Consider the following 57,671-nt stretch of genomic DNA (forward strand, 5'->3'; position numbering starts at 1 on the left):
TGAGCTAGGTAACATGTACGGACAATTGACTACTCAATTTGGTCGTTACATTGGTCACGTAAGTAAAAATATTGGAGGTATCTACGAGAATCCTAAAACGGTAGATCAAGAAGGTTTAGTTTACGAACGTACTCCTGCAGCAACGCAAAAAGAAGCGATGGAGTTTTTGAACAGACAGGTATTTACAACGCCAAAATGGTTGCTAGACCAATCTATTTTAGATAACATCAACGAAAGTCCACTAGTAGTGGTTTCTAGATTGCAAAATACAGCCTTATCTCGTCTTGTTTCTACCAGAGTTTTGGGTAATTTAATTGCTGCCGAAGCTACTGATGGAGCAAATGCTTATAAAATTTCTGACTTGTTCAAAGATTTGAACGCTTCCATCTTTACAGAACTGAAGGGCGGCGCAGCTATTGATGTTTATCGTAGAAACTTACAAAAAGCCTATGTTGATAGGTTAATCGCTATTGTAAATCCTCCTGCAGCTCCGGCTGGAGTAGCCGCTGCTTTTGGTAGAGGTGCTGGTGCGCCGACCGGATTATCCGCAAGCCAAACTGACGCAATTTCAGTAGTTAAAGGCCAATTGCGTGAGCTTGATAAAGCAATCAAAGCGAGCTCGCAATCAGATACTTTAAGCAAATACCACTTAGAGGATTTATCTGACCGTATTGAGCAAGCATTAGATAAGAAAAAATAATCTTTTGATTTGTTTGAATCCTGAAATCCCCTTGGAATTATTTCAAGGGGATTTTTTTATTGTTGTTGTCATTCTATTGCTTGTCATTCCGACGATGGGAGGAATCTCTAGGATTTTATTGGGACACTAAATGAGATTCTTCGCTACGCTCTGAATGACAGGATGGGAAGGCTAGTGTTAAAAATGAAATAATTACCTTGGCAATACTTTTTCAAAGGCTTTTCTGGCCGCACCTCTAAAATACACCTCGCCGCAATAAGTATAATCTAGTTTTTCTAGTATTCGAAGCATTGCCATATTATCAAAATTAGTATCCACTTTGATACTGTATACCTTTTTTTTGATGCATAGATTTTCAACCAGTTGGAAAAACTTTGTGGCAATGGATTTTCCCTTGGCTAATGGCGCTGCCGCTACGCGATGAAGCACCACGTAATCTTCATTGCTGCTTAACCATTTCCCTTCTATGTCCTCGTAAGCGGGCTCTATACCGAATATTACTGCGGCGTATAACAGGATAGTGCCTTCTTCTTCAATTACATAACCATAGCCCTGGTTGATGTCGGTTTGTATGGTATTTTCATTAGGGTAGCCATCTTGCCATTGTGTACTGCCATCAGCTTTCCTTTGCGCAATGGCATATTGTATAATTTCCCAAATTTGGTCTATTTCGCTAATTTTTGCTGCTCTTAAAATCATGTTGATCAGGTAATTAATGGACGTAGCTTTTTGTTGATGGCTAAGAGTCTGATGAGTAAATAAGAAATAATATATGTAATTATGGAAATGCCTATGATATAGATGAGAAGCCACAAAGGCGAATTTCTATCAAAAGTGAAATGAATTGTGAAAGGATAAACATAATGCAATACTAATACATGGGCTAAATAAATGCCGTAGCTATGTCTATCTAGGTTAATAGAAAGTTCGCTTGAACCCTCCAGCAAGCTTTTGCCCAAAAGAAAGATGCCAATGGAGAGTAAACAAACGTTTGGCGATAGGTAGTTATAGTAGGTAATGTTGAGTTGATTTTGTTTTACGGAAAGATAGCTGGTAGACAGTAAGGTTAAAGCAGTGCCCAATACAAAAAAGATAAGATACAAAGTGTTTTTAGGACGATTGACCGTAACATATTTATCCAGATAATAGCCTAATACCAAATAACCTAAGTATTTGCTGAAATACAAGACTTCAATACTTGGGATATATTTGGCCATATCGGTATTGATAAATAGCGTAAGTACCCATAGCAATAAAAAATAATGGATTTCCTGTTTAGTACTATTTTGCACCCATTTTCTGATGATAGGAATAAAAAGATAGACGCCTAAAATCATGTATACATACCACAAATGGTAATAGGTGCCTTTAAGTAGTTTATTAATTAAGATTTGGAATAGCTCCAGCAAAGAAAATTTTTGAAAGCTGTCCGCATATACAAAAATGAAATAAATGATGCTCCAAAATAGGAAAGGCAGTACTACCCGCTTTAAGCGTTTGGACAGGAAGGTATTTAATGGTTCGTAACGGTCGAGCAAGACGGCACCAGAAATCATGACAAATACAGGAACACCAAAACGGAGCATTGAATCCAACAAATTGGCCAATTGCCATGAAGCAAAGCTGATTTTATTGAACTGCAGTACAAAGGGGGCGGTTACATGTAGCAGTACCACTGCGAAGGTGGCAATGTTCCTTAAGTTACTAATGTAATTTTTCAAGCTGCTGTTTTTGCGTCAAAAGTAGGAATAATTTATGGAGTAAAGCTTTGGGTGTAAATCTAAAGATAGTTGTTGACGAGAAAATATAACTACATAGATGCATAGATGATCATTTTGAGATTATAGCGGATAATTTTTAAAGAACAAATAGGCTCGAATATAGGGCAGTCGATTTTAGTCCAATTGGATTTACTATGTGCCTATGTGGTTCATTTAAGGTTTTAAATCCATAAAAGTAAATACAACCACATAGGCACATAGAGATGATATAGTATTTGAAATTTACGTTGATTTTTGGAGTACAGGCTTTTGTATATTAAACCTGATTGAACGGATTAGCCCGTATGCCAATGCAATTGGGAGAGGACTAAAAGTGAAAGCAGGACTAACATGGTGAAATGTACTAGCCCTGCTTTTCTAAATATGCTTAGATCGTATCGTTACAATCTTAAATCTAAAATTGTAAATCTACTCTCGTCAATATTAATGGCTTGGTGCAGCTGCATCAACACGTTTAATTTGTGCACCTAATGCACGTAAACGGGTGTCGATGTCTTGATAGCCACGCTCAATTTGCTCGATGTTAAAGATGGTTGACTTGCCTTCAGCAGATAGCGCTGCGATTAATAGAGAAACACCGGCTCTAATATCTGGCGAGGTCATGCTAATACCACGTAATTTGTATTTTTTGTCGATACCGTTCACGGTAGCGCGGTGCGGATCACAAAGGATAATTTGGGCACCCATGTCAATCAGCTTATCTACAAAGAACAAGCGGCTTTCGAACATTTTTTGGTGAATCAATACATTTCCTTTAGCTTGTGTAGCTACCACTAAAACAATGCTCAGTAAATCTGGTGTAAAGCCAGGCCAAGGTGCATCGGCAATGGTTAGGATAGAGCCATCAATAAAAGTATCTAGTTCATAGTGTTTTTGCGAAGGAACGTAAATATCGTCGCCTCTGCGCTCCAGTTTAATTCCAAGTTTTTTAAATACTTCTGGAATAATACCTAGTTCGTCGTACTGTACGTTTTTGATGGTAATTTCCGATTCGGTCATGGCCGCTAAGCCAATGAAAGAACCAATTTCAATCATATCGGGCAACATACGGTGTTCAGTTCCACCTAGTTTCTTAACTCCTTCAATGGTTAATAGGTTAGAGCCTATGCCGCTAATTTTAGCACCCATACGGTTCAGCATTTTGCAAAGTTGCTGCAAGTAAGGTTCGCAGGCCGCGTTGTAAATGGTAGTAGTGCCTTTAGCCAAAACTGCTGCCATTACAATGTTGGCGGTTCCCGTTACCGATGCCTCGTCTAACAAAATGTAAGTTCCTTTTAGATTGGTCGCGTCTACATTAAAGAAAGATTTTTTGCTGTCGTAAACAAATTTGGCGCCTAGTTTTTCGAAGCCCAAAAAGTGGGTGTCCAAACGGCGGCGACCAATTTTATCACCTCCTGGTTTAGGAATAGCGGCTTTGCCGAAACGAGCCAATAATGGGCCCACGATCATGATAGAACCACGTAGACTACCACCTTTAGATTTAAAAGCTTCAGATTGGAAAAAATCCAAATTGATGTTTTTGGCCTCAAAAGTGTAGGTATCTTTGCTTAAACGCTCAACTTTTACACCTAAATCAGCTAAAAGATCAATCAGTTTATTTACGTCTTTAATATCTGGGATATTGCTTATGGTAACCTTTTCTTCGGTTAACAATACGGCCGATACAATTTGTAGGGCTTCATTTTTAGCTCCTTGAGGAGTAATTTCGCCCTTTAGTTTTTTGCCACCAATAATTTCAAATGCGTTCATTGCAATAATTTTTCTGGTTAATGTCTTTGTTTATTATTGTTGTTATTGTTGTTACGCTGACGGTTGTTCTTTTTATTGTTCTGACGGCCGCGATTATTATTGTTCTGTCTATTATTTTGAGACTTGAATTCCACTTTTTGAAGGTTCACGTTCTCTTCTAAGGTTAAGGCCCCACCAGAAAGTTCCCTTAGGTTCTTAATGATTACCTCATCGGCAACATTGTCTTTGTTCCACTGCACATAGGCCATTTTCATGAAATTGGCAATGCCTTGTACCATGGCCGCTTTACGCTCCGGGTTTTGCTCTTCCATGGCGTTGGCAATTAGTTTTTCAACCGTTTTGCCATAATGTTTGTATTTAATGCGTTGATGTGGATATCCAATGTGGTCTGGTTTAAACTCTTTGGTTTCTGGCGTAGGTTTAGGGTATGGGCTGTCTACATCAATCTGATAGTTGGAAATGATGTGCAAGTGATCCCAAAGTTTGTGCTTAAAATCGGCAACGTCACGTAAGTGCGGGTTTAAAAAGCCCATTAAATCAATAACGGCCTGTGCATATTTGTTACGTTCTTCTTTGGTGGGCAAGGTAATAATGTATTTTACCATGTTTTGTACGTTACGTCCGTACTCGGCCAAAATCAGTTCGCTTCTGGTGGTATTATAATCAAAATTCATTTTAAAAAAATTAACGGTTATAGGTTATTTCAATATCGATTTTATAACAATTTGAAAAACAGCGTTAGGTATTTCATGGCGGCTATAGTCCTGCTGTGCGTTGCAATCTTTTTGTTGGTGTCGTTGCTAAAAACCTCGCAGGTTTGTGGTACGCAGGTGTAACAAAAAGTATTTTCACTACCATCAGGTTTATTAAGCAAGGCCTGTCCAAAACAGCCACAACTTATTTCTTTTATTGTTGCGAAAACCGAAATAACTCAATGATCTTCCTTACCATTATGAAATAACTGAAACAGAAGTTATAGACTAAGGGAAAACCCTCAACTTCCAAAGATGTTTTCAGTTATGAAATTCACCGGAATGGTTTGTTACCAGCAAAGATAGGGAAAAGTTGGTAAAGAGTAGAAAGTTGAAAGTGAAAAGTTGGTAGAAGTACTCGCACTTGCTATTTCTCCCTTTGCAAGGAAATTAAGAGGAAGGTTTATTGTTGGTAAATAAGGGCAATCGTCGTTATTGTTATTCCGACGATAGAGTCTGTCTCGATACATTAAATAAGATTCTTCGCTGTTCTAAATGACAAAAAAGCATCGCTAGCGCTTGAAACCAATACCAAACAACCAACCATCCAAAAAACTAACCAGCTAAAAAGCTACTTCACAATTCTCAGTTTCGCGAATTTTAATAACAATTGCTTATTGCCCAAGCCTTGGAAAAACACCGTTGCTTTTACATCAGGAAGTCTTCCTTCCAACTGTACAATTTTACCGAAACCGAATTTTTCATGTTCTACATCCATACCATTTTGAAACTCATGTGCCGCACTTGGTGTAAAGCCAGCCGTAGGCACGTGCGCCTTAGGTAAAATAGAGGTAGTTGGTTTGGGTTTAAAAGCCGTTTGCTGCGAAGCAGGTTTTTGTTGTAGCTCCCTTTGTTGGCTCCAGGTTTTGCGTTCGGTATCAAAGCCACCACTGCTAAAGCTAGGTTTGGCCTGTTTAATGGCATCTAACTCTAGGTATTTAGGGCTGATCTCATTGATGAAACGACTAGGTTCGCAAGAAGTTAACTGCCCCCAACGATAACGTGAGGTAGCATAAGTTAAGGTCAGTTTTTTCTCTGCCCTGGTAATGGCAACATAGAATAAACGGCGCTCTTCCTCCAAATCACTTCTCGAAGTAAGGGACATTTGCGATGGGAAAAGATTTTCTTCCAAACCTACCACATACACATTTTTAAACTCTAATCCTTTTGCCGAGTGGATGGTCATTAACGAAACAGTATCCTTGTCTTTATCTTTATCATTATCGTCGTTGGTTAACAGGGCAACATCCTGCATAAAAATGGCTAAGCTGCGGTCTTCAATATCTTCACGCTCAGCAAATTCCTTAATACCGTTCAATAGCTCCTGAATGTTCTCATATCGTGCTCTACCTTCAACACTATCATCGCTATGCAGTTCCTTTAATATTCCCGAATGTTGGGCAATGTAAAGTGCAGATTCGTAAGCGTCCAACTTTTTAGATTCTGCCGCAAATGCTTTGATCATCATGGCAAAATCATTCAGTTGGTTCGGTACACGTCCGCCTAAATACTGATGTGGGGTACAGATCACTTCCCACATGGTAATGCCATGTTCATTTGCTGCTACAGAAACTTTTTCTAAGGTTGTATCGCCTAAACCACGACGGGGGTAGTTGATTACACGCTTTAGTGCTTCCTCATCTGCTGGATTAAAGGTTAAACGGAAGTAAGCAATTAAATCTTTGATTTCCTTACGTTGGTAAAATGAAAGCCCCCCGTAAATTTTGTATGGAACATTAATCTTACGCAAGGCCTCCTCCATGGCCCTACTTTGGGCGTTGGTACGGTATAAAATAGCAAAATCGTTGTAGGCTAGCCCTTTTGAAGAACGTTCCTGCATAATAGATTCGGCTACCAGCTTACCTTCTTCATTGTCGGTAAAAGCTCTTGATATTTTAATTTTATCGCCTTTTTCATTGTCAGAGAATACGTTTTTCTCTAACTGGTTTTTGTTGTTGGCAATAATGCTATTGGCTACTTCTACAATGTTTTGTGTTGAACGGTAGTTTTGTTCCAATTTGTAAACTTTCAAGTCTGGGTAATCGCGTTCTACATTTAAGATATTCTGGATATTAGCTCCACGGAAAGCATAAATACTTTGCGCATCATCACCCACTACACATAAGTTTTCATGTGCTGCAGCAAGTTTTTTTACAATAGTATACTGCGAATGGTTGGTATCCTGATACTCATCCACCATGATGTATTTAAACTTGTGTTGGTATTTGTTCAGTACTTCAGGATGCTTTCTGAGCAGTACGTTGGTTTTGAACAACAGATCATCAAAATCCATGGCCCCAGCTTTATAACAACGTTTGGCATACGTTTCGTAAATAAGTCCCATTAGTGGACGCTTGTTGCCAGCATCTTCTGCTTGTAGATGAGCGTTGCTTTGATATTCTGATACGGAGATTAAATTATTTTTCGCGGAGGAAATGCGACCATAAATAATGTTTGGCGCATATAATTTATCGTCCAACTGCATTTCTTTCAAAATGGTGCGGATTAAGCTTTTGCAGTCATCGGTATCGTAAATGGTGAAATTGCTTGGATAACCGATTTTTTCAGCCTCTACACGTAAAATTTTAGCAAATACCGAGTGAAACGTTCCCATCCAAATGCTCTTAGCTTCAGCGCCAACTACTTTTTCAATACGTTCACGCATTTCCTTACTAGCTTTGTTGGTAAAGGTCAACACTAGAATATTGAACGGATCAACGCCTTTTTGTATCAAGTGTGCCACACGATAGGTAATTACCCTCGTTTTTCCTGAACCTGCGCCAGCTACAATCATCACTGGTCCTTCGGTATTCTCTACTGCTGCTCTTTGTTGTGGGTTTAATCCTGCTAAATAATCCAAAATCTTATATCCTTTTTAAAGTCCAAAAATAGCAAAAACGACGCGCTTATTAAAGTTAAAAGTAGTGTGTTGAAAGTTTAAAGCATCTATAGGTAGTTATACTTGCCACTTTATGCTTTGAACATTTAACTTTATGACAAAATAGCATAGTTGTACTTAGGAATGGAATTTGATAGGTAATGTTTATGGATAATAACAATTTAAATAAAAACATAGATTTTAACGATATCCCAGAAGGGAACAATGCCGACGTTTATGCAAACTTTAAGGAGAAGCTAGAAAGCGTGCAAACTTTTCCAGGTGTTTATACCTTTAAGTTCATCATTACCGGCGACCATACCAAAATTGAAGAACTAAGAGTGATATTACCTAATGATGAGTTTGTTGAAAAACCTTCTAAAACGGGTAAATATTTGGCTATTACCGTAAACAAGCAAGTGCAAAATGCTGATGAGGTAGTGGATATTTATAAAAAAGTGGGAGAAATTAAAGGTGTAATGATGCTTTGATATAAAGCGTCATTGCAAAAAGTAATAACGTTATTCGCCAAGTAATTTTAAGATTTCGGCATTAGAAACATTGTAGTCTGTTAAATGATTTTTATAAACATTGTTATACCAGTTTTCGTAGGGTGAATTTCCACTATAGCTTATCGCCGGACGTTTAAAACTAATGTAATCGATAGCTAAGCGCATATTCAATGGGCCTTCATTTGGATGTAGTGTTTTGTTGAAGCTTATCTCATCCTTATCGTTTGCAGGTACATTTGGGGAACTGGTGTAGCAATTAAAACCTATCTGAAGTTGGTTTGGCCATTGTTGTAGATAAAATCTTTCGTGAACTGTCCATGCTTTATCTGTATCATATTTGTAAAGCATGATAAACGCATGTCCAACTCTCACAATTCTTAAGGTAATCCACTCGGCACGGGCATCACGAAGTTTTAAATTAGAACGGCTATTTATCGTATACTTTGTTTCAATAACCTGTTTGTTTTCTGTGGCAGCAACTCCTGTGGTTATAAAAATCCAGTTTTCTCTGCCAGGAGACCAATTTTCTGCAGTTTCTTTTCTTGGAATTCTTACCATTAAGCCTCCCAACGACCAAAGGCTTGTCGCAATGTCAGACGATATTCCGCTAGATTTAACCCTTGCTTTTACGTCAAAATCTCCATTGACGGTTTTATAAACGAAAGGGGCATTTCCATCTTGAAACCATCCAGAGGTACGAGGTTCAAGAATAAGTTTGCCATCTTCTATTTTCAGGGTGTTTAGTTTATTAGGCCATTTCTCTACTTGGTGTAATATCGACCATTTTTTTAGTGAAGAAGTGTCTGAAAAGTCATCATTTAAAGCAGAAATATCTTGTGCGGAAATGTGAAAAGAAATCAGGCAGAGAAACCCTAAAAAAAATGAAACTTTCATTCTGTATTAAATTAAAACCGAATAGTATATGATATTTTCAATGATACAGAAAGGTCTTGTTTGTAGGTTTTAATTTCGATGAACTGCAATAGTTGCCGGTAAACAGCGGTTGGGCTCCGTCAATTCATACTTATTTAGATAATCTGATGCAAAACTTCACTAACCTGTTTTGCTTTATCTAATACCATTAAATGACCACCATCTTTAATTGGGATTACTTTGCCAGATTTACGAATTGGGAGAAGTTTGTCGTTCGTCCCGTGAATATGAAATAAGTTGTGGTGCAATTGTGTATTGTTCCATTTTACAATACAATTGATTGCCCATTTTAAGAAATCAATATCTGTATCTGCTAAAACTCTCTTGAATAAATCTTTGTCATTTTTACGGATTACACCAAACAACCATCTGTTTAAGGAATGGTCTTTTTTCAAGAATGAATAGGGGATAAGTCGATGTAAGCGCAGCCAACCTGCTAATCGATAAACGACTGGTATTTCTGCCCTTGTTTTTAAAGAAGAGATTAAGATAAGCTGTTCAACACGGATTATTTTAGCAAGTTCGGTAGCCATAATGCCACCAAAGGATAGGCCTATAAGTATTGGGTTTTTATGTTTGATCTGCTCGTTAATTCTTTGAGCATAATGGTTGATGCTTTCATTGGGTAGGGGGTTTATCCACTGCACAAACGTAACGTCTAAATCTTTAAAATCTAAATATCGGAATACCCTTTCATCTGCTCCTAATCCGCTTAGTATATAAACTTTCTTCATTTAATTATGTGGGGAGTATAAATTATTTACCACCTTAGACATCTAAGTTCATTTTAGATTTTTGTAGTTTTAATCTTTGCTCCTTGCTCTTTATTCCTTACTCTTTTCCCTCTTCTACATCCACTCTTGGTCGCTACTTTCTACCTGATAAAGCCAATAGTTAACCAATGTCTTTATTTCCGTAAAATTGCCGTACGTAAACGAGATACTACCGGCTGCGGTATGCAAGCTTACATGGCCAATATCCAACTTTTTATGCCAAGGATATTGTGAGGTGCTGATGGATTGTATTTTATGTGGCTCTATAATTTCTTGCGAAATGTCCCAAATACCGCTTTGCTTAATGATATAAGCCTCTGACACAGTAATACGATGTTTGGTATAGCTGATATAAATCATGGCCAACGTAATCACAAAATAAGCTATAGCCAGCGGATAATAGGCTCTTACTTCCGAAATAAAATAGTAAAAGATGCCATAGGTCAACACAGGCAAAAGCCCTTGAAATAAAATAGGGAGGTTAAGAAAGCGCCAATTTGGTTTAAACGTGCCGCCGCCTTCGGGAAGCTTTTCGAAAATCATGCTTAAAAGCTCGTCTTTTTCTGTAGCGCTACAACCTGGAATTTCCGTGTTATTGTTCTTCATTTCCTTTTCCGATTGTTCGCGGCCTGCATGGGCCTGTTTTAACAACATTTTGAACAAACCAATTTTCTTTTGTAGATAGTTTTGGCTGTACTCGGTAATCTGTACCTTATTGGGATGAAGTAGTGTGTTTTTCTTGGTTAACAACCCTGCCGAAATTAATAACGACTGATGGTGCTTGCTTAACTGAAAATCAAAGTATTTCACGAAAGTCCTGATGACATTGGTGGCCAATAGTAATATTGCAATAGCAACCAAGAAAATACCAATAGAAAATAGGCTAAAGCCACTTTTTACAAATTGTTCTACCTGCCCGTAGTCGTTGTCGAAAGCTTTGAGCACTTCTTTAATGTTATGGAAAACGGCGTAGCCAAAACCAATCAGCAGGGCAAGGCTTTGACCATAATTACTGGTAAGACCAATTTTCAGTAAGGTAGCGGGCCTAATCTTGATTAAAGAGATATTTTCATCGATTACTGCTGGCATTTCCAGTTCACTTTCTTCTGCTGCTGTGCGCTGTCCATGCAATAAATGCTGTCGCAAAGCCTGTGCAATGTCACCATTAATGGCCTTAATGTCTACCTCCTTGCTATCTGAGCCTGCGGTATCAATTTGTAAGCTATAAACACCAATTATTTTTTGCAAAAAGCCTTGATTAATGTTTACCTGTTGTACCTTTTCTATAGGGATAGTTAAATGTTTACGACCAAAAACACCCTTGTCAATTACAAATTCTTGTTTGAGGGGATTAAGGTAAAAGGTAAATCTGAGGTAATAAAAATAGCCATACAGTAGCGCAATAGCCAATATGGCAAGTAACCCAAATGTCGTATAAGTAAGCATTACCTTATTTGATTTGATGATCAAGTAAGCCAAAGGGATAAACAAAGCTCTGATAAGCTGCTGTATTACATAAGCGCCATTAATGATGATGCCTGCAGCAGACTGTCGTTGAGGTTGGCTAAAATCTATAGACATTATTCGTTTTCAGCTTTAGTGTTAACAACTAAACGTTGTACCAATGCCTCTTTAATGGCTCTGGCCTGTTCTATTTCAATCCCTGCGATGTGTATATCGCCGTTGGAGCCACTGGCGGTATAAATTTGTAGCGTACCCAAGTCAAACATTCTTGAAAATATCCCTTCATTTAGGGTTACGTGTTGTATTCTATTTAAAGGAATAATGGTCGTTTTTTCGGCAATGATGCCGCTTTTGTATAGTACATCCTTTTCTCTTAACGCAAAACCTCTTCTTTTAAAGCTGACAAGGGAAATTAAATATAGCAAGACAGCAAAAGCAATGAAGATTGACAACCATAGAAACCAATAATTACGTACGCTTCCGTTAACTAAAATAAGCAGGCCAAGACCAATGGCTGTAAATGCTAAGAAAATAGACAAATTAATGATGATTATTTTCCAATATTTTCGGTCGGGTTTGGTCAATAGCGTTTCTTCGTATTTAGGAAGTGTGTTTAAATCTATCGTTTCGTTAGTGAAATGTTGCATTCGGTAAATTTTGTGAAATCTAAAGATAGTTGATTCAATAAAAATTTTCGGAGTATAGTGAAAATCTGTGTTAATGTTTTCTATATTAGGATGTTGGTTTTCGCTAAATAGATAACACACTTATCACAAGAAGAAATTTAGCCGAAAATTTTGAAAACTACGCCAATGAAATCTTCAATTAAATTTGCGCTTAACCTGCTATTTTTTTTAATAGTAATGTGTTCTTTTAGCTTGTTTGCTCAGGAGCTAGCAGATGTAGAACAATTAAAAAAGGAACTTTCAATAGCAAAAACATCAGCGATTAAATTAGATATCCTAAATAAAATAGCAGCAGCGTATGCTAAAACAGATACCACAAATACTTCTTTTTATGTAAACCAAGCAATTTTATTGGCAGATAAAGTTGGCGATGTTTCGGCAAAGGCTAATGCCTATTACACACAAGCCCAATCTTATTATTTCAAATCAAAAGGCGATAGAGCCTTTCCATTGTATTTAAAGGCTTCGCAACTTCAAAAACAGCTAAATAAAAAAGAAGAATACGCAAGTGCATTAACTGGAATTGGCAAGAGCTATATTTTAATGACCAAATATGAACAAGGCATTCCTTATGTGGAGAAGGCGATAGCAGTTTATAAAGAGTTAAATCATACCGGTGGATTAATATCAAATTATAACCAATTGGGCATTATGTACAATGCAATGGGAAAGAAAGATATCGCCATTGAACATTTTATTTCTTCCTTAAAAATTGTAACCGATTTAAAAGACCAACCGGGTTTTGTTTCTCTTCAAATAAATATAGGAAGGCTGTATTGGGAAATTGGGCAATTTGAACAGGCAAAGAAATTTTTTCTAAATGCTATTCAAAAAGCAAATGAAAAAAAAGATTTCCTCAATAGTGGTAAAGCGAACCTAAACTTGGCCAATATATATATTGAACAGAAAAACTATAACGAAGCAATAAAATTGATTAATGATGCTACGGTAGTTTTTGAAAAGGTAGACTTTAAGTTGGGGCTGGTTTCGTGCTATAATAATTTGGGCGCTTTAAAAATACGACAAGAAAAATTCAAAGAATCTATTCCATACTTAAAAAAGGCACTCGAATATATTGACCAAAAGAATGATAAATCTGGAGCTGTTTTAACCCAGCAAAATATAGCATATGCTTATACGATGTTGCAAGATTATGAAGAAGCTACAAAATGGTTTGCTTTAAGTGAAACAGAAGTTTCAAAAGGAGGAGTAACACCTTATGTGATGGGAGAGCTGTATAAACATGTGGCTATTTTAGATTCTTTAAAAGGGGATTATCAAAAAGCATTAGATCATAAAACTAAGTTCTACGCGATATCAAATAGTCAGTTAAATGAGAAAATCAGTAAGCAAATCAACGAACTGCAAACCAAGTACGAAACCTCTAAAAAAGAAGCACAGATTTTTCTGCTAAGCAAAGAAAATGATATTAAAGCTCTGCAGTTAAATAATAATGCCTTGGAAATTTCAAAAAATAAATCTCTGCTTACCGCGCAACAGCAGCAAATTACCATTAATGGCTTAGAGCTTTCTAACAAAAACCAAGCACTTGCCAATCAAAAACTAGATGCGCAAAAGAAGGCACAGAATATTAAAGCTTTGCAAAAGCAATCTCGTATACAAAATCTGGAGTTGCAAAATAAAAAGTTGGAATTGGAGCAGCGGAATTTAGCTATGGGTTCAATCCTTGTTGTATTTCTTGCCTTAGGTGGTATTTCTTTCTCGTTTTATAAACGTAATCAACTCAAACAGCAAAACCTTTTACAAACAGAAATTTACAGACAACAGGAAATTGCTACTAAATCTGTTTTTGAAGGCGAGCAAAATGAGCGCATCCGTATAGCCCGAGATCTGCATGATGGAATAGGGCAAATGCTTTCTGTAGTGAAAATGAATGTTTCTACTTTAAGCCCGTCAGATAAAACAGTTGAGGGAACGCTTAACCTGGTAGATAAAACCATCACCGAATTAAGGGCCATTTCGCATAATCTTATTCCAGAAGCCTTAAATTTTGGATTGTTTGCTGCCTTGGAAGATATCTGTAAGAAGATTAACGAAGCGGGAAACACGAAGGTAGATTTAAATGTAGCGCAAGAAGTAGATGAGGTGCCATTAGGCCAACAGAATAAACTTTCTATTTATCGCATTGTGCAAGAAGTGCTTAACAACATGATCAAACATGCCAATGCGTCCCATATTTCCATCGACATTAAGAGAGTAAATGAAAATATGCTCATTGCCATTAAAGATGATGGAGATGGATTTGATACTTCGAAAATAGACGATTCGAAGGGAATGGGTTGGAAGAATATATCTGCACGAGTACATCTAATGGATGGGGATATGAATATCAAGTCGGAAAAATTAATTGGTACACAAATAGAAATTAGCATTCCCGCTTAATATGGGCACAGAAAATATCAATATACTTATTGCAGACGATCATCAAATGGTGATTGATGGTTTGAAAATGATGTTGGAAAATCAAAACTATCATGTGGTTTCAGAAGCTAATAATGGGCAGGAAGCTATTGATTTAATCAATGTTAGCCCGTACAAATACGATTTAGTACTTACGGATATCAGCATGCCTTTGTTGTCGGGTACTGAGTTGTGTAAGATGGTTAAAGCACAGTTTCCGCATATTCAAGTGCTTATCTTATCAATGTACAATAATGCCCAAGCAGTAAAGGAAGCGGTATTGGCTGAAGCTGATGGTTATATCCTGAAAAACTCTGGCCGCAGTGAATTACTTCAGGCACTTCATCGCATTACAAATGGCGGAACATACTTTTCGCAAGATATTGTCCCCATTATTTACGGACAGTACCAAAAGCAGAAAGTACAAGATGAAAAATTGAATGTGCTTTCTCCGCGGGAAAAAGAAATATTATCACTCATTGTAAAGGAATTGACCAGCGAAGAAATTGCGGAGAAGTTATTTATCAGTAAGAAAACCGTCGACAATCACCGCCAACATCTATTTGTAAAATGCAATTGTAAAAGTACTGTCGGTTTGGTAAAGTATGCTATTGCCAATGGTTTAGAGTAAGCTATAGGTATTTGTACCTATTAAAATGAGTTTTTGTCTCTATTGTATGCCGAAGGGCTGATTTTCAATTTTGTAATGATCATTTAAACCAGGTCATTATATAGATATGAAAACCAAACTTACTCACTTATCATTCATCCTATTTACAGCGATTGCCACACTTAGTGCTTGCAAAAAAGATAAAGAGGCCGAAGCCACCGTGGCTTTGGCTGGAAATTGGAAAATTAGCAAGTATGATGGTCAGGCATTGCAATCGCCAGCTTATGGTACTTTTTCTGCAACTGCTACCTCTTCCACAGGTGGTACTTCTAATTTTGTAGTTTCTTTTAATGGTACTACGACTAGCAAGGAAAGCAATACTTTCATCGTTTCTGATAACAATACAAAAGTCACCTTTACCAAAACAGATGGTAATTATACTGTGCTGAGTGGTGGCGGTACTTGGACTATCAATACAATTAACAGTAGCAGTTTAAAAATGACCAGCCAATATGGTTTAGTACTGGAAATGAACAAATAAATCTCCTATTGCTTTATTCTAATCGTTTTCAACATGAAAAAACTGTTACTTTCTATTTTAATTATGGGTGTTCACCTGGTTTCTTCTGCGCAATCTGGCGCTGGTTGGGATTGGGTGTCAACCTCTGGGGTATCTTTCGCACCTGCTAGCGAACCGACAGATTTGGCGGTAGATGCTAATGGCAATACTTATGCCGTAGGACAATATAGCACAGCAATTACCCTTGGCACTTTTAGCTTGCCAGCGCCCACAGGCAGAGATATTTTTATCGTTAAATACAATGCCGCAGGAACGGTTCTGTGGTTAAAGAGACATACACCGCCTACGGGTTATAACGAGCTAAGTAAGATCATTACAGTAGATGCAAATGGCGATTTCTATATCGGTGGTACAGATGATACACCTACTTTATCTGGACGGTCTTTTTTTGCAAAGTACGATGCTAATGGCAACATGCTCTGGAATAAATTCTTGACTTTATATGAAATCTGCGGTATTAACCTTAGTGCAGATGGAAACTTGATCCTAATGGAAAATGGGCAAGGGGCAACCAATATCTTAAAAGTGAACAAAACCGATGGTTCGGTGATTTGGAAAGTAGAAAGCATCAACGCAGGCTCTAATGGAGGTGCACGGTTTAAAGACTTGATGGATGCTGCAGGAAATATCTATTTTACCTGTTTTACGGCCAGTGCGGCAACGGTAAAAATAGCCGGTGAAGATATCGTGACTACAGGATTATCAAGTTTTATTGTATCGCTAGATAACAATGGACAAAAAAGATGGATACAAACCATTCCAAACATACAGGTACAATTAGGCTATACTGTTGATGAGCAGGGGAAAAGCTACATTGTTTTTGGCGGCGGGGGCGGTGGAACTTTTCAAGGGATACCCACTGTAACCGGCACTAATAAGTATTTTGAATTAGATCATAATGGGGCAGTAGTAAAATATAGCAACCTCTCCCCTTATTTGGCATCAGAATCTATGTTTAGAGTGAAAAATGGATTTGTGTATAGTGTCCTCACTCATCAAGCGGGTTATGCAGCAGCCAGGGCAATAGGGGATTATATTTTTAATATACCCGCCACTAGCACCTTCGCATTGGGCTTCGTAATGAAATACAATGCCAGTAACGGACAAAATGTATGGGTAAATTCTTTTGAGATAAATGGTTCAGCTTGGAACTCGGGCGCATTAAATATCTTAGAAATTGGACAAAATAATAAAATAGCCATAGGCGGGCGTTATGGAAGCTCCGTAAAATTTGCGAATAACACTTATACGGCTACAGCAAACGGAACTTATCCTGGAGATTTATTTGTAGCACAATTTGATGAAATGCTAACACCAGTTCCGCAAATTACCAAATGGACTGGTATCGCTGCCAATGGCTTATGGAGTGATGCTGCCAACTGGGATAATGGTGTTCCTGATGGCGCTAAAAAGACCGTTATTACTGGTGGGTTATCTAGCTATCCAACCACTATCCCTAGTGGTGCAACACCTGCAAAAATAGAAATTTCCAGCGGGGCTAAAATCCAGCTGCCAGTCAATTTTTCGGCACCATTAGGCATTATCAATAATGGAACTATTGAAATAAACGATGCAGGAAGTTTTACGGGCACCTTTGGAACTGCTGCCATTGCACCAACTGGTACAGGTAAAATAGTGATTAAAAATCCAGGATTAGCATTCTACTTTCCTACACCCATCAATCAATCTATTGAGCTTGATTTTAATGGTACAGCTTCAAGTTATGGAGGTACAATTAATGGAGATTTAATCCTTACCAAAGGAATCATGAATATTTCATTTGAAGTTTATCCCTTATTGGTCAATAATAATATTATTGGTGGCTCAGCAAGTAGTTATGTGGCAGGTAAGCTCACAAGAAAGGTGAGTGCTAACGGAATGTACAATTTTCCAATAGGCACTACGGATCGGTACGCACCAACAAATCTTCAACTGAATAATATTTCTGGACCTCAAACTATTGCCGCCAGTTTTAGTAAAACCATTAATGGAGCCTTACCTAATACTACCGCTGGTGGTAAAACAGTAACTGCTTTATTAAATGCGGGGATATGGACAGTGACTCCAAATGTAGCCTTAGCTACTGGAAATTATGGAATTACACTTGGTGGTACAGGATATAACAATGGCGTGGCAAATGCCAGCAATTATGTAGTGCTGAAACGTAATAATTCCTCTTCGGCATGGGGCTTTTACGGGGACAATGGTATCTCAACGGCCATTGCAGGAGTAGTAACAGCTACGGCCGGAAATATTACAGGTTTCTCTGATTTCGCTATTGGTATCGCCAGTGGAGATGTACCTGTTACGCTGCCTGTTAAGCTAATTGATTTTACCGCTAAAGCTTCGGCGAGGGATGTGGTATTAAGCTGGAAAACAGCTAGCGAATTGAACAGCGAAAAGTTTTTAATAGAAAGAAGTACCGACGGGAGGTTATTTGAAAATATTGGCGTGGTAGCTAGTAAAGGTACCACCAATACATTGTCTGATTATAGTTATAAAGACGAGCAGCCAACCAAAGGATACAATTACTACCGCTTGAAGCAGCTAGATTTTAATGGAGATTTTGAATATAGCGAAATCAGAACAGTGAAATTCGATTTAACACTAGCCGCCGAAAAACTGATGATTTATCCTAATCCGGTGGCTAAATTTTTCCGAATTGCCAATGATACCATAAAATTTGCTGAATTATATGACTCTTCAGGCAAACAATTGGCGAAAATAAATAGCCAAGAAAATGAGTTTTCTTTACCTACATCATTGAATAATGGCTGGTATGTAGTTAAAATGGTGCACCAAGATGGCAGCGTTAGCCAACATAAAATTATGGTAAAAAGATAATGATGAGATACTTATTGTTCATGTCGCTATTGTTTTTCAATTTGATGACCAAGGCCCAAACTGCTGAAGAATTTTACAAAGTAGGCACCGCTTTTTATGAGCAGAAAAATTACGAGGAGGCAGTGAAAAATTATCGTAAAGCTGCCGATATGAACCACGCCTCTGCTCAATATGATTTGGCTATGTGTTATTTGGATGGTAACGGCGTAGAGAATTCGGAAGTAGAAGCTGCCAAATATTTTTTAAAAGCAGCTCAGTTAGGGCATGCACAAGCACAAAATAACATTGCTAGTTTCTATATCGCAGGCACAGGTGTAAAGCAATCTGATGAAGAAGCATTTAAATGGTATCAGAAATCTGCGGCACAAGGTTTTGCAATGGCGCAAAATAGCTTAGGCTTAATGTACGATGAGGGGCGGGCTGTTCAGCAATCTGTGGACGAAGCGGTAAAATGGTATAGAAAGGCTGCAGAACAAGGCTTCGCTAAAGCAGAGAATAATTTGGCCATTATGTACTTTAATGGTACTGGGGTAGAAAAATCTGCACAAGAGGGGATAAAATGGTTTGAGGCTGCTGCAAATCATAAATATACGCCAGCGATGACAGCGCTGGGAACCTATTATCTCAAATTGGGAGACGATAAAAAGAATCAACAGCTTGCTTTCGATTGGTATTTGAAAGCCGCCGAACGTGCCGACTGGCATGCCACCTATGTGCTTGCCTACTTTTATGAAATGGGTATTGGCACAAAGCAGAGCGATCAAATAGCTCGTAAAATCTATTTGCTAGCGGCTGATAAAGGACATATAGAAGCCAAAATAGCCGCCCAAAGATTAACTGATAAATTGCGCAATCAAGAAATGAAGGTGAAAAGTGAAGCCCCTAAACGCCAAAAACAAAATGTGAGTGTAATGTGTGGTAGCTGTTTTGGGTCTGGAAAAACACATACTACCGTTTATGGTGGCTATAAAACAAAAGGCTCTAGCTCAGTCTCTTTTGGTAGTTACAGCAGTTGCTCCTCTTGTGGCGGTACAGGTAAAACGTCTATTGGAATTTAATTTAAACCATAAAATTTAATCAAATGAAGAAGTATATTTTAAGCTTATTTATCATTATTGCAGCCATTCAAACTACAGTTGCCTTACAAGAAAATCCAGCGTTGTTCGTCATGGATTTATTGAAGTCAAGAACAAGAATGAAGATGGAAAATGGAGAATATGGAGAATGGCGAAAGTGGGAGAAGCTGGATAATACCATGGGGATTTATCAAGCACTTAACGGCGATGGAAAAGATGTGATCAAGTTCGTAAATATGAAGAAGAAGCTATTGTTTAAAACCTATAAATACTCAAATGTTGATAGTGAGACTAAAGATGAAATTCAATCTATGATTTTTGAAGGTACGGATAATTATAACGAGCCAGTCAAAGTGGTAGTTTCCTATTATCCATCTAGTGCATCTTTGCGCACGGCAAAATGGTTGAAAGTAACGGAAATTTCTAAGAATTACGAACGAGAATACGAAGCGAAGTATTTGTAAGGCTTTATTTTTAAACCTCGTAGGTTGATAAAACCTATGAGGTTTTTGGATGGTATAGTAGGCTTACGAAGTTTTTAAAACTTCGTAAGTGTTGTTAGATTTCTATTCTTTCGTTTTGAAATTGATTAAATAAGCTTTCAAAGGAATGCCGGCTTCGTTTCTAAATCTTTCTGTTACTACACTTTGATAGTGTCTGTTGGGTTCAAGCTTTACTTCATAGCTGAAAGACTTTTTATCTGCCGAAAAGCCAAGTACCTTTTGTACCATCAACACATTTCTTTCGCCCGTTGGCCCGTAATCGAATCCCCTAAAGTTAACATTCATGGGCTGCGAGAAATAAAGGGTTACCGTTTTGGTATTCACGCTTACATTTTGGCTATTATTTTCAAATTCTTTAATTCCAATTACCTCTGGTCTTGATTTTTCGAATGCCTCTTTGTAAACAGCCAAAGGTTTTTCGAAATACTTCGACTTTTCTACAAAAGCAACCAAGTCTTCCTCTTTATTGTAATCCAGTTCGATCATTTCCTTAACAGCGGCTTTTTTATTCTTCGAAAGATTATAGAATTTCTCGCAAATAGCATAACCTACATAATAACCTAGATCACGCATTTTAAATTGGTTGTCGGGGCTGTTATATAACCAGTTGGCAAGCGAGCTCGAAAACATTTCCTTTTCAAATGCTGCCTTTATTTGGGCATCGTTGGTCTTGCCAAAGGCTATTTGAGGATTGGGAGAAGCCACTTTTAAAGATTTTTCGGCCAATAGTTCTGCCACACCTTCTATCACTACCTGAGCTAAAAGTGTATTTCCAATGGTGCTTTTTTGCTGGGTGTGCACATATTCATGTGTATTGGTAAAAACCAACCCATCAATAGGTCTGGTTTTAAAATAGCTAGGTAAGTGGGGAAAGTTTTTTTGAAGTTCTTGAGTGTTTGTTTTTTCGTCCGTCATCGAAATTTCGGCACCAATCAGCACCTTATCTTCAAGTGTAGTACCTCCAGTGCGCAAAGCGCCAATGCTAAAGTAAATGGTCGCTGGTTTTAGTTCTGGATAAAGTTTTCGAAGCAATATAATGGCCTTCTCAATTTCTTTGGCGTAATTATCAGCTTTTAAAGTGTTACTTCTAACTGATGCCCAAAACTGGGGGTAATTTTTGATGGCATTAACAAAGCCCTGTGCCTGATAGTTTCTTACCTGCATGAGCGCTTTTAAACCAGGGGTTCCCTTTTGGATATAGAGTTGGTTGATTAGATCAACATGCTTGGTACTATCGGCGGTCAGTTTAATTTGGTCATAGGCTTGCCAAAAGTTTTTAATGTCGGTAGTAACGATGCGTTGCTGTGCAAAAGTAGTACTGAAATAAGCAAATAAACAGGCAACGAGTATAATCTTTTTCATCGAAATAATGGTAAATAATATGGGGATGGGTTTATGTTACTAAACTACTAATTTTTACTTCTCGTAAGAATTATATCCCTATATTCGACCAATTTTTTTAAACCAATTTATGAAGAGATTTTTTATTGCAGCCCTGATTGCGTTACCTAGTTTTGCCTTTTCGCAAACCGCACAACATTTAAAGGCCAGCGAACAATTTGTAGAGGCTTCTGGTATTAAAGCCAGTTTTGATGGTGTGGTAGATGCAATGTTAAGTACCCAAATAGGTAGTGTCCCAGAGCAGTATCGCGAGAAGTTTAAGCAGGTAATGAAAACGTTTATGGGTAAATATTTTACTTATGAAGTGCTAAAGCCCCGTATTTTAAAAATGTACACTGATGAGTTTACAGAAGCTGAATTAATTGAGCTTACTAAATTTTATTCTTCACCAACAGGAAAGAAATATGCCAGCAAAATTACCGGATTAACGGAAAAAGGAATGAATATGGGACGCCAGGTAGTAGAAGAGCATAAGCCAGAGCTTCAAAGCATGATGCAAGAAGCCTTTAAACAATAACAGATAGCATAAAAAAAGCCATTATCACTAATGGCTTTTTTATTTTTACTCGTCTATTTTTTTGCCTTTCATGGCCTGTCCAATGGCGGTATCCATTACCCTTTCCGCAAATGGGCGGGTAAATTCGTTCAGCTCATCTGTTTTCTTAAGAATTAAATCTTTCTCACCACTATTTAGGGCATCCTTTACCTGTTGTATATAGGTTTGGGTATCTACAATTTCGGTTTCCGTAAGCAATCCTTTATTTTTTTCGATAAAACGCTCGGCAGTATAAACCAGTTGCTCGCCCTCACTGCGTGCCTCGATCAACATACGTTGAGCCACATCGCTTTGCGCATTGGTAATACTGTCGATCAACATTTTTTCTACGGTCTCGTCGCTAAGGCCATAGCTAGGTTTCACCTCAATTTCCTGTTTCACGCCAGAGCGTAGTTCAATGGCCTGTACGGTTAAAATTCCATCGGCATTGAGCAGGAAGTTAATATCTACTTTGGGTAATCCGGCCGGCATGGCAGGAATACCTTTCAAATCAAATTCGGCCAGTTTACGGTTTTCTTTTACCAAATCACGCTCACCTTGGTAAACAGAAATTTTCATGTTTACCTGTCCATCTATCGAAGTAGTGTATTGGCGGCCAGCTTTGGTAGGTACCTTGCTATTTCTGGCAATGATCACATCCATTAAACCGCCCATGGTTTCAATACCAAGCGACAGGGGCGTAACATCTAGCAATAAAATATCAGAACGGTTTCCCGCTAAAATATCGGCTTGTACGGCAGCGCCCAAGGCTACTACTTCATCAGGGTTAATATTGTCGTGGGCTGTTTTACCGAAGAACTCACTTACCGCTTTTTTCACATAAGGCGTACGTGTAGAACCTCCAACCAAAACTACTTCGTCTATATCGGAAATGCTCAATGCAGCATCATTCAAGGCAAGTTGGCAAGCTTCAATGGTTTCTTGTACTTTGGTTGCAATTAGGCTTTCAAAGGTTTGTTTGTCGAGCGTGCACCAAATCTCGCCCAACTTTTCGTTGTAAAGATTTTGGGTCGTCAATGCTTTTTTGGCTGCTTCTGCCTGCAAACGTAAACTTTGGGTGAATACGTTATCTTTTGCAACTGCCGCCGCATCAAGTTGGTTTTTCTCGATCCAATAATTAAAGATGGCACGGTCAAAGTCATCGCCGCCCAAAAAGGTATTACCATTGGTACTTAACACTTCGAAAATGCCGTTTTGGATTTGAAGGATAGAAACGTCAAAAGTACCTCCGCCCAGATCATACACGGCAATGGTTTTTTGTTGAGAGGGATCTAAACCCAAGCCATAAGCTAAACTGGCGGCTGTAGGCTCATTTACAATACGCAACACATCAAGTCCAGCTAGCTTTCCGGCATCGCGGGTGGCTTGTCGCTGGCTATCGTTAAAATAGGCAGGAACGGTAATTACCGCACGGTTTACTGGTGTTTTTAAGGCATGCTCTGCACGGGCTTTCAATTCCTTTAAAATTTCTGCCGACAGCTCAATAGGAGTATAGAATTTATCGCCCGCTTTAATTTTCACTAAAGCATCGGTATCGTCATCAATTACTTTGTAGCTAAAAATATCGCTGTGTTCAGCAACATCCTTGTAAGAACGGCCTAATAATCGTTTTACAGAAAAAATAGTGTTGGTTGGATCGGTTGTTAAATAAGCTTTGGCTTCATTCCCAACTTCGGCATCGCCTTGTTCGTTAAAGTGGATCACCGAAGGCACTAGTACGCCTTTGCCCGCATCGTTAATTACTTGTGGATTTTTTTCTGGGTTGATAAATGCGACCAGACTGTTGGTGGTGCCTAAATCAATACCTACAATAATTTCTTCTTGTTGTAATGAACCTGTTGCCAGGTTGATGGATATTTTTGCCATGCGGCAAATTTACGATAATGTTGTAAGCTTTGGGGACTGGAATGTTTGAATGTTGTAAAAAGGTTGGAGACGGAACTTTTAAAACGATGATTTGCTACTAATTTATTTCGCTCTCCACAATTTGATACTCCCCAAAGGCACCGTCCCAGTTTTCTTTATAAGTAGAAAATTCGATATGCTCAACCATTCCCGCAGTTACATCAATCACATAGCTTAAGCCATCTTTGAGTGTAGGTATCATGATTTTTTCGCCATTGCTAAATAGGCTATTGATCATTTCTGGTTCTTCGTTAAAATCAACATAAGAAAAATACACATATAAGCTAAAGCCAGAAATTTGTCGTTTGGATACCTTTAAGTGAGGGAGGTGAGATTTTAACGACGGATATTTTTCCGTTAAACCGTTTAGTAAGGTGGTTTCTAATTCATTGATGTCTTCCATATTTTGATAATATACTTGTTTACTTATTCTTTTCCTCAATCCACAACGACATATACTTCGTACTTTGTAGGGTGTGATGTTTCAATACTTCCCCTAAGAAGTTCTGTTTTCGATGTTCAGTTAAGTTTTTTTCTAAATGGGCGATTTGTTGCAGAAAAGGAGTTTCAAACTTGCTTTTGGCATATAGCTGGTTAATAATTTGAACGCCGTTCTGTTGTGCTTGCTCCCAACTAATCTGGTCATGGTAAAGCTTAGCTGTTTCATCAGCTAATTGCTCAGGGTTGTCATTGATGATGCCCGCCCAATCTAAACCGTTAGCCATTCCCTCTGCGCCAACACTGGTACTGGCAATGGGAGTTCCCGTTTGCATGGCGTCCACAAATTTACCTTTGGCTCCTGCTCCAAAAAGTAGGGGAGCTAGCAATATGCGATACTGGGCAATAGTTTCCCTTGCGTTTTCAGCCCTGCCATGTACCAGGAATTTCTCCCTAGTGTTGTGCAATTGTATCACCTTTTCCGAAGCATAGGCCCCATAAATATGTAAGGAAGCTTCCGGTAGCTTTTTTCTCAATAATGGCCAAACCGCTGTCTTTAAATATTGTAGAGTTTGCCAATTGGGCTCATGTAGATAATTCCCTATGAAAACCAAATCTTTTCGTCCCTCAAAAGTATTCCAGTTTTTGGTTGAAGTAATTTCTTCCTCCAAAAATGGAAGGTAGTAAAGAATGTGTGGACTGATGTTGAACGTTTGCAAAAGCTCCATCTCCACTTGAGAAATGATTAGCGATAAATCACAACGTAAAATAGCCGCCAGTTCTCGCTTGGTTACGTCGTTGTATAAATCGCTTTGTGTAAGGTTCTTTTTTTGTTTAACGGCTGTTTGTCGGGCTTGTCGTAAAAAATGTAGGTCTTCTGTATCTAAGATCTTCAACGCATTTGGACAAGCTTCCTGTACTCGCCAGCCGTATTGTTCTTCAATCATGAACCTGTCGAAAACCACCAAGTCAGGATTTAATGCGCTTAGCCATTGATCAAAAGAGCTGTCGTTAAGTTTAATGTCGTGATTGGTAACGCCTAAACTTTCCAGGTCAAAGCTGAACTCGCTTTTGGATGCTGCAGAGGCAAAATGTACTTCATCGCCATTGGCCAAAAACAATTGTGCCAACTGAACTATTCTAGTGCCAGCTGCAGAAGATGTGGGCTCTGGCCAAACCAAGCCAATGAACAAAACTTTTCTAGTTGCCATGTTTTACAAAAGTGCATTAAAAAGTACAATTTTGGATTTACGAATTACGATTGAGCTGGAAGATTTCTTTTAATCACCATTAGCTAACCCTACAACATTTGAACTTTACAAGGTTTCAACCATATAAATTTTTAATTTTGCAGCCATGTTAGGACTTAAACTACTTACCGATCCGCGTTGGGCCAATATTGCCGAATCTAACTTAGAAGAAATTTTGACCGACCACGCTTGGTGCGAGCAAAAAGCTGCCAGTAATGCCATTACGCTCATTACGCAAAACTCGGAACATCAGGATCTGGTAGATGAGCTAACAGCAATTGCATTAGAAGAGCTGGAGCACTTTCAGATGGTGATCAACATCATTAAAGAACGTGGTTATACTTTGGGCCGCGAGCGTAAGGATGATTACGTAGGGCAGTTGGTAAAGTTCAGCAAAAAAGACGGCAGCAGAAATCAGGCTTTTATCGATAGATTATTGTTCGCTGCCATGATCGAAGCCCGCAGTTGTGAACGTTTCAGAGTGTTGTCGCAAAATATTAAAGATGAAGAACTGGCTAAATTCTATCACGAACTGATGGTTTCTGAAGCTACGCATTACACCACCTTCCTAAATTTTGCACGTAAGTATACCATTGATGTTGATGTAGATAAACGTTGGAAAGAATGGTTAGAATTTGAGGGTAACCTGATCAAAAGTTACGGCAATAAGGAAGCGATACACGGATAACCAGTCTTCAGTTTGTAATTCTCAGTTAGCATTATTTATTTGCAGGTATAACTGAAAACTGTCAATTGAGAACTGCTAATTCTTTTTCATGATAATTCACCAACCAAAGTACAATATCCTGATAGCTGTTGATGCCTTTCTGTTGGTTGTTAAGCTTTAGGATTTTATCGAAGGTTTTGCCCATGTAAACCGACATAGAGCCATTGTACTTTGCCCAAAACTCCCTTTCCTGCTTAAAATGGTCAATTACCTGTTGTGGTATTTGCGTAATGAGCACGTTGTAATCCTCTGGATATTTCATCCTGATTTCGAACAGCACATACCTTAGCATATTGTAATAGGCAGAGTATCTAAATTGGATATCCTCACTATGGACAGCGGTTAAATAACCCACTAAATTAGCTTCATCCTCACGGGCAACACCCACTTGGTGCGCCATTTCATGGCAAACTACAAAGGGCAATACAAATTCGGGAAGCTTGGTATTAATGTTGGCTTCGCCAGATAAAGGGTTGTAGTAACCTTCTATACCCAATTTGCTCGTGAGCCAGCCGCTAACCACAGGTTTAACCGCATGATATTTGTATTCGAACAGTGGCTGTTTCACTGCTAAAATATTATAACTAGTGGCTGCACGATCTTGTAGCTCTTCTATCGTATAATTAACAGACGTATCGCCAATAGCTTTGCCCAGCTTTTCTAATTTGTCAATAAAAAGACTACTCAACCGCAAAAGCTGCTCTTTTTGGTAAGGTTTTTTACTGATCTGAAGTTGTTCATTGATTTGTGGGCGAGAATAATTCAAGCCCCATAATACCTTAAAAGAAAGGTAGATGATGAGCATAAAGTTTATACTCCTTAATGCAAAGAGCAGATATGCGTCTTTGTCCTTTTTTGTTTTGCTGATGAAGATTACCACCTCTTTAATGACGTAAATAACCAGTAAAGTATAAAGTAAATCGCCAATGGCAAAAGGAAAAAACGAGGCAATGCAACGCTGCACCATCGAAATTACAGGATAGATCAGCTCGCTGTAATAGCTTTCAACCGCTTGGGGATATAGTCCCAAAACGAAAATGATGAGGGTAAATGCTAACAGGACAAAAGTCGTGTTGCGTATATGCTTAACAGATGTCAATTTAAAACAAAAATTATCTGTTAAACGTTAAACGTTGTCCCGTTTCGCTGGTCATAAACTTTCCTTTTTGGTAGGCTAAGTTTCCAGAAACAAAAGTGTGGGTAATGCTGGCACCAAAAGTTTGTCCTTCAAAAGGCGACCATCCACATTTATACAGGGAGTTTAATTTGGTTACTTTGAAAGGATCGTTCAGGTCAACCAAAACCAAATCAGCCCAATAACCTTCTCTCACAAATCCACGTTCATTTAAGTTAAAGCAGGTAGCCACGTTGTGCGAAGCCTTTTCGGCAATTTTTTCCAAGGAGATTTTACCTTGCAAGTGCATTTCTAACAATGCAGGTAAGGCGTGTTGTACCAAAGGACCACCAGAGGGTGCTTGTAAATAAGCTTGATTCTTTTCTTCAATGGTGTGGGGAGCGTGGTCGGTAGCAATCACATCAATATGATCATCCAATAAGCCCTGCAAAATGCCAGCTTGATCGGCTGCGGTTTTTACAGCAGGGTTCCATTTAATGAAATTGCCTTTCGTGGCATAATCCGTATCATTAAACCAAAGATGGTGCGCGCAGGCTTCGGCCGTAATTTTCTTTTCTGCTAAAGGTAGGATATTGTCAAATAAGCCCACTTCCTTAGCGGTCGAAATGTGCAAGATATGCAAACGAGTTTGGTAACGTTTGGCAAGTTCTACTGCTAGAGATGAGGATTTATAGCAAGCCTCAGCACTTCTAATGAGCGGGTGCATGTCTATCGTAATATCATCTCCATATTTCTCTTTATAAACAGCTAGGTTATGGCGAATGGTGGCTTCGTCTTCGCAATGCGTAGCCACCAACATAGGGGCTTTGCTAAAGATATTTTCTAAGGTCTTTTCGTTGTCAACAAGCATATTTCCGGTCGACGAACCCATAAATACCTTAACGCCACACACATTTTTCGGATCAGTTTTAAGCACCTCTTCAATGTTGTCGTTACTGGCACCCATATAAAAGGAATAGTTGGCCAACGAAGTGTGCTTGGCAATGGCATATTTATCTGCCAAAAGCGCTTGAGTTAAAGTATTAGGTACCGTATTGGGCATTTCCATGAAAGAGGTGATTCCCCCAGCCACAGCAGCCATACTTTCGGTGAAAATATCTGCCTTGTGGGTTAAACCAGGTTCGCGGAAGTGTACTTGGTCATCAATCATGCCAGGTAACAAATGCAAGCCTTCTGCATTGATTTCTGTATCGGCGTTAGCATTAATGTTCGAATCAATTTTCTCTATTCTTCCATTCTTTATTAAAAGATCTGAAGTGAATATGTTGCCTTCATTTACAATACTGGCTGCTTTAATCAAGATTGTGCTCATGTTTCAAAGGTAATAGATAAAGTCGGAAGTCGGAAGTTGAAAGTCTGAAGAAAAGTCGTTTTCCGATTGTTAAATGGTTGTAAGTTTATATCTATCCTTCTGAACTTCTATCCTCGAACATCGGACTTCTGACTAATAATCGTAAATTTGCAGCTATGCCAAAAAAATTCGATGAGTTTAAACTCAATAGACAAATACTGAACGCAGTTGAAGAAGCGGGCTTTGTAGAAGCAACTCCGATACAGGAAAAAGCCATAGGCCCGGTTTTGTCTGGTCAGGATTTGTTTGGTATTGCACAAACGGGAACAGGGAAAACTGCTGCCTACGTGCTGCCTATGCTCATGAAATTGAAATATGCGCAGGGCGAAAGCCCACGAGCTTTAATTTTAGTACCTACCCGTGAGCTGGCTTTACAGATAGAGGAACAGGTAAGGCTGTTTTCTACCTATACCGATCTCAGAACCGTAGTGATTTTTGGGGGGATTGGTCCTAAAACGCAGAAGGAGCAAATTGCAAAAGGGTTGGATATTTTAGTCGCTACACCTGGCCGATTTTTAGATCTTTATCTCGCTGGAGATATCAATACCCGAAGCTTACAGTTTTTGGTATTGGATGAAGCCGATAAAATGATGGACATGGGGTTCATCGGTTCTATTCACCGTATTTTGGAAGTAGTACCTCGCAAACGACAAAACCTGCTTTTCTCGGCAACCATGAGTGATTTGGTTCAAAAAATTGCAGGCGATTTCCTCAAAAATCCGTTAACCATAGAAGTAGCTGCCCAAGCCACCCCAGCACAAACAGTTACGCAAATGCTGTATGCAGTACCTAATTTCAAGACTAAAATTAACCTGCTGCAACATCTACTTAAAAACGATGAGGAGTTCAAAAGACTCATTATCTTCTGTAAAACAAAAACAGTGGCCGACAATATTACCAATTTTATTTCTAGGAGATTTGGAGAAGAAGCGGTAAGAGTAATTCACGCCAATAAGGGGCAAAATACACGTATTAACTCCATTAACAGCTTTAAAGAAGGAAGCATTAGAGCTTTAGTAGCTACAGATGTTGCCTCTAGGGGAATCGATGTAAGTGAAGTGAGCCATGTGATCAACTTTGACGTGCCAATTGTAATTGAAGATTATGTACACCGTATTGGCAGAACAGGTAGGGCATTTAATGAAGGAACTGCCATTACCTTTTACAACGAGGCAGAAAAATATTACATCGATAAAATTGAAAAGCTGATCAGGCAACAAATTCCAGAAGTGAAATTGCCAACGGAAGTGTTTGTGGAAGAAACCCCCTATGAGGAAAGACAATCCATAGCAAGGGAAATTGATGCCCAAAAGAGGAAAGAAAATCCCGACTTTAAGGGAGCGTTCCACGAAAAGAAGAAACAGTTTAGCAATAATCCTAAAAAAGGTCCGAAGAAAATTAGCAGACCAAAACGTAGATAGCCTTGAGAATAAAACTAACCCCATTAAACATTGTATCGGCGTTAAGTATCATGGCTGTTATTAGCCTAATCATTGATAAACGTTGGCTTTTGGTTCCAGCAAACGATGAGTTTAAAGGGGTTTTTATTGCTTTAGGTTTAATGGTTTTCTTCGTGTCTTTTTTAAGTGATCAAATTTTTAGAAAATTTATACCAAGTTTGGCAAGACTTTGGCTAGTACAACTGGTGCTTGTAGTCTTAACTGCCATATTTGTCTTGGTTTTAAAAATAAGTGTTTTCGGATAGCGAACATGATTGAGAAATAGAAAGATAAAGAAATGAAAAAAGCAGAAATAAAGATTACCGTAGAGTTAGATGAGAAAAATGTTCCCGAAAATATCCTTTGGGAATCGACAGACTCAGAGAACAAAGACCAAATGGCTGCAAAGTCAATGATGCTGGCCCTCTGGGACCATAACTATAAAAACTCAATGAGAATAGACTTATGGACCAAAGATATGCCTGTTGATGAAATGAAACGTTTCTTTTACGAAACTTTGCAAACCATGGGCGATAGTTTTTTAAGAGCTACAGGCGAAAAAAACATTGTTGAAGACCTGAGAGATTATTGTGCGCATTTTGCAGACAAAATGGGCATTAATACCCAGGGATAACCATATAAACCTGTAAAGTTTGATAAAAAATATGAGTCTGCCTGCGTCGAAGAAATTATTTGTCAACTTTATGGTTAAGTTGTTACTTATCCTCGCTATCATAGGCGGGGGTATTTCACTATTTTCTTATAACAAAGAAAACACAGCTTACTTTAAACAAAAGCAACATCTAGTAGATCAATTGGTGTCACTGAGCAATCTTTTACACAGTGCCCATTATGCTTATATCAACCTAATTGGTGCCGACTCGGCCCAAGCGGATAGCCTTAGTAATTATCTAAATACCTTAGGCAAGGAAAAGGGAATACTGGAAGTATTATCTCAAGGAGGAGAATCAAATAAAGCGGAAGCCAATGTTGCACTAACTAGTTTAGAAAGTGAACTTCGTTTTTACAGCGGTCAATTAGCGCAAAATGGGAATGTTTTAGATGTTGGTGAAGCAGGCAGGAAAATGGGAGCAACCCAACCCTTGCTAGACAAACTCATTAAACAAGAAAGAGAAGAACTAAAGGTTCGTATTTCACAAAACGATGGTTTTTATGAAAACCTGGGATTTCTTGTCGTAAGTGTAGGTCTTTTGGTTTTGATCATGAACATTGTTCTTTATTTCCGTTCGAAAAAGTCGCTACAGAAGCAAATGGCACATGCAAAGGAAATTCACAACGCCAAGCTTGCTGCCCAGTCTGCAAATAATGCCAAGTCAGAATATCTGGCTATGATTAGCCATGAAATTAGAACACCTATGAACGGTGTACTGGGCATGTCGAACCTGTTAATGCAGGGTTCTTTGAATGAAGAGCAAAAAGAATATGCCAAAACCATTCATCATAGTGCCGAGTCATTATTACGTATTGTAAATGATGTGCTGGATTTTTCAAGAATAGAAGCTGGAAAAATTCAATTGGACAAAACCACTACCAATATTCGTGAACTTATTGCACAAACATTCGCAATCTTGCCCAAAAAGTCTTCGGAACAATTAAAAATTGAGTATTGGGTAGATGAAAGCGTTCCGCAATTTGTTTACATTGATCAGATACGTTTAAAGCAAGTACTGCTCAATTTCTTGGGCAATGCGGTAAAATTTACTGCTCAAGGTAGCATCACTTTAGAATGTAAGGTAATAGACACGGATGAAACTGGTTTTATGCGATTAGGATTTATTGTAAAAGATACAGGTATTGGGATTGCAGAAGATCGTATCAAGCTGCTTTTTAAACCTTTTGTACAAGTAGACCATACCACCGTAAGAAAATATGGAGGTACAGGTTTAGGCTTAAACATCGCCTATAACCTTATTTCAATGATGGAAGGAAAGGTAAAAGTAGATAGCGTTGTAGGAAAAGGATCTATTTTCACCTTCTTTATCGTGACCAAGGAAATGAGTGGTGGACAAAAGGCTAAGTCAAACGACGATAAACAGCCTATATTGGACGTAGCGCTTTCTACCTTATATCCACTAAATATCTTGGTAGTTGATGATAACGAGATCAACCTCATGCTCATCACCAAAACGTTAAGCAAGCTGGGGTACGAATGTAAAAAAGCATCCAATGGACAATTAGCGGTAGATTTGGTGAAGCAAAACGAGTTCGACCTGATCTTTATGGACATGCAAATGCCTATTATGGATGGTACGGTAGCTACTACCGAAATCAGGAAGCATTATCGTGTATATGAGTATCCGGTAGTAATTGCCCTAACTGCCAATGCCCTCGGCGATGGTAAGGATAAATGCTTGGAAGCTGGAATGCAGGATTTCATTGCCAAACCATTTAAACCGGCCGAAATAGAAGAGGTCATTAGAAAATGGGCACCAAAAATTGTTAAATACAAGGATAAAACCCAATCTATTTTTTTAAGTTAGCAGCCTAAATAAATCATATGCTAATTGTAAATAAAACAATGGCTCTTTTAGGGCTAATTCTAGTGTTTGTGGCAGGTTTTTGTCCAATATTACAAGTTAAGATTATTTTTGAATGGGTAAACTGGGGGTTGTATAAAACCGATATTCGCCTTTTCCTAATCACTTATTCACTGATAGCACTAACAGCATTATGTTTTTTTGTAAGACAGCTTAAGGCTTTCAGATTATTGACAAGATTTATATTTGTTTGGGTATTGTTAATGGCAGCTGCGGTATACTTTAAGTCGACCCATTACTTTGGGGTTAAATTTGCAGATAACATTTTGGGCAAGGCTATTCATTTCCAATGGGGATGGATTATTTTGGCCATAGGTGCAGTACTTTTACTTTTCAGTGTCAAAAAAGAAACACTGAAGCCATAAAATAATATATATTTGTGTCATAATGAAATGGTTACTTACCATATGGGCTATTTATTTACTGGCGCTTGCTTCGCTGCCCTGTAGTGATGCGAGTAACCAATGTAAAGATAATGGCCGTAAAGTAGAAACCGTTAAGGCGCATAGTCACGAGAAAGACAGTGACGATAACTGCGCTCCATTTTGTTATTGCAGTTGCTGCAGTGTAAGCTTTGCCTCTTTTGATTTTAAACTCTTAGAAGTTGCGCAGCCTAAAACTACTTTTGCCGAAAAGAAAATCGTTTTGCGTAACCATCAGCTAGTTTCCAACTACTACGGAAACATTTGGAACCCACCCAAACTTATCGCTTAATTTTTTTTATAGATAACCTGTGCTCTGGGCTGATTTGACCTAGGCAGGGCTGTGGTTTTGTGTTTATAAAACCAACGGTCTGTTTGTGGCTATAATTTGCCGCATCTACGGAGGGCTTGCCCCACAACAATTCCCATGTGCATTTAAGGTTATCCACTGCCGCTATTTGATAGTGGCCTGTCCATACTAAAAAAATTAAACGACATTACCGTGTTAGACAACATTATAAAATTTAGCATAAAGAACAAGCTTGTGATTGGCGCAATGACCTTGTTACTGATCATATGGGGAGTTTGGAGCGCCACCAAACTACCTATCGACGCCGTACCTGATATTACCAATAATCAGGTGCAGATCATTACCGTTTGTCCCACTTTGGCCGGACAAGAGGTGGAGCAGTTGGTGACCTTTCCCATAGAGCAAAGCATTGCCAATATTCCCAATTTGGAAGAAACCAGAAGCATATCGAGGTTTGGACTCTCCGTAATTACGGTGGTATTTAAAGATGAAGTGGATATTTATTTTGCCCGACAGCTCATTAATGAAAAGCTGAAGGAGGCGGATGAAAAAATTCCCAAAGGGATTGGTACACCCGAACTTGCGCCAGTAAGTACAGGACTGGGCGAGGTGTACCAGTACATCGTACACCCTAAAAAGGGAAGTGAGAAAAAATATGATGCGAAAGCCTTGCGTACCATGCAGGACTGGATTGTGGCCCGTCAATTATATGGCACACCAGGTATAGCCGAAGTAAATAGTTTTGGTGGAGAGCTTAAGCAATATGAGGTAGCCATTAACCCGAACCGTTTACGGGCAATGGGGGTGAGCGTTTCAGAAATTTTTAATGCCCTCGAAAAAAATAACCAAAATACAGGCGGAGCTTATATTGATAAAAAGCCGAATGCCTATTTCATTAGGGGAATAGGTTTGGTGACTTCATTGGAAGACGTAAAGAATATCAGTGTTAAAAATGAAACAGGCAGCGTTCCTATTTTTATTAAGGATGTGGCCGAGGTAAGGTTTGGAAATGCCATCAGATATGGCGCTATGACTTATAACGGGGAGGTTGACGCTGTGGGCGGAGTAGTGATGATGTTGAAAGGCGAAAACAGCAATGAAGTAGTGAAGCGCATCAAGGAGAAGTTGCCAATTATCCAAAAATCCTTACCAGAAGATATAGTGATTGAACCTTACTTAGATCGTACAGATTTGGTTGGAAGAGCCATTAGTACGGTAGAAAAGAATCTAATAGAAGGTGCCCTGATTGTGATTTTCGTACTGGTGATATTTCTTGGAAACTTGAGGGCTGGGCTTATCGTAGCTTCAGCTATTCCACTCTCTATGCTATTTGCCTTAGGCCTCATGAATGTGTTCGGCGTAAGCGCCAATCTCATGAGTTTGGGAGCCATAGATTTTGGTTTGATCGTGGATGGGGCGGTAATTATTGTAGAAGCAACATTGCACCATTTAGGCCTGCGAAAATCGGTAAATAAGCTTACCCAACAGGAAATGGACCGGGAAGTTTTCGAATCGGCATCTAAAATCCGTAGCAGTGCCGCATTTGGCGAAATCATTATCCTTATTGTATATATCCCTATCCTCACCCTGGTAGGTATAGAGGGAAAAATGTTCCGCCCTATGGCACAAACGGTAAGCTTTGCCATTTTTGGTGCATTGATCTTATCGCTTACCTACATTCCAATGATGTGTGCGTTATTCCTTTCCAAAAAGGCATCGCATAAAGTAACTTTTTCCGATAAGATGATGACCTGGTTGCAAAACAGATACCAACCATTGCTCAAAAAAGCCATCAAAATTAAATATTGGCTAATTGGTGCTACGGTTGCTGTTTTTACTTTTTGTCTTTTTCTCTTTAAAAACATGGGGGGCGAGTTTATTCCTCAATTACAGGAAGGCGATTTTGCTTTCCATTGTATTTTACCACAGGGAAGTTCATTGAGCCAAAGTATTGAAACCTCTATGCAGGCCTCGAGAATCATTAAACAATTTGATGAGGTAAAAATGGTAGTAGGGAAAACGGGAGCTGCGGAAGTTCCTACCGATCCTATGCCACCAGAAGCTACCGACTTAATGATTTTGTTAAAGCCCAAGAAAGAATGGAAAACTGATTGGAGCTACGAGGAATTGGCCGATGCCATTAATGAAAAATTGGAAGCCATACCGGGCGTGTTTTTTGAAAAGAACCAACCCATACAAATGCGCTTTAATGAACTGATGACAGGTATTAGACAGGATGTAGCGGTAAAAATATTTGGCGAAAATCTCGATACACTGTCGGCTTATGCCAATCAGGTAAGTAAAGCGATACAGCGTGTAAATGGGGCTACATCGCCACAAGTAGAACGTGTAAGTGGTTTACCGCAAATAAACGTGACCTATGATCGTACACGAATTGCTAATTACGGATTAAATGTTCAGGATGTTAACGATGTACTGAGCACTGCATTTGCAGGTAAAAGTGCAGGTGTGGTATTCGAAAATGAAAGACGCTTTGATTTGGTGGTACGTTTGGACAGCGCCCATCGTGGCAGTATTGACGATGTCAGCAATCTGATGATTGCCACGGGAACCGGTAATCAAATTCCTTTGTCGCAGGTTGCAACGGTGGAGTATAAATTAGGTCCTGCTCAAATTAGTAGAGAGGCTGGAAAGCGTAGGATCGTGATAGGTTTCAACGTATCAGGAAGAGATGTGCAAAGTGTGGTGCAAGATATTCAGCAGAAGCTTAACCAAGAGGTGAAATTGCCAACGGGGTATTATTTTACTTATGGAGGCCAATTCGAAAATCTACAGGAAGCCAGCAATAGATTGATGATTGCCGTTCCAATTTCGCTACTACTCATTTTCGTGTTGCTTTATTTTACTTTCCATTCGTTTAAACAGGCAGCTTTGATCTTTACCGCTATTCCCATGAGTGCCATTGGAGGTGTGTTTGCACTTATGCTGCGTGGAATGCCTTTCAGTATCAGTGCAGGTATTGGGTTTATTGCCCTATTTGGGGTAGCAGTACTCAACGGTATTGTCATGATTGGTACATTTAATCAACTACAGAAGGAGGGCTGGAAAAATATGCTCGAGCGGGTGTTGGAAGGAACCAAAATCCGTCTACGTCCTGTGCTTATGACAGCTACCGTGGCAAGTTTGGGCTTTTTGCCTATGGCATTGAGTACCAGCGCAGGAGCAGAGGTTCAGAAGCCTTTGGCTACCGTAGTAATAGGCGGTTTAATTACGGCTACCTTTCTTACCTTATTTGTATTGCCTTTGCTGTATATGATTTTTAACAAAACAACAAAGAGCAACTGATCCCTACACTACATATCAAAATTAGAAACAGATGAAACATATCTTGAAAAATAATATAGAGAAGCGGTTTTTTAAGCCATTACCTATGCTCTGCTTCTTAGGGTTGCTGGTCTTTAGCCTCAATGCTAATGCCCAAAAGAAACAGCTAAATATTGACCAAGCCATACAAATGGCCATCGATAATAACTTGGGGGTTAAAGCGGGAGACTTGGAGATAAAAGCTAGTCAATCCTTAAAAAGAACGGCAGGAGAACTGCCCAAGCTTGATTTAAATGCACAACTGGGACAATACAATAGTACCCAGTTTGACCAATCGTACCAAGTATCCCAAACCATTCCTTTTCCAACCTTATTTGGAGCTAGGAAGCAATTGATCAATGCCGAAATAAGAGGTAAACAACTGCAAAGGGAGCTTACCGTGCTCGAATTGAAAAACCAAGTACGCAATTACTACTATCAAACATTGTATTTGCAACACAATCATCAACAATTGAAACAGTTGGATAGTCTTTATGCCGATTTTATAAAGATTGCCCAGCTGAGGTATAAAACAGGCGATACCAAAAAGGTAGACGTAAGTACGGCACAAGCCAAGCAGGGGGAAATTAACCTCCTGCTAAGGCAAAATGAAGTATATCTGGCCAATGCCCATACCAGTTTAGCCGCTTTGCTAAACACTAAAGAAGATTTTGAGTTAGCCAACCAAAGTACTTTTGCACCACTACAGATCAATAACCTATTGGATAGTGCAACAGTGGCCAATCATCCAGCAGTGCAATCATTTTATCAAGAGGCATTGATTGCTGCCCAGAGTAAAAAGGTAGAAAGGTCGCAAACCTTGCCCGATATTACTTTGGGATATGTGAACCAATCGTTAATTGGATTCCAAACAGTAAATGGTACAGAGAAATACTTTGGAGCAGGTAATCGATTTAATTCGGTAAATATAGGTTTGGCCATTCCCTTAACCTTTGGAGCCAACAAGGCAAGGGTTCGTTCATTGGATTACAGGCAACAGGCGGCAGAAGCCAATGCCCAACAACAGCAGCGAAATCTCATGGCACAAATGCAAAATGCACTACTGCAATATCAGCAGGACATGAAACAGTATCAATATTTTGTGAAAGATGCCTTGCCCAATGCCAAAGAGATGCTGTCGGCAGCGCAGTTGGGTTATAAAACTGGAGATACAAGTTATCTGGAATACCTTTATGCCCTGCAAACGGCTACGGATATCCAGCTTAATTATCTTAAAAGTATCCAGCAAGTCAACCAATCTGTCATTAACATCTATTCTATCATTAATCAATAACGAATTACCATGAAATTCAAAATCAATAGAAACAAAATTTGGATTGCCATAGCAGCTTTATCTATTCTTACGGCTTGCAATAGTGGAAAACAAGCAGATAATGCAAATAAGAAAAATACGGAGGCCGCTAAAACAGAAGAAGCCCATGAAGAGGATAGTGGAAGCATTGCTACCCTTACCCAAGAGCAGATAGAAACGGTTGGTATACAATGGGCACCGATTGAACGAAAGGAGCTTACTGCGACTATTAGGGCCAATGGGATGCTGAGCGTACCCAATAACAACAAAGCAAATGCAACTTCTTTGTATGGTGGAGCAGTTAAATCGCTTAATGTGCAAATTGGCGATTATGTAAGAAAGGGCCAAGTGATTGCTTCCATCACTAATCCACAATTTATACAATTACAGGAGGAGTATTTGACGGTTGGTAGCAGAATTACTTTGGCTGAACAAGAATTACAGCGCCAAAAAACATTGAACCAAGGGAATGCTGGTGCCGGTAAAAATCTAGAGAATGCCACCACAGAGCTAAATACCTTGCGTACACGTAGAGCGTCGCTACATCAGCAACTTACTTTAATGGGCATCAATCCGAGTTCGGTAAGTAACGGTAACCTTAAATCGGCCTTGGTGGTTACTAGCCCGCTGAGTGGCACAGTGAGTAATGTCTTTGCAAAGATAGGCAGCTATGTAGATGTTTCATCGCCAGTGATAGAAGTGGTAGATAATAGTTCGCTGCATTTGGATCTTCAGGTGTTTGAAAAAGATTTGCCACAGGTGAAAGTAGGGCAGACGATCCATTTTACGCTTACCAATAATCCTACCACCGAATACGATGCGACGGTATTTAGCATAGGTTCTTCTTTTGAGAATGATAGTAAAACCATTGCCGTACACTGTAAAGTAAATGGTAATAAACAGGGACTTATCGACGGGATGAACATTACGGGAATTGTGAGCCTTAACAACGTCATGACTCCAGCAGTTCCTAATGATGCCATTGTGGCTGCAGATGGAAAGTACTATGTGTTTTTACAAACGACCAAGACAGCTAAAAAACACGAAGAGGGTGCAGATCATAAGCATGATGAAAAAGAGGAAGAAAAACCAAAAAAGGAAAGTAAGGGCAATTTGAACTTTGAAAGGGTAGAAGTGCTTAAAGGAGTTTCTGATATGGGATATACCGCAGTAACTTTTTTGAACGATATTCCCAAGAACTCGATGATTGTTGTAAAAGGTGCCTTTTTTGTGAATGCTAAGTTAAGCAACGCAGGAGGACATGAGCATTAAAGGGAATAGGAGTTAGGCATTAGTATTAAGGAACGAGGAGTAGGGAGCAAGGAATAAGAAGCAAAGAGGAAACCTCCTTGTTTTCACCCAGAGCGTAGCGAAGGGTCTTATGAGTTTTTGATTATGAGATTCATCGTAGCGCTCTGAATGACGGGCCGTAGAAAGGAAGATTAAAGAGTAAGGAATGATGAACGAAGAGCGAAGCTATAATAAGTTGCCGAGTTCCCAAACAACTAAATACCACTCAAATAGCCATACAGTTTCTCAGTAGGAAGCCCCATCACATTGGTATAGGAGCCTTCCAACTTTTGTACTACAGTAAGACCAAACCAATCTTGAATACCATAACTGCCAGCTTTGTCAAAGGGCTGGTAGTTATCAATATAGTAGTCGATCTCCGCATTATTCAGCTCTCGACAAAATACGGTGGTCTTATCATAAAATGAAGTAGTTTTACCGTTGTAACTGATACTTACACCTGTATAAACCTCATGACTATTGCCCGATAGTTTGGCAAGCATTTCCTGTGCTTCTGTACGGTCTTTAGGCTTGCCCAAAATTTCACCATTAATGGCAACAATGGTATCGGCCGTAATTACAATATGGTTGGCATCACCAATAAATGCTTTGGCTTTCTTTTCTGCAATGTAAACCGCAATTTCGGAAGCATTTAAAGTATTGGGGTAGCTTTCGTCAACATCCTTTAGTTCAACAGAAAAATCCAGGCCCATTAAGTTTAAAAGTTCTTGTCTTCTGGGCGATTTGGACGCTAGTATAATTGGTGCAGTAAATTGAAGCATAAATGATGATTATGAACCAAATTTAGAAATAAAAAATGCAACCAATTATTTAAATGAAGATTTAAGTGTAAACGTTATTAAACCACAAAAGCGACTTGGTAGTCGCTTCTGTGATATTTTGTGATTGGTTGAAATTAGTTACCGCCTTGGCGTTCTTTCATTCTTTTTTCCATTTCAGCTCTTTGCTCTTCTACCATACCTTTGTAGGTTTTCTTTTGCTCATCGTTTAGCACAGCACTTATTTTGGTTTCAAGATCAGCTCTCATTTTCTGCATTTTTTCCATCATCGCTTGTCTGTCGCCGCCTGCTTCCTCACGTAGTTTTTTCTGTGCTTCAGCTTGCTCGGTAAAAATGGTAGTTAATTTTGCCTTTTGGTCGTCAGAAAGTTTAAGTTTTTCATCTAATTGTTTTACTCTAGCTTCTGGGTTAGCACCCATACCACCTCTTGGACCACCTTGTTGCGCTTGTGCAAATGCTACCATACCAAATAATAGCCCGCAGATCATCATCAATTTTTTCATGTGTTTAGAATTATTGTTTTTGTTTTTTCTTTGGAGCATAAAATTGACAAGAGGTTTAATCAACAAGAAAAGATATTGTGTTAAAAAATGTTAAGCTCTACATATCTAATGTGAGTTGGGGTAAGAAAATGTGTTTTAATAACTATGGTTAGAATTAGAGGTTCAAAGTTTCATTTTACTATTGAGTTTGCTATACGCCTATTTGGTGCATTTAGACATAAGAATTGTAAATGGAAAGAAATATAACCACATAAGTGCATTGTTTTATGAGGATAATGAATGAAAAACAAATAGAACCTTTGTGCGAGGGATAATAGTAAATTAAAACCCCATAGAGACCTCTATGGGGTTGGTATTCTTAATCTTTATGATTGTTCTTTCGAATCTCAAAAATTGCTGACAAAAATGGTTGCTATTTACTCGCCTCTGCTGCAGAAGGTGTACTTCCATGCCAACTGTGCTGCACTTTAAGCACTTTTTCAATTACATCCCTAACTGCTGCTTCGCCACCTTTTTTGGGAGAAATGTAATGACTAATGGCTTTGATTTCTTCAACGGCATCTGATGGGCAAGTTGCAATACCTACTAGCTTCATCACTTCCAAATCAGGAATATCGTCGCCCATGTAAAGCACTTGGCTAGGATCAATGCCTTTTTGTTGAAGGTAATTGTTGAAAATTTCTATTTTATCACTAACGCCTAAAAAAACGTCCGCAACGCCCAAACTATCAAAACGCTTATGCATGGCTACGCCCTTTCCTCCTGAAATAATACAGATATGGTAACCTTTCTTGGCTGCCAGTTGTAAGGCATAGCCGTCCTTAATATTAAAGGAACGGAGTAGTTCGCCACTTTCTGTAGCGATTACCGTTCCGTTGGTCAATACACCATCTACGTCAAAAACGAAAGTGGTGATGTTTTTAAGGTTTTCTAACATAGTTAGGTTGCGTATTGTCAGTTACGGGTTTTAGTCGGTAAGCCCCAATTACTAGCTCCTAACTACTAACCACTAATTACTAATTACTAATTACTGATTATCTCTCCACTCGTATACCCAAGCAGATTGAATTTGCTCTAAATGACCTTCGTTACACTCTTCTCTGGTTCCGGCAAAATTAGGAAGCTCTAAAACCCATTCAATAAGCTCTGTAAACCTAATTCTGTAGATTTTTGGCTCATCGAAGGCATCTCCAAACTTTTCGTAAAGCTCCAAGGCAATATCCTCATGGTCTTTCCAGTAAATAGGGAGTGCAAATCTATCGTTGTTCATATTGTTGTTGTAATGTTTGTGTTGGTTAAATGTTGATTTGTTTAATCGGTTAACTGACAGCTACCAACGTAATGGTAAATCTAAAATCGTAACTCGTGAATTTTAATGTCCCAAAAAGCCCGATTGATCTGGAATAGTGACTTCAATATCACCATCTAAAACGATACACTGGCAGGCTAATCTTGAAGTGATTTTTGGCCTTACTGCACGGTCAATAAAGTCCTCCTCTTTTTCAGAGATTTCCTGAATATTGTCCATGCCCTTGTTCACGTAAATGTGACAAGTACTGCAACCGCAAACGCCACCACAGTTGTGTTGTAGCTCAATACCATTATCTAACACTACATCTAATACATCTTCACCAGCGGCAATAGGGAGTTCAATAGGTTCTTTTCCCTCTTCTTCGAAATTTATCTTTAGTTTGAAAATACTCATAATACAATGCAAAAGTAAGCAGCCAAAATCAAAAAAACGGTATTATCTGTTTTTTTTAATCTGCTCGCTCAATAGTTTATAAATCATTAACCAATCAGAGTGCGCTTTGAGCAATTCTTCATGTTTTTGTAGGGTCTGCTCATCATTTCTAATAGCGGGACCAGTTTGTACTTCAATAGGTAGGGCCGTCTGCACCTTGTTCGCAGTTTCGGCAATTAGAGGTTTGATGATTTCAAAATCAAGTTGATGCTGTGCCAATAATTGTTGGGCAACACCGTATAAGTAGTTAGGAAAATTACAGGCAAATACAGCGGCTAAGTGCAATATTTTTCGTTGTTCGCTATCTACCTCGTAGATATTTTTGCTGAGGAGCGCAGCCAAGGTTTTTAATTGCCGTAGGCTTTGTGTATTGTTGGCTTCTAAACATAATGGCACCTGTGAAAAATCCAATGTTTTATGTTTTGAAAATGTTTGTAATGGATAGAACACTCCGTAATTAACATTCTCATTCAAGATGTTTAGAGTAACTGCACCTGAAGTGTGCGCCACAATACCACGATAGTTTTTTAGCTGTGCAGCAACATCAGCAATGGCATCATCCTTAACTGAAATTAGAAGGATATCACTTCCATCATTGGCAATTTCGGAAATTTGGCGTATTGCCTTTGCATCTACTTGATTGGCCAATAGCTCCGCATTTTCAAATTGGTGCGACCAGATACCTTGTATTTCTACATGAACATGGTGTAAAGCTTTAGCTAAATGGGTAGCTACATTTCCCGAACCTACAATGGAAACTTTCATTGATCAGTTTTCAGTTCTTTTTTCCGTCTGAAAATAGACATCAAGAAACCAATCACCATTACAATGGTACCAATCCAATACAAGTTGATATATGGGAACTCGATGGATTTGAATACCACCCAATCTTTTGCTTGTTGAGGTTTCTCGAAAATTTGAATCTCAAATTTATTTTCTTCCGGAATGATTTTAGTAAATCTAACTCTTAAGCCTAATTCATCAATTTTACGGGCAAAATCGAAAGTATTATTGCCTTTAATCAGGAACAATGGCTCAGCGTTGTAAATTTTTCCGCTTACATTAATTTCTAAAGGCAAGCTTACTGCTAAATCTTCTTTCTCAATTTTTAAGTCCCTAACCACAGGTTTGTTGTTAAGTGCTTTTACCGTTAATATGCCACTACTGGTATGAACCGTATCGCCAACTTTTAAGGTAACAATGCGAGGAGCCTTGTAGTTTTCCTCTTCGGTATGTCCTTCGTGTTCAGCATGCTCTTCTTTTTTCTGCGCCGCACTGGTAATGTGGGTATAAATATCTTTCAGTAGGTAATGTTTGGTATCAGGAGAAGCAATTAGACCCATTCTGTCATTTTCCTGAATGCTAGGGTTAACCGAAAAGTCTTCCTTTACTTTACCTGTTTGCTCGTCAATTATCCTAAAATTAAGTTTGTAGTAAGTGTTTGGCTGAATGGTGGTATCGCTTACATAAGTAACGGTGTACTTGCCCATTTTTTTAGGCTCGTTCTTATAAAGCATAATGTTTTCGCCTGGTTTGGCTGCTTTCTCGAAATCTTTAACGGGAATAAAATTGGTTTCGTTAATGGAAATCGGATTACTGGTAGCTGCAGCAATTAAAGCACCAATTAATAAAAGGGCAAAGCCGATATGAGCAATTGCCGAACCTGCTAATTTGCTTCCTTTTTTAGTGAAAACCCCAGTTAACAATCTGGCATTGGCCAATATGGCGAAAATACAGCTAAACGTAAGGATAATGTACATGAGGTTGGTGTAAATACCCGTTATCCAAACCATAGCACCAGTAATTACCAATGAAAATACTAAGGAAGAAATTAAACTGCTATAAAACTTGCGAGGGTCGGTACGCTTATATTTCAAGAATTGAGAAAACCCCGAAATTAAAGCAATCAATACTGCAAAAGGTGCCTGCCATTGGTTATAATATTTGAGATCTTTCGGAACACTATTGGTCCCAAATATTTTATTGAAAACAGGGCCAGATGTTGCAAAAATGATATGGATGCAAGAAACGGTTACCACTAAAGCTCCTATGAACATCCAAAATTCACGCGAGTAAGTTTCTTCGTCTTTGTGAGTAATAGGTAGTTCTTTCCATCGCAAAGCGACAAAGAAAACGGCAATACTTAAAAACACCACAATGTACGAAACCAATTGGCCAAACATCCCTAGGTCGGTGAATGAGTGTACGGAAGTTTCACCCAAAATACCGCTTCTGGTTAAGAAAGACGCATATAAAACGAGAATAAAACTTACGAGAACTAGAGCCATTGCTGTGAAATAAGCATGGCCAGTATTTTTATAGGCAATAATTACGTGTAAACCACCAATTAAGGTAAGCCACGGAATAATTGAAGCATTTTCTACGGGATCCCAAGCCCAAAAACCACCAAAGTTAAGTGCCTCGTAGGCCCAGAATGAACCCATAATGATTCCTGTACCTAAAATCATTACTGCAAATGAAACCCAAGGTAATACAGGTTTAACCCAATCTTTATAACGTTTTTGCCATAACGCTGTAATACCATAGGCAAAGGGAACAATCATACTGGCGAAACCTAAAAACAGGGTTGGTGGGTGGATAACCATCCAGTAGTTTTGTAGTAATGGATTTAAACCTTTCCCATCAGTAATGAAGCTCAAATAATTTTTATAATTCTCCGGATCGGCAAAAATAGGGGCCATAGACTTTAAATCTATGGCATCTCTTAATAAGATAAAAGGCGAAGAACCTACACGGGCACCCAGAATATCAACCCCTAAAAGCATTGAGGTTAAAAAAGTTTGAGAAAGTGCGACAATCGTCATTACACCATTTTCCCACGATTTAGCTCTAAATATTAAAATTAAACCTAAAACAGTTTGCCACAATGCCCATAGCCAAAAACTACCTTCTTGTCCTTGCCAAAAAGCGGAAACGATGTAATAAACTGGAAGCTCTTTTGAAGAATGTGAATAAACGTAGTTGTACTCGTTATAGTGATTTAAAATCAGATAGAACAGTGTAGCGCCGATACCAATAATACTAATAGCATTTACCCAGAAACCTATTCTGCCGATTCTGGTCCATGATTTGTCTTCTAGATTTTTGTTTTTTGTAGCAAAAAAATAGGCAATGGTTGAAAGTAGTGATGCGCCAAACGAAAGTACAATGAAAAATTGGCCTATCTTGCCCGGAAGGAGGTTCTCTCCAATAAACTGTATATCCATTAAGATTTTGATTCTTTTGTCCCCTTTATCTCTTTAACTGTCCCGTCCTGGTTGACTTCAACCATGTTGTCATTATATTTTGAAGGACATTTCATTAAAATCTTTGAAGCGTAGAAAGTGCTGTTTTCCATCTTTCCAATCAATACCAATTTCTCTGAGCGCTCAAAATCCTGAGGCTTGGAACCATTAAGCACCACTTTGTTTACAGTGCCTTTTTCATCTTTCATGTAAAAAGCAAAATGATTTGGATCTTTAACGGCATCGTAATACATGCCTTTACTTTTTTCCCAGTAGCCCATCACGTGCTCTTCTTTTTGTGATTCGGCAGCTTCATTGAAGTTTGCGTAAGAGTCGGTGTCGGCATTTAAGCTTACTAAGAAGCCTATGCAAATGGCAATGGTGATTAAACCGATGATGGCACTTTTTCTCATCTGTACAAATGGTGTTGGTATGATTTAAAATACAGTGAGCAAAGATAGGAAAACTATGTAGGCTAGGCTATTGTGCTATCCCTTTTATCTATATCTTGACAATTGGTTGATAAACAAAAAAGCCCCGTAACAGATTAATTACGGGGCTTTGATGTTATTTAGAACCAGTCTATGGCCAAACGCCTAAGTTCATGTAAGAAACGGCAATTTTGTCAATTGAATTTACAAAAGCAGCAGTTCTTAGAGTTTTAACTTCTGGCTTGTCAATTAAGGTTTGTCTAATTTCACGGTAAGAGTGGATCATGGTATCTTCTAAACCAGAATTTACCAATTCTAATTCCGACGCTCCTTTAACAATCATCAAACGGTGCTCAGCAGGAATGGTTTTTCCTGTAAGGCTTTCCAAGGTGTTGATCAGGTTAGCATTTGAATTTTCTGCATAGCGATTTTCCATACGGCCAAAAGCTACGTGTGAAAGGTTTTTCAACCACTCGAAATAAGAAACGGTTACACCGCCAGCGTTACAATACATGTCTGGGATAATAATACCGCCCATTTCAGTGAAGATTTCTTCAGCTTCTGGCGTACAAGGACCATTTGCTCCTTCAGCAATGATTTTTGCTTTGATATTACGTACATTTTCTGAAGTGATTTGGTTTTCTAAAGCTGCAGGTACCAAGATGTCGCAAGGTTGCTCTAATCCTTCTTTAGAATTTTTGAAATCTTTTGCACCAGGGAAACCTAATAACGAACCTGTGTTTTTACGGTGAGCAAAAACTTCGTCAACGTTCAATCCGTTTTCGTTATAGATAGCACCTTCGAATTCGCAGATACCAACAATGGTACCCCCAAACTCAGCAATGAATTTAGCTGAATGGTAACCTACGTTACCTAAACCTTGGATAATTACTTTTTTATCACCTAAACCAGCTTTAAGGCCAATTTTTTTCATGTCCTCTTCGTGGCTTACACATTCACGAACAGCATAAGCTACACCACGACCAGTAGCCTCTCTACGTCCACGGATACCGTGCAACGCAATTGGTTTGCCGGTAACACATCCTAAGGCGTCCAAAGAACCTGGGTTCATGGTCATGTAAGTGTCCGCAATCCAGCTCATTTCACGCTCACCTGAACCATAATCAGGAGCAGGAACGTCGATACCAGGGCCAATAAAGTTTTTCTTAATTAGCTCGGTAGTATAACGGCGAGTGATTGTTTCTAATTCGGCAACGGTATAATCTTTAGGATTAATGCAGATACCACCTTTGGCACCGCCAAACGGTACGTTTACGATGGCACATTTATAGGTCATCAGCGCTGCTAAAGCCATCACCTCATCTTCGTTAACCATATCACTATAACGAATACCACCCTTGGTAGGGCTCATGTGATGCGAGTGCTCTACGCGCCATGCGTCAATTACTTCAAATCCGTTTCCTCTGCGAATTGGGAATTGGAAACGGTATACACTGTTACATGCTTTAATTTGTGCCAATAAACCTTCAGGATGCGAGGTGAATTTGGCGGCGTTGTCAAAGTTTTTGCAGACATCGCTGAAAAAACTTGTTTCATTTGCTGTACTAGCCATTTTTTTGAATTTTGGTTTTATGCTTTTACGGGTGCAAAATTGCAGTAAAATAAACCATTCTTGCAAGAATATTTTGCTTAGTGTATGGTAAACACTATTGCATTTCGGTTCAAAAAAACGTGCCTAATGCGTTTAAAATTAGTTTTTGTCGGTCGATTTTTTTTCCAACAATTTCAAACGTTTGTCTAGCGTGAAAAGATAAAAGAGCAGGCCAGCCAAAATAATGACGATACAAATCACTACAATGTAAATTTTTCCATCAGCGCGGAGCTTGTCGGCCATCTCAATATCACTGTTTTGAGCTAGTAAATTAAGCGACGAAAAAAGCAGAATAAGTACGGTTAAAATCTTCTTCATTACAAAGTGTTGTGTTTATTTTCTAATGTTTTTGTTCTGAAACGTAAAGTATATACCCAGTAGCCTATTAAAATCCATCCCAAGCAGGCAGGATAAAAGACCATACGCATTCGGCTATCCAAATCATAGCTGTTAAAGCCTGGGTTTCCACCATTGCCTGGGTGTAGGGAGTCTTGTAAGCGAGGTAATACGAAAAGTAATACCACCATCATAGGGAAGGCGAAAATGTTATAAATTGCAGCTATCTTGGCCCTTTTTTGTTCTTCATCTATCGCGTTTCTCAATACAAAATAGGCGAAGTAGAGCAGGAGGGAAATGGCGGCAAAGTTTTGCTTTGGATCGAAACTCCAAAACTGGCCCCAAGTGAATTTGGCCCAAACAGCACCGGTAACAATACCCAATATTCCAAAAATGACACCTGCATTGGCGCTTTCTACCGCTCTAATGTCATCGACCTCGCTTTGTGTGCTTAGGGATTTTACACTGTAGAACACAGAAATTGTAAATAGTACCACCATGGCAAACCACATAGGTACGTGAAAATATAAGTTACGGATGGTTTCATTTAAAATGGCCATTCTAGGCACATCTAACAATAAACCCGCAATTGCGGTGTACACTACTAAAACAGCGGCCAATATTTTCCACCAGGTTTTATACATAAGTTTGTAATTATTGATTGAATGAATTTTGAATGATTGAATAATGTGAGGCGCTTAAAAATTTAATCATTCACTAATTCTCTCATTTAATCATTAGTTTTAATCTCGCCAAAGGTAAGGAAATAACAATAAAGCAACTGTCATCACCATTACATTTATCAGTACCAAAAGGCCAATTTCATCTAAACTTACACTTCTGTCTAATCCATCCATCGCATTTTTTGCGAATTTAATCAATACAATCAGCACAGGAATGATAATGGGGAAGCTCAAAATGGCCATTAACATGCCGCCATTACCTGTTTTGGAAGCAATGGCCGATACCATAGTGAAAATAGTGGAAAAGCTCAAACTCCCCAATACGGCCGCCAAAAGGTACATTAAAATGTCAATATCCTTATTGGGTTCAAACACCAAACAATAAAATGCCAGAGCAATTACCGTCAGGATTATCATCAACAGACTATTGTAAATGGTTTTGGCTATGATTAATGCTGTAGGACTAACTAAGGTATAGATGTATAGTTGCCTGCCCTTGCTTTCCTGAAGAAAGCTCTTTGCAATTGCGTTAATGGATGCAAATAGCATAATGATCCAAAAAAGTGCATTCCAAGTAATTTTGTCAATAATCTGGAAAGACATGAAGCAAACGAAAACGGTAGAAACTACATAGAGCAAAACCCCATTAAGGGCATATTTGGAACGCCATTCTAAAATGATTTCCTTTTTGATCAAGTGTTTTACCTGTTGGGCTAAGTGCATTGCAGCAAAGATAAAAATTAACCCCTAAATCCCCTATGGGGGACTTTGGTTAAAATGTCATAAAATAATAAGGTACGCTACGGCATTGCTAGTGCCATTCCCAAGACTATTCTCTACCCTTTAGGGGAGAGATGTCCAAAGGACAGAGAGGGGTTAATGTCCGTGTCCAGCATAAAAGCCTATCAAAGCAACCCCAATGCCTAACAACACCGCTAACATTTTGCGTTTATTGATTTTATGGTCGGCACTTGATTCAAATAAAATAGTAGTAGAAATGTGAAGGAAAATACCGATCACAATACCCATGATTTTATTGAAGTAGGCTTCAATGCCGCCTAAACTTCCATTGCTTAAACCTAAGCTTACCCAATAACCTAAGGGGGCCATTACAGCAAATAATATTAATAAGGAAATAATTGGGCCTTTTTTGATATGGTTTTGCAGTAAGATGCTGGCCAAAGCAAAAGCTGCTGGAATATGGTGCAAGGCTATTCCGAAAATAAACTCATTGTGATGATCTTTTGCTAAAGGCATACCCTCCAAAAAGGCATGTAAACATAAACTGATCATGATTCCATAGGGAAAAGCATGTTCGTGATGATGTCTGTGGATATGACCATGTTCTACACCTTCTGAGAATTGCTCAAGGAAAACCTGTAATAAAAAACCAATCAGAATATAAATGCCTATTTCGTGTCCATCGGTACCACTATAGGCATCAGGAATAAGATGCAATACGGTAATAGAAAAAAGATAGGCCCCACTAAAGGACAGGATTAATTTTAGAAGTTGCGATTTATCATTTTTAACCAAAAAGATAGCCAAACCACCTAAAAAGGCAGAAAAGAACAAAACCGAAAATTTCCAAATTTCCATTACTGAGCGGGTTTTATTTTATGATAGATAAATGCGGTGAGCAAACCAAGGCTTGTGCCCAATAAAGTGCCGCAAAAAACGTCAATAGGGTAGTGCACGCCTACATATATTTGAGCAAAGCTGATGGAGGCGGCCCATAAAATACCGATAGGTAAAATAGGTTTCCACTTGCGGTAAAAAACACCAATTAAAAACACCGCAATACCAAAATGGTTAGTGGCATGTGATGAAGGGAAGCTTTTACCACTGCCACAGGGCACTCGATGAATAATCTGGTCGGCCAAGCGTATTTCATTACAAGGTCGGGTACGATTTACATTGGGTTTAATGATTCTTGACGAAATCATATCGCCCAGGGCAAAAGTCAGCAATATGCCACCAATAATGTAAAGGCCGGTTTTTTTATACTGTCTGATACAGAAAATCACAATGAACAAATACAGTGGCGACCAAAAAAAGCGGTTGCGTAACAAAGGCATTAGCCAATCAAAAAAGCCGTTGCTTAATCCTCGATGTATCTTTAAAAATAATTCGGTATCAAACTGTAAAAGTTCTTGCATCATGCTTTTTTGCAAATAAGAATCAAACGGTCAGATTTCAATTCATTAAATTCTTCCAAGTGGTAGCTGCCAAATTTTTCGATGATTTGCATGCCGGCTTTCTCGAGCATACTTTCAAAATCGCTCAATAAAAATGCTTGTACGCGTTCTTCAAAAGCATAATCCTTTAATTTATGCTCGAAATTGATGTGCTTGATGATTTTTCCCTCTGCCACAAATTTGTGCAAGTGAAACTCAATGCCGTCAATGGTCTTGATTTCCTGATGAGTAAGGTTTTTGATGATTTTCTGTGTATTGAAATAATCGATTACAAAAGTTCCATCAGCTTTCAAACTTTTTTTAAATGCCTTTAGTGCATTCACATGATCTTTTTCACTTTCGAAATAGCCAAAACTGGTAAACAGGTTTAACGCAATGTCAAAATAATTAATGTACGACAGCTTACGCATATCATGTACATAAAAATGAAGATTCTTTTGCTCAAACTGTTGGGCATATTTAATGTTCTGCTCAGAAAGATCAATGCCTGTTACATCGTATCCCTTTTTATTGAGGTAAATGGAATGTCGACCCCTTCCGCAAGCAATATCAATGATCTTGCTATCTATACTTGGCTTTAAATGGGCCAGCAGATTATCCATCAACAATTCCGCTTCTTCGTCATTTCGGTTACCATAAAGAATATGGTAATATGGAGAATTAAACCAGTACTGAAACCATTTGCGTTGCATTTCTATTCAAATTTAGGACGACAAATATAATGTTTGTGCAATAATGTTGCAATAAATATTGCGTCTTATGTTGTTTGCACATTCAAAAATACGCTAAACAAAAGCCATTGACAAGAGCTATCGACTACTTAACTCATAGATTTACTTGAAGTTTAAATTTCAAAATCATGATAATTAAGCTAAAGTTAAAGCATTTATTTTTCTTAATTTTGACGAAAAATAGAAGACTTGACTTTAATAAAATCTATCTCAGGCATTAGGGGAACTATTGGCGGCAAGGCCGGCGAAGGTTTAACCCCGATTGATATTGTGAAATTTACGGCTGCTTTTGGTTCATGGGTAATCAGCAAAGCAGAATATAAAAGAATCGTTATTGGACGTGATGCACGTATCTCTGGCGAAATGGTGAATAACTTGGTAGTGGGTACCTTGCAGGGTTTGGGTATAGAAGTGATAGATTTAGGTCTTTCTACTACACCTACTGTTGAAATCGCCGTACCTATGGAAAAAGCTGCTGGAGGAATTATCTTAACAGCAAGTCATAATCCAAAACAATGGAATGCTTTAAAACTTTTGAATGCCAAAGGTGAATTTATCAGTGATGCTGATGGTAAAGAGGTGTTGGACATTGCCGAAAATTCTGATTTCAGCTTTGCTGAAGTAGACCATTTGGGGCAGGTAATCAAAAACGATACTTACATTCAAAAACATATAGACGCTATTTTGGCGCTTCCTTTGGTAGATGTAGAGGCAATCAAGAGAGCAAACTTTAAAGTTGCTATTGACTGTGTTAACTCAACGGGAGGGATTTTCTTGCCGCCGTTATTGAAAGCATTGGGCGTTGATACCGTTTATGAACTTTACTGTGAACCTAATGGACAGTTTCCTCATAACCCTGAGCCGTTGCCAGAAAATTTAACTGAAATTGCCAAGGTAGTGCAGCAAAATAATGCTGATTTAGGTATTGTAGTTGATCCAGATGTAGACAGGTTATGTTTTGTAAACGAGGATGGCTCTATGTTTGGGGAGGAATATACCTTGGTAGCAGTGGCCGATTATGTATTGAAACATACACCGGGTAATACAGTTTCGAACTTGTCTTCAACAAGGGCGCTGAGAGATGTTACCGAAAAAGTTGGTATGCAATATAATGCTGCTGCTGTTGGTGAGGTAAACGTAGTAAATCAAATGAAGGCAACCAATGCTATTATTGGTGGTGAAGGAAATGGAGGAATCATCTATCCAGAATCTCACTATGGTAGAGATGCACTGGTAGGAATTGCACTTTTCTTGTCTCATTTGGCTAAATTTGGTAAGCCTATCTCTATTTTAAGAGCAAGCTATCCAGCTTATCACATCTCAAAAAATAAAATTACTTTAACTCCTGAGATGGATATTGATCTGTTGTTGGAGAAAGTGCAAGAGAAATATCAAAAACAACCTCATAGCACAATAGATGGGCTTAAAATTGAGTTTGATAAAGAATGGGTGCATTTGCGCAGGTCAAATACCGAGCCAATAATCCGTATTTATAGCGAGGCTGAAAATGAGACTACAGCTGAAAATTTAGCACAAAAAATTATCTCTGATATTAAAGAAATATTACAGATCAGATAGGAAGATGGTTAGTTGTTAAAGTTGCTGGACTGTTTAACTGAATACTCATAACTAACCACTAATACCTAACTACTGAAAAACACTAACTAACACACAAATAAAAATGAAACGAGTTTATTTAGACAATGCAGCTACCACGCCCCTTGATCCTGCTGTAGTGCAAGAGATGACCAACGTAATGCAAAATTACTACGGTAATCCTTCTGCCATACATGCATTAGGTAGAGAGGTGAGGACCTTGGTAGAAAAAGCACGTAAAACAGTGGCTACGTTGCTTAATGCATCGCCATCTGAAGTTTTCTTTACCTCTGGTGGTACCGAAGCTGATAATACGGCTATTCGTTGCGGTATTGCCGCATACGGAATTAAACATGCCATTACTTCAACCATTGAACATCATGCGGTAGAGCACACTTTAAACATGTTGCTTAAAGATGGCGTAATTGATAAACTTAGTTTTGTAAATATTGATGAAAAAGGCAATGTAGATTATGCGCACTTAGAGGAGCTTTTGCAAAACAATGAGCGTAGCTTTGTTTCCCTGATGCATGCCAATAATGAGTTGGGTACTTTGACAGATATGGAAAAGGTAGGGGATTTATGTGAAAAATATAATGCCATTTACCATGCTGATACTGTACAAACCATGGGGCATTACCAACATGACGTACGTAAATTGAAAGCTCACTTTATTGTTTGTGCCGCACATAAATTGCACGGACCAAAAGGCGTAGGATTTTTGTACGTGAATAATAGTATCAAAATTCCTCCAATGATTTATGGCGGTGCACAAGAACGTAATATGCGTGGTGGCACTGAAAATGTATATGGCATTGTTGGTTTGGCCAAAGCTTTAGAAATTGCTTATGCCGAAATGGAACAACACCAAAACCATGTTCAAGGTTTAAAGGATTACATGAAGCAGCAATTGATTGCCGAAATTCCGGGTATCTCTTTCAATGGCGAAACTGATGCAGATAAAAGTTTGTATACCGTATTGAATGTGTCCTTCCCTGAAATGGAGATGGCAGATATGTTGTTGTTCAACTTGGATATTAACGGTATTTGTGCTTCTGGTGGTAGCGCTTGTTCATCGGGATCTAATATTGGTTCGCATGTATTAAATGGCATTAAAGCTGATCCAAATCGTCCTGCGGTTCGCTTTTCATTTAGTAAATATACCACTAAAGAAGAAATCGACTATACGTTGGAGAAAGTTAAAATGGTGGTAAAACAGAACGCTTTAGCGTAATCTGAATATCAATCGATAAAAAAGGGAAGTCTGAAAAGATTTCCCTTTTTTGTTTCTCTTTTGTCATTCCGACGTTAGGAGGAATCTCTTTTGATTTCTTGCCACGATTTGAATGATAGTTGATTGGTTTTATTGATAAGATTTAACCTACAAGGTTTGCAAATTTATTGATCAACCCACTTCGGATTACTCTTTAACACTTTTGCATGAACAGGACAGTTGGTATCATGTGCGCCAGGCAAAAAACCAATGCTCATTAAAAACTCGCCTACAATCTCTCCACCGGTAAACTTAAAAGTCTTTTTAAATAGTTTTACCCATTCTACTTTGGTTTTGGGGTGATGACTTTCCAGCCATTTCTCAAAACTGCCAAATTCTCGTTGTAGTTGTAGAATGGTTTTGGCATTCTCAATTGCTGCATTTACCTTTAATTTATTGCGGATAATACCAGGGTCTTGCAATAAACATTCTCTATCAGTTTCGCTAAAATTGGCTACTTTTTTAATATCGAAATTAGCATAAGCTTTTCTAAAGCCTTCTTCTTTCTTTAAAATGGTTTCCCAGCTCAAGCCCGCTTGGTTAATCTCTAAAATTAACCTACCAAAAAGTTCATTATCGTCGTGAATAGGGAAACCATAATGATGATCATGGTAGTTGGAATGTAAAACCCTGCGTTCGTCGGGTTGCATGCTTGGGATAACGCTGCAATAGCTCATATTTGTCGATAGTTAATAGTTGTTTCTAATTATTTCTTTAATGCCAAAATTTGGTCAATGGTACTGATGATGCGCTGAACTTTAGTTTCGTCGTTTTTAGCAGCAGAAATCCAATCAATATAAGCCTTTTGCTTGCCTGCCGAAAGGGTGTTGAATTTCTCATAGGCTTCAGGAACTTCTTCCAGGCAGGCTTTTAATTCTTCTGTGATGTTAGCATTGTTATCGTCGCTAAATAGAATCACCCTCACTACATCTCCCGCTTGCTTTTTAATGTGCTTGCGTATTTCTGCTTTAACCGGTAAAAACAAATTGCCATTACCCATAGATTGTAAAGGATAGAGGCCAAGCTCATAATCATCAATAAATCCTCTTACCTTTACCCATCCAAAATAGCGGTTCTTATCAGGTTTTATCTCTGGGAGTTCAATAAAAGTCCAACCACCTTTCCCGTTAAATTTTTTAAGCAGGTAATCTTTTTCTACGAGGATTTTTTGTTGTGACATTTGAATGAATAGTTTGCGGCAAAAATAAAATTCATACTGACAACCCTATGGCAGTCCGAAAAAATTAATGCAATAATTGCTGCATTTCTTTCCAATGGTAAAAAGTCACTTTTTCAGCCGGTCGTTGGGCAGCTGCAAACATGGCTTTTGCAATATTTTGGGCGCTTATTCCTTTGTACTTATTCAGTTTTCCAACCAGTAAAAGATTTATCACGCTGAATATGCCGATAAAAACTTTTTCCATAGGCCTGCTTTCGGCTCTACTCCCCATAATCATTGAAGGCTGGAAAATATGGGTATGTTCAAAATCAACTGAAATGATATCTCTTTCAGCTTCTCCCTTTGTTCTGACATAGAAAATAGAAGAATTGATATTTGCTCCCACCGCACTAACTAAAAATACAGATTTTGCTCCTTTGGCTTTGGTTAGTTGCGCAGCAAGTACGGGATAATCGTGGTCTATTTGATAATAGATTTTTTCGTCGGGCGTTTTTTTCTTAGTAGTGCCCAAAGCTATAAATACATCATCTGCCGTCAATTCATTTTGATGCTGCGGTAAAGTTTCGTAATCGGCTATAATGGTTTTCAATTTCGAATGTTGTATCTCTAAGGGTTTGCGTACTACTACTCTCACTTCTTCATAATTATTGCTATGTAGCAAATCATGAAGCAGATAACCACCAACAAAACCGCTGGCTCCAAATAAAATTGCTTTTTTCATTCCGTTAAACGGTTAGTTATGTTACAAAACAATCTCCAAAAGAGTTTTGTTAAATAAATGTACCAAAACTTAAGATCATGGATAATAAAGATAAGAAAGAAAAGGAAGTTAGGAACGACCTGATTGATATTAACGAAACGAAACCTACGAGAACCGAGGAAAATATAGAGAGAAATTCTTCATCTAGCATCGATAGCAAATTTGCCAAGAACCATTCTCGTAGGCATAAACCTTTGAGCGATGGTCATGAACCAGGAACTACACCAGGCACTGGATTTTAATCAGAATATTTAATTAAATTTAAGCCACGACGATTAAGTCGTGGTTTTTGTTTTACAATATGGAACGTCGACAATTTATCCAGCAATCTACTTTGGCACTAGCCATACTCTCTATTTATAAATCCAATGCTTTTGCAAATGGTATTTTGCAGCAGGCCTATCAGTTTAAACCTTTACGGAATAATGTGGGGGTTTTTATAGAGCAGGGTGGTACTATCGCTTGGTTGAATAGCAAAGATGGTTTTACTGTAGTTGATTCACAGTTTCCAAATTCTGCTCCACATGTCATTGAAGAATTGAAAAAATTGGGAAATAAACCTTTTAAATATTTGCTGAATACCCATCATCATGGTGACCATACTGGTGGAAATATTGCATTTAAAGGACTGGCGGAACATGTAGTGGCACATGAAAATTCCTTGAAAAACCAACGTACAACGGCTGAAAAAGCAAATAGTTTGGAGAAACAATTGCTGCCAGACCTTACTTTTGGAAATGATGGTTGGAAGACCAAGGTTGATGGAGAAAAAATCAAAGCTTATTATTTTGGCCCAGGCCATACCAATGGCGATAGCATTTATCATTTTGAAAACGCTAATATTGCCCATGTAGGTGATTTGGTATTTAACCGTCGTTACCCATTTATTGATACGGCCA

The 57,671-nt window shown here is 38.6% G+C and carries 56 protein-coding genes (2 of these 56 only partly in view); 23 read left to right on the forward strand and 33 right to left on the reverse strand.

Features of this window, described 5'->3' with window-relative positions; genetic code table 11:
• Nucleotides 1-700, forward strand: partial view of a zinc-dependent metalloprotease gene (locus tag ABDV71_RS12680; RefSeq protein WP_343533110.1) — the 3' end only. The gene continues 1,868 nt to the left of window position 1, outside the view; only the last 700 of its 2,568 coding nucleotides appear in the window; the start codon falls outside the window, past its left edge; it ends in the stop codon at nt 698-700.
• Between the two features lie 192 nt (nt 701-892).
• Here ABDV71_RS12680 and ABDV71_RS12685 read toward each other — a convergent pair whose 3' ends face one another.
• The 5 genes from ABDV71_RS12685 to ABDV71_RS12705 all read right to left on the reverse strand — a co-directional run bounded on the left by ABDV71_RS12685 (nt 893) and on the right by ABDV71_RS12705 (nt 7,842).
• Complete coding sequence (locus tag ABDV71_RS12685; RefSeq protein ID WP_343533111.1) at nt 893-1,399, reverse strand: GNAT family N-acetyltransferase; 507 nt, start codon at nt 1,397-1,399, stop codon at nt 893-895.
• 5 nt (nt 1,400-1,404) lie between these two features.
• On the reverse strand, nt 1,405-2,421 hold the full coding sequence (locus tag ABDV71_RS12690) for an acyltransferase family protein (protein WP_343533113.1): 1,017 nt from the start codon (nt 2,419-2,421) through the stop codon (nt 1,405-1,407).
• Between the two features lie 483 nt (nt 2,422-2,904).
• Entirely contained in the window at nt 2,905-4,230 is a 1,326-nt protein-coding gene (murA, locus tag ABDV71_RS12695) for a UDP-N-acetylglucosamine 1-carboxyvinyltransferase (RefSeq protein ID WP_343533115.1), read from the reverse strand.
• A 17-nt stretch (nt 4,231-4,247) separates the two neighbouring features.
• The gene (locus ABDV71_RS12700) at nt 4,248-4,904 is read right to left on the reverse strand and encodes a DUF4290 domain-containing protein (protein ID WP_343533117.1); all 657 of its coding nucleotides are present in this window, start codon (nt 4,902-4,904) and stop codon (nt 4,248-4,250) included.
• Between the two features lie 649 nt (nt 4,905-5,553).
• On the reverse strand, nt 5,554-7,842 hold the full coding sequence (locus ABDV71_RS12705) for a UvrD-helicase domain-containing protein (RefSeq protein WP_343533119.1): 2,289 nt from the start codon (nt 7,840-7,842) through the stop codon (nt 5,554-5,556).
• 185 nt (nt 7,843-8,027) lie between these two features.
• Here ABDV71_RS12705 and ABDV71_RS12710 point away from each other — a divergent pair, with 185 nt between their 5' ends.
• Nucleotides 8,028-8,351: a DUF493 domain-containing protein gene (locus ABDV71_RS12710; RefSeq protein WP_343533121.1), complete on the forward strand. Its 324-nt coding sequence runs from the start codon at nt 8,028-8,030 to the stop codon at nt 8,349-8,351.
• A gap of 30 nt (nt 8,352-8,381) precedes the next feature.
• On the opposite strand, the gene ABDV71_RS12715 is transcribed toward ABDV71_RS12710, so the two are convergent.
• The 4 genes from ABDV71_RS12715 to ABDV71_RS12730 all read right to left on the reverse strand — a co-directional run bounded on the left by ABDV71_RS12715 (nt 8,382) and on the right by ABDV71_RS12730 (nt 12,189).
• Entirely contained in the window at nt 8,382-9,266 is an 885-nt protein-coding gene (locus tag ABDV71_RS12715) for a DUF1349 domain-containing protein (RefSeq protein WP_343533123.1), read from the reverse strand.
• Nucleotides 9,267-9,400: 134 nt separating this feature from the next.
• Nucleotides 9,401-10,039 (reverse strand): alpha/beta hydrolase, encoded by a 639-nt coding sequence (locus tag ABDV71_RS12720; protein ID WP_343533125.1) that lies wholly within the window; start codon nt 10,037-10,039, stop codon nt 9,401-9,403.
• Between the two features lie 114 nt (nt 10,040-10,153).
• Nucleotides 10,154-11,659, reverse strand: a complete 1,506-nt coding sequence (locus ABDV71_RS12725) for a PH domain-containing protein (RefSeq protein ID WP_343533127.1) — start codon at nt 11,657-11,659, stop codon at nt 10,154-10,156.
• Nucleotides 11,659-12,189 carry a PH domain-containing protein gene (locus ABDV71_RS12730; RefSeq protein ID WP_343533128.1) on the reverse strand — a complete coding sequence of 177 codons (531 nt, stop codon included), beginning with the start codon at nt 12,187-12,189 and terminating at the stop codon, nt 11,659-11,661. The genes ABDV71_RS12725 and ABDV71_RS12730 overlap by 1 nt, the downstream gene beginning before the upstream one ends.
• A 165-nt stretch (nt 12,190-12,354) precedes the next feature.
• On the opposite strand from ABDV71_RS12730, the gene ABDV71_RS12735 reads away from it, so the two are divergent.
• From ABDV71_RS12735 to ABDV71_RS12760, 6 genes are all read left to right on the forward strand, one after another.
• Entirely contained in the window at nt 12,355-14,631 is a 2,277-nt protein-coding gene (locus ABDV71_RS12735) for a sensor histidine kinase (protein WP_343533130.1), read from the forward strand.
• A 1-nt stretch (nt 14,632) separates the two neighbouring features.
• Nucleotides 14,633-15,280, forward strand: coding sequence for a response regulator transcription factor (locus ABDV71_RS12740; RefSeq protein WP_343533132.1), 648 nt, complete (start codon nt 14,633-14,635; stop codon nt 15,278-15,280).
• Between the two features lie 106 nt (nt 15,281-15,386).
• The gene (locus tag ABDV71_RS12745; protein ID WP_343533134.1) at nt 15,387-15,800 is read left to right on the forward strand and encodes a hypothetical protein; all 414 of its coding nucleotides are present in this window, start codon (nt 15,387-15,389) and stop codon (nt 15,798-15,800) included.
• A 33-nt stretch (nt 15,801-15,833) separates the two neighbouring features.
• On the forward strand, nt 15,834-18,683 hold the full coding sequence (locus ABDV71_RS12750; protein WP_343533136.1) for a T9SS type A sorting domain-containing protein: 2,850 nt from the start codon (nt 15,834-15,836) through the stop codon (nt 18,681-18,683).
• Nucleotides 18,683-19,741, forward strand: a complete 1,059-nt coding sequence (locus tag ABDV71_RS12755; RefSeq protein ID WP_343533138.1) for an SEL1-like repeat protein — start codon at nt 18,683-18,685, stop codon at nt 19,739-19,741. The genes ABDV71_RS12750 and ABDV71_RS12755 overlap by 1 nt, the downstream gene beginning before the upstream one ends.
• Nucleotides 19,742-19,764: 23 nt before the next feature.
• Entirely contained in the window at nt 19,765-20,223 is a 459-nt protein-coding gene (locus ABDV71_RS12760; protein ID WP_343533140.1) for a hypothetical protein, read from the forward strand.
• A gap of 102 nt (nt 20,224-20,325) precedes the next feature.
• Here the strand turns inward: ABDV71_RS12760 and ABDV71_RS12765 are convergent, their stop codons facing one another.
• A complete protein-coding gene (locus tag ABDV71_RS12765; protein ID WP_343533142.1) occupies nt 20,326-21,624 on the reverse strand; it encodes a hypothetical protein in 1,299 nt (432 codons plus the stop codon).
• Nucleotides 21,625-21,733: 109 nt separating this feature from the next.
• Between ABDV71_RS12765 and ABDV71_RS12770 the strand changes: the two genes are divergently transcribed.
• A complete protein-coding gene (locus ABDV71_RS12770) occupies nt 21,734-22,180 on the forward strand; it encodes a DUF2059 domain-containing protein (RefSeq protein WP_343533144.1) in 447 nt (148 codons plus the stop codon).
• Between the two features lie 45 nt (nt 22,181-22,225).
• On the opposite strand, the gene hscA is transcribed toward ABDV71_RS12770, so the two are convergent.
• From hscA to ABDV71_RS12785, 3 genes are all read right to left on the reverse strand, one after another.
• Nucleotides 22,226-24,085, reverse strand: a complete 1,860-nt coding sequence (gene hscA, locus ABDV71_RS12775; protein WP_343533146.1) for a Fe-S protein assembly chaperone HscA — start codon at nt 24,083-24,085, stop codon at nt 22,226-22,228.
• Nucleotides 24,086-24,182: 97 nt separating this feature from the next.
• Nucleotides 24,183-24,527 carry a hypothetical protein gene (locus tag ABDV71_RS12780; RefSeq protein ID WP_343533148.1) on the reverse strand — a complete coding sequence of 115 codons (345 nt, stop codon included), beginning with the start codon at nt 24,525-24,527 and terminating at the stop codon, nt 24,183-24,185.
• 19 nt (nt 24,528-24,546) lie between these two features.
• Nucleotides 24,547-25,773, reverse strand: coding sequence for a glycosyltransferase (locus tag ABDV71_RS12785; RefSeq protein WP_343533150.1), 1,227 nt, complete (start codon nt 25,771-25,773; stop codon nt 24,547-24,549).
• A 145-nt stretch (nt 25,774-25,918) separates the two neighbouring features.
• Between ABDV71_RS12785 and ABDV71_RS12790 the strand changes: the two genes are divergently transcribed.
• Nucleotides 25,919-26,500 carry a tRNA-(ms[2]io[6]A)-hydroxylase gene (locus ABDV71_RS12790; protein ID WP_343533152.1) on the forward strand — a complete coding sequence of 194 codons (582 nt, stop codon included), beginning with the start codon at nt 25,919-25,921 and terminating at the stop codon, nt 26,498-26,500.
• Between the two features lie 61 nt (nt 26,501-26,561).
• On the opposite strand, the gene ABDV71_RS12795 is transcribed toward ABDV71_RS12790, so the two are convergent.
• Nucleotides 26,562-27,569 carry a DUF3810 domain-containing protein gene (locus tag ABDV71_RS12795; RefSeq protein WP_343533154.1) on the reverse strand — a complete coding sequence of 336 codons (1,008 nt, stop codon included), beginning with the start codon at nt 27,567-27,569 and terminating at the stop codon, nt 26,562-26,564.
• Between the two features lie 82 nt (nt 27,570-27,651).
• Nucleotides 27,652-28,986: a dihydroorotase gene (locus ABDV71_RS12800; RefSeq protein ID WP_343533156.1), complete on the reverse strand. Its 1,335-nt coding sequence runs from the start codon at nt 28,984-28,986 to the stop codon at nt 27,652-27,654.
• A gap of 155 nt (nt 28,987-29,141) precedes the next feature.
• Here ABDV71_RS12800 and ABDV71_RS12805 point away from each other — a divergent pair, with 155 nt between their 5' ends.
• The 9 genes from ABDV71_RS12805 to ABDV71_RS12845 all read left to right on the forward strand — a co-directional run bounded on the left by ABDV71_RS12805 (nt 29,142) and on the right by ABDV71_RS12845 (nt 39,662).
• The gene (locus ABDV71_RS12805) at nt 29,142-30,446 is read left to right on the forward strand and encodes a DEAD/DEAH box helicase (RefSeq protein WP_343533158.1); all 1,305 of its coding nucleotides are present in this window, start codon (nt 29,142-29,144) and stop codon (nt 30,444-30,446) included.
• 2 nt (nt 30,447-30,448) lie between these two features.
• Complete coding sequence (locus tag ABDV71_RS12810) at nt 30,449-30,730, forward strand: hypothetical protein (protein ID WP_343533159.1); 282 nt, start codon at nt 30,449-30,451, stop codon at nt 30,728-30,730.
• A gap of 32 nt (nt 30,731-30,762) precedes the next feature.
• The gene (gldC, locus tag ABDV71_RS12815) at nt 30,763-31,098 is read left to right on the forward strand and encodes a gliding motility protein GldC (RefSeq protein WP_199121203.1); all 336 of its coding nucleotides are present in this window, start codon (nt 30,763-30,765) and stop codon (nt 31,096-31,098) included.
• A 70-nt stretch (nt 31,099-31,168) separates the two neighbouring features.
• Nucleotides 31,169-32,965: a response regulator gene (locus ABDV71_RS12820; protein WP_343533165.1), complete on the forward strand. Its 1,797-nt coding sequence runs from the start codon at nt 31,169-31,171 to the stop codon at nt 32,963-32,965.
• A 227-nt stretch (nt 32,966-33,192) separates the two neighbouring features.
• Entirely contained in the window at nt 33,193-33,387 is a 195-nt protein-coding gene (locus ABDV71_RS12825; protein ID WP_343533167.1) for a hypothetical protein, read from the forward strand.
• Nucleotides 33,388-33,409: 22 nt separating this feature from the next.
• Nucleotides 33,410-33,736 carry a DUF6660 family protein gene (locus tag ABDV71_RS12830; RefSeq protein WP_343533169.1) on the forward strand — a complete coding sequence of 109 codons (327 nt, stop codon included), beginning with the start codon at nt 33,410-33,412 and terminating at the stop codon, nt 33,734-33,736.
• 210 nt (nt 33,737-33,946) lie between these two features.
• The gene (locus ABDV71_RS12835; RefSeq protein WP_343533171.1) at nt 33,947-37,060 is read left to right on the forward strand and encodes a CusA/CzcA family heavy metal efflux RND transporter; all 3,114 of its coding nucleotides are present in this window, start codon (nt 33,947-33,949) and stop codon (nt 37,058-37,060) included.
• A 31-nt stretch (nt 37,061-37,091) separates the two neighbouring features.
• Nucleotides 37,092-38,372 carry a TolC family protein gene (locus tag ABDV71_RS12840; RefSeq protein ID WP_343533172.1) on the forward strand — a complete coding sequence of 427 codons (1,281 nt, stop codon included), beginning with the start codon at nt 37,092-37,094 and terminating at the stop codon, nt 38,370-38,372.
• Nucleotides 38,373-38,381: 9 nt separating this feature from the next.
• Nucleotides 38,382-39,662 (forward strand): efflux RND transporter periplasmic adaptor subunit, encoded by a 1,281-nt coding sequence (locus tag ABDV71_RS12845; RefSeq protein WP_343533173.1) that lies wholly within the window; start codon nt 38,382-38,384, stop codon nt 39,660-39,662.
• 233 nt (nt 39,663-39,895) lie between these two features.
• Here ABDV71_RS12845 and ABDV71_RS12850 read toward each other — a convergent pair whose 3' ends face one another.
• From ABDV71_RS12850 to ABDV71_RS12920, 15 genes are all read right to left on the reverse strand, one after another.
• A complete protein-coding gene (locus ABDV71_RS12850) occupies nt 39,896-40,462 on the reverse strand; it encodes a Maf family nucleotide pyrophosphatase (RefSeq protein ID WP_343533174.1) in 567 nt (188 codons plus the stop codon).
• A gap of 134 nt (nt 40,463-40,596) precedes the next feature.
• A complete protein-coding gene (locus ABDV71_RS12855) occupies nt 40,597-40,983 on the reverse strand; it encodes a hypothetical protein (protein WP_343533175.1) in 387 nt (128 codons plus the stop codon).
• A 412-nt stretch (nt 40,984-41,395) separates the two neighbouring features.
• Nucleotides 41,396-41,920 carry an HAD-IIIA family hydrolase gene (locus ABDV71_RS12860; RefSeq protein ID WP_343533177.1) on the reverse strand — a complete coding sequence of 175 codons (525 nt, stop codon included), beginning with the start codon at nt 41,918-41,920 and terminating at the stop codon, nt 41,396-41,398.
• Between the two features lie 90 nt (nt 41,921-42,010).
• Nucleotides 42,011-42,253 carry a Fe-S cluster assembly protein IscX gene (iscX, locus tag ABDV71_RS12865; RefSeq protein ID WP_199134590.1) on the reverse strand — a complete coding sequence of 81 codons (243 nt, stop codon included), beginning with the start codon at nt 42,251-42,253 and terminating at the stop codon, nt 42,011-42,013.
• A gap of 102 nt (nt 42,254-42,355) precedes the next feature.
• On the reverse strand, nt 42,356-42,688 hold the full coding sequence (locus ABDV71_RS12870) for a 2Fe-2S iron-sulfur cluster-binding protein (RefSeq protein WP_343533181.1): 333 nt from the start codon (nt 42,686-42,688) through the stop codon (nt 42,356-42,358).
• 42 nt (nt 42,689-42,730) lie between these two features.
• Entirely contained in the window at nt 42,731-43,492 is a 762-nt protein-coding gene (locus ABDV71_RS12875) for a Rossmann-like and DUF2520 domain-containing protein (RefSeq protein WP_343533183.1), read from the reverse strand.
• Nucleotides 43,489-45,954 carry a cytochrome c biogenesis protein CcsA gene (ccsA, locus tag ABDV71_RS12880; protein WP_343533185.1) on the reverse strand — a complete coding sequence of 822 codons (2,466 nt, stop codon included), beginning with the start codon at nt 45,952-45,954 and terminating at the stop codon, nt 43,489-43,491. Before ccsA (ABDV71_RS12880) ends, ABDV71_RS12875 begins: the two co-directional genes overlap by 4 nt.
• Nucleotides 45,954-46,385 (reverse strand): cytochrome c maturation protein CcmE, encoded by a 432-nt coding sequence (locus tag ABDV71_RS12885; RefSeq protein ID WP_343533187.1) that lies wholly within the window; start codon nt 46,383-46,385, stop codon nt 45,954-45,956. Before ABDV71_RS12885 ends, ccsA (ABDV71_RS12880) begins: the two co-directional genes overlap by 1 nt.
• A gap of 169 nt (nt 46,386-46,554) precedes the next feature.
• Nucleotides 46,555-47,976, reverse strand: coding sequence for a Glu/Leu/Phe/Val dehydrogenase (locus tag ABDV71_RS12890; protein WP_343533189.1), 1,422 nt, complete (start codon nt 47,974-47,976; stop codon nt 46,555-46,557).
• A 138-nt stretch (nt 47,977-48,114) separates the two neighbouring features.
• A complete protein-coding gene (locus ABDV71_RS12895; protein ID WP_343533191.1) occupies nt 48,115-48,333 on the reverse strand; it encodes a CcmD family protein in 219 nt (72 codons plus the stop codon).
• Nucleotides 48,333-48,995, reverse strand: coding sequence for a cytochrome c biogenesis protein CcsA (ccsA, locus tag ABDV71_RS12900; RefSeq protein WP_343533193.1), 663 nt, complete (start codon nt 48,993-48,995; stop codon nt 48,333-48,335). Before ccsA (ABDV71_RS12900) ends, ABDV71_RS12895 begins: the two co-directional genes overlap by 1 nt.
• Nucleotides 48,996-49,094: 99 nt before the next feature.
• Nucleotides 49,095-49,757, reverse strand: a complete 663-nt coding sequence (locus ABDV71_RS12905; protein WP_343533195.1) for a heme exporter protein CcmB — start codon at nt 49,755-49,757, stop codon at nt 49,095-49,097.
• A 153-nt stretch (nt 49,758-49,910) separates the two neighbouring features.
• The gene (locus ABDV71_RS12910; protein WP_343533198.1) at nt 49,911-50,633 is read right to left on the reverse strand and encodes a ZIP family metal transporter; all 723 of its coding nucleotides are present in this window, start codon (nt 50,631-50,633) and stop codon (nt 49,911-49,913) included.
• Nucleotides 50,633-51,196 carry a phosphatase PAP2 family protein gene (locus tag ABDV71_RS12915; protein ID WP_343533200.1) on the reverse strand — a complete coding sequence of 188 codons (564 nt, stop codon included), beginning with the start codon at nt 51,194-51,196 and terminating at the stop codon, nt 50,633-50,635. Before ABDV71_RS12915 ends, ABDV71_RS12910 begins: the two co-directional genes overlap by 1 nt.
• Complete coding sequence (locus tag ABDV71_RS12920) at nt 51,193-51,924, reverse strand: class I SAM-dependent methyltransferase (protein ID WP_343533202.1); 732 nt, start codon at nt 51,922-51,924, stop codon at nt 51,193-51,195. The genes ABDV71_RS12915 and ABDV71_RS12920 overlap by 4 nt, the downstream gene beginning before the upstream one ends.
• A gap of 228 nt (nt 51,925-52,152) precedes the next feature.
• Between ABDV71_RS12920 and glmM the strand changes: the two genes are divergently transcribed.
• A complete protein-coding gene (gene glmM, locus ABDV71_RS12925) occupies nt 52,153-53,541 on the forward strand; it encodes a phosphoglucosamine mutase (RefSeq protein WP_343533204.1) in 1,389 nt (462 codons plus the stop codon).
• Between the two features lie 103 nt (nt 53,542-53,644).
• Nucleotides 53,645-54,793: a cysteine desulfurase family protein gene (locus tag ABDV71_RS12930; RefSeq protein WP_343533205.1), complete on the forward strand. Its 1,149-nt coding sequence runs from the start codon at nt 53,645-53,647 to the stop codon at nt 54,791-54,793.
• Between the two features lie 164 nt (nt 54,794-54,957).
• On the opposite strand, the gene ABDV71_RS12935 is transcribed toward ABDV71_RS12930, so the two are convergent.
• From ABDV71_RS12935 to ABDV71_RS12945, 3 genes are all read right to left on the reverse strand, one after another.
• Entirely contained in the window at nt 54,958-55,509 is a 552-nt protein-coding gene (locus ABDV71_RS12935) for a DNA-3-methyladenine glycosylase I (protein WP_343533206.1), read from the reverse strand.
• A 29-nt stretch (nt 55,510-55,538) separates the two neighbouring features.
• Nucleotides 55,539-56,012, reverse strand: coding sequence for a YdeI/OmpD-associated family protein (locus ABDV71_RS12940; RefSeq protein ID WP_343533208.1), 474 nt, complete (start codon nt 56,010-56,012; stop codon nt 55,539-55,541).
• A gap of 64 nt (nt 56,013-56,076) precedes the next feature.
• Nucleotides 56,077-56,733 carry an oxidoreductase gene (locus ABDV71_RS12945; RefSeq protein WP_343533210.1) on the reverse strand — a complete coding sequence of 219 codons (657 nt, stop codon included), beginning with the start codon at nt 56,731-56,733 and terminating at the stop codon, nt 56,077-56,079.
• 77 nt (nt 56,734-56,810) lie between these two features.
• Here ABDV71_RS12945 and ABDV71_RS12950 point away from each other — a divergent pair, with 77 nt between their 5' ends.
• The gene (locus ABDV71_RS12950) at nt 56,811-57,014 is read left to right on the forward strand and encodes a hypothetical protein (RefSeq protein WP_343533211.1); all 204 of its coding nucleotides are present in this window, start codon (nt 56,811-56,813) and stop codon (nt 57,012-57,014) included.
• Between the two features lie 59 nt (nt 57,015-57,073).
• On the forward strand, nt 57,074-57,671 hold the 5' portion of the coding sequence (locus ABDV71_RS12955; protein ID WP_343533213.1) for an MBL fold metallo-hydrolase. It continues 308 nt past the right edge of the window; the window shows 598 of its 906 coding nt (coding positions 1-598); its start codon is at nt 57,074-57,076; its stop codon lies beyond the right edge, outside the window.

The sequence above is a fragment of the Pedobacter sp. genome (assembly GCF_039594775.1).
In the GTDB taxonomy this organism is placed as follows: domain Bacteria; phylum Bacteroidota; class Bacteroidia; order Sphingobacteriales; family Sphingobacteriaceae; genus Pedobacter.

Bases quoted from the DNA above. Each gene is read 5' to 3' on its own strand.
- ABDV71_RS12685 (WP_343533111.1), bottom strand. From the start codon at position 1,399: ATGATTTTAAGAGCAGCAAAAATTAGCGAAATAGACCAAATTTGGGAA.
- murA (WP_343533115.1), bottom strand. From the start codon at position 4,230: ATGAACGCATTTGAAATTATTGGTGGCAAAAAACTAAAGGGCGAAATT.
- ABDV71_RS12700 (WP_343533117.1), bottom strand. From the start codon at position 4,904: ATGAATTTTGATTATAATACCACCAGAAGCGAACTGATTTTGGCCGAG.
- ABDV71_RS12710 (WP_343533121.1), top strand. From the start codon at position 8,028: ATGGATAATAACAATTTAAATAAAAACATAGATTTTAACGATATCCCA.
- ABDV71_RS12715 (WP_343533123.1), bottom strand. From the start codon at position 9,266: ATGAAAGTTTCATTTTTTTTAGGGTTTCTCTGCCTGATTTCTTTTCAC.
- ABDV71_RS12720 (WP_343533125.1), bottom strand. From the start codon at position 10,039: ATGAAGAAAGTTTATATACTAAGCGGATTAGGAGCAGATGAAAGGGTA.
- ABDV71_RS12725 (WP_343533127.1), bottom strand. From the start codon at position 11,659: ATGTCTATAGATTTTAGCCAACCTCAACGACAGTCTGCTGCAGGCATC.
- ABDV71_RS12730 (WP_343533128.1), bottom strand. From the start codon at position 12,189: ATGCAACATTTCACTAACGAAACGATAGATTTAAACACACTTCCTAAA.
- ABDV71_RS12735 (WP_343533130.1), top strand. From the start codon at position 12,355: ATGAAATCTTCAATTAAATTTGCGCTTAACCTGCTATTTTTTTTAATA.
- ABDV71_RS12740 (WP_343533132.1), top strand. From the start codon at position 14,633: ATGGGCACAGAAAATATCAATATACTTATTGCAGACGATCATCAAATG.
- ABDV71_RS12745 (WP_343533134.1), top strand. From the start codon at position 15,387: ATGAAAACCAAACTTACTCACTTATCATTCATCCTATTTACAGCGATT.
- ABDV71_RS12750 (WP_343533136.1), top strand. From the start codon at position 15,834: ATGAAAAAACTGTTACTTTCTATTTTAATTATGGGTGTTCACCTGGTT.
- ABDV71_RS12755 (WP_343533138.1), top strand. From the start codon at position 18,683: ATGATGAGATACTTATTGTTCATGTCGCTATTGTTTTTCAATTTGATG.
- ABDV71_RS12760 (WP_343533140.1), top strand. From the start codon at position 19,765: ATGAAGAAGTATATTTTAAGCTTATTTATCATTATTGCAGCCATTCAA.
- ABDV71_RS12765 (WP_343533142.1), bottom strand. From the start codon at position 21,624: ATGAAAAAGATTATACTCGTTGCCTGTTTATTTGCTTATTTCAGTACT.
- ABDV71_RS12770 (WP_343533144.1), top strand. From the start codon at position 21,734: ATGAAGAGATTTTTTATTGCAGCCCTGATTGCGTTACCTAGTTTTGCC.
- hscA (WP_343533146.1), bottom strand. From the start codon at position 24,085: ATGGCAAAAATATCCATCAACCTGGCAACAGGTTCATTACAACAAGAA.
- ABDV71_RS12780 (WP_343533148.1), bottom strand. From the start codon at position 24,527: ATGGAAGACATCAATGAATTAGAAACCACCTTACTAAACGGTTTAACG.
- ABDV71_RS12785 (WP_343533150.1), bottom strand. From the start codon at position 25,773: ATGGCAACTAGAAAAGTTTTGTTCATTGGCTTGGTTTGGCCAGAGCCC.
- ABDV71_RS12790 (WP_343533152.1), top strand. From the start codon at position 25,919: ATGTTAGGACTTAAACTACTTACCGATCCGCGTTGGGCCAATATTGCC.
- ABDV71_RS12800 (WP_343533156.1), bottom strand. From the start codon at position 28,986: ATGAGCACAATCTTGATTAAAGCAGCCAGTATTGTAAATGAAGGCAAC.
- ABDV71_RS12805 (WP_343533158.1), top strand. From the start codon at position 29,142: ATGCCAAAAAAATTCGATGAGTTTAAACTCAATAGACAAATACTGAAC.
- gldC (WP_199121203.1), top strand. From the start codon at position 30,763: ATGAAAAAAGCAGAAATAAAGATTACCGTAGAGTTAGATGAGAAAAAT.
- ABDV71_RS12820 (WP_343533165.1), top strand. From the start codon at position 31,169: ATGGTTAAGTTGTTACTTATCCTCGCTATCATAGGCGGGGGTATTTCA.
- ABDV71_RS12830 (WP_343533169.1), top strand. From the start codon at position 33,410: ATGAAATGGTTACTTACCATATGGGCTATTTATTTACTGGCGCTTGCT.
- ABDV71_RS12840 (WP_343533172.1), top strand. From the start codon at position 37,092: ATGAAACATATCTTGAAAAATAATATAGAGAAGCGGTTTTTTAAGCCA.
- ABDV71_RS12845 (WP_343533173.1), top strand. From the start codon at position 38,382: ATGAAATTCAAAATCAATAGAAACAAAATTTGGATTGCCATAGCAGCT.
- ABDV71_RS12850 (WP_343533174.1), bottom strand. From the start codon at position 40,462: ATGCTTCAATTTACTGCACCAATTATACTAGCGTCCAAATCGCCCAGA.
- ABDV71_RS12855 (WP_343533175.1), bottom strand. From the start codon at position 40,983: ATGAAAAAATTGATGATGATCTGCGGGCTATTATTTGGTATGGTAGCA.
- ABDV71_RS12860 (WP_343533177.1), bottom strand. From the start codon at position 41,920: ATGTTAGAAAACCTTAAAAACATCACCACTTTCGTTTTTGACGTAGAT.
- iscX (WP_199134590.1), bottom strand. From the start codon at position 42,253: ATGAACAACGATAGATTTGCACTCCCTATTTACTGGAAAGACCATGAG.
- ABDV71_RS12870 (WP_343533181.1), bottom strand. From the start codon at position 42,688: ATGAGTATTTTCAAACTAAAGATAAATTTCGAAGAAGAGGGAAAAGAA.
- ABDV71_RS12875 (WP_343533183.1), bottom strand. From the start codon at position 43,492: ATGAAAGTTTCCATTGTAGGTTCGGGAAATGTAGCTACCCATTTAGCT.
- ccsA (WP_343533185.1), bottom strand. From the start codon at position 45,954: ATGGATATACAGTTTATTGGAGAGAACCTCCTTCCGGGCAAGATAGGC.
- ABDV71_RS12885 (WP_343533187.1), bottom strand. From the start codon at position 46,385: ATGAGAAAAAGTGCCATCATCGGTTTAATCACCATTGCCATTTGCATA.
- ABDV71_RS12890 (WP_343533189.1), bottom strand. From the start codon at position 47,976: ATGGCTAGTACAGCAAATGAAACAAGTTTTTTCAGCGATGTCTGCAAA.
- ABDV71_RS12895 (WP_343533191.1), bottom strand. From the start codon at position 48,333: ATGAAGAAGATTTTAACCGTACTTATTCTGCTTTTTTCGTCGCTTAAT.
- ccsA (WP_343533193.1), bottom strand. From the start codon at position 48,995: ATGTATAAAACCTGGTGGAAAATATTGGCCGCTGTTTTAGTAGTGTAC.
- ABDV71_RS12905 (WP_343533195.1), bottom strand. From the start codon at position 49,757: ATGCACTTAGCCCAACAGGTAAAACACTTGATCAAAAAGGAAATCATT.
- ABDV71_RS12910 (WP_343533198.1), bottom strand. From the start codon at position 50,633: ATGGAAATTTGGAAATTTTCGGTTTTGTTCTTTTCTGCCTTTTTAGGT.
- ABDV71_RS12915 (WP_343533200.1), bottom strand. From the start codon at position 51,196: ATGATGCAAGAACTTTTACAGTTTGATACCGAATTATTTTTAAAGATA.
- ABDV71_RS12920 (WP_343533202.1), bottom strand. From the start codon at position 51,924: ATGCAACGCAAATGGTTTCAGTACTGGTTTAATTCTCCATATTACCAT.
- ABDV71_RS12930 (WP_343533205.1), top strand. From the start codon at position 53,645: ATGAAACGAGTTTATTTAGACAATGCAGCTACCACGCCCCTTGATCCT.
- ABDV71_RS12935 (WP_343533206.1), bottom strand. From the start codon at position 55,509: ATGAGCTATTGCAGCGTTATCCCAAGCATGCAACCCGACGAACGCAGG.
- ABDV71_RS12940 (WP_343533208.1), bottom strand. From the start codon at position 56,012: ATGTCACAACAAAAAATCCTCGTAGAAAAAGATTACCTGCTTAAAAAA.
- ABDV71_RS12945 (WP_343533210.1), bottom strand. From the start codon at position 56,733: ATGAAAAAAGCAATTTTATTTGGAGCCAGCGGTTTTGTTGGTGGTTAT.
- ABDV71_RS12950 (WP_343533211.1), top strand. From the start codon at position 56,811: ATGGATAATAAAGATAAGAAAGAAAAGGAAGTTAGGAACGACCTGATT.